Raw genomic sequence first — 56,348 nt, 5'->3', positions numbered from 1 at the left:
GAGCAGCAGGTCCACCAGGTGGTCGTGGAGCAGATTGACCTCGTCCACGTACAGCACGCCGCGGTGCGCGTCCGCGAGCAGACCCGGCTCGAACGCCTTCTTGCCCTCCGACAGCGCCCGCTCGATGTCCAGCGCTCCGACCAGCCGGTCCTCCGAGGCGCCGACCGGCAGTTCGACCGTCCGGGCGGCACGGGAGACTCCCGGGCCCGGCTCGTGCGGCCCGTCCGGGCACGCCGGGTCCGCGGTGGCCGGGTCGCAGGAGAAGCGGCAGCCCGGTACGACGTCCACGGAAGGCATCAGCGCCGCCAGCGCGCGGACCGCCGTCGACTTGGCCGTGCCCTTCTCTCCGCGCACCAGCACACCGCCGACGGCCGGGGAGACCGCGTTCAGCAGCAGTCCCAGCCGCAGGTCGTCCATGCCCACGATCGCGGTGAAGGGATAGCTCGGGACCGCGCTCGCCGGACGCCCCGGCCCCGTGGGACGCGCTGGATGCGCCGGATCTGTCGTGGTCGTCGTGGTCGTCATGCGTCGCCCTCCAGGTCGCCCTCGAGCTGCAGATAGGTCGCGCGGAGCTGCTCCAGGGTCGCGGGGTCCGGCTCGGCCCACAGGCCCCGGTCCGCGGCCTCCAGCAGCCGCTCGGCGATGCCGCGCAGCGCCCAGGGGTTGGACTTCTCCATGAACTGCCGGTTCTCCGGGTCGAAGACGTACTCCGCCGACAACTTCTCGTACATCCAGTCGTCGACCACACCCGCCGTCGCGTCATAGCCGAACAGATAGTCGACCGTTGCGGCCATCTCGAAGGCGCCCTTGTAGCCGTGCCGGCGCATTGCCGCCATCCACCGCGGGTTGACCACCCTGGCCCGGAAGACCCGGTGCGTCTCCTCGCCCAGCGTCCGGGTCTTCACCTGGTCGGGCACCGCGCTGTCGCCGACGTACGCCTCGGGGGAATCGCCGGTGAGGTGCCGGACCATGGCGACCATGCCGCCGTGGTACTGGAAGTAGTCGTCCGCGTCGACGAGATCGTGCTCGCGGGTGTCGATGTTCTTGGCGGCGATCTGGATACGGCGGAAGGCCGTCTCCATGTCCCCGCGCGCGGCCCGGCCGTCCAGCCCGCGCCCGTACGCGTAGCCGCCCCACACCGCGTACACCTCGGCCAGGTCGGCGTCCGAGCGCCAGTTGCGGGCGTCGATGAGCGGCAGCAGCCCGGCCCCGTACGCGCCCGGCTTGGAGCCGAAGATACGGGCCGTGGCCCGTCGCCGGTCGCCGTGCTCCGCGGTGTCCTCATCGGCGTGCGCCCGTACGTAGTTGGCGTCGGCCGGCTCGTCCAGCTCGGCCACCGCCCGGACGGCGTCGTCGATCAGCGCGACCACATGCGGGAAGGCGTCCCGGAAGAAGCCGGAGATGCGGACGGTCACATCGACCCGAGGCCGACCCAGTTCCTCCACGGACACGATCTCGAAACCGGTCACCCGGCGCGAGGCGTCGTCCCACACCGGACGGCAGCCCAGCAGCGCCAGGATCTCGGCGATGTCGTCGCCCTGGGTGCGCATCGCCGAGGTGCCCCAAACGGTCAGGCCCACGGACTTCGGGTAGTCGCCCGTGTCGGCCAGATAGCGCGCGATCAGCGAGTCGGCGAGCGACTGGCCCACCTCCCAGGACAGCCGGGACGGAATGGCCTTGGGGTCGACGGAGTAGAAGTTGCGGCCGGTCGGCAGCACATTGACCAGGCCGCGTGTCGGCGAGCCGGACGGCCCTGCCGGGATGTAGCCGCCGTTCAGCGCGTGCAGCACGTTGCCGATCTCGTCCGTCGTACGGCTCAGCCGCGGTACGACCTCCTGGCACGCGAACTCCAGTACGGCTGCAGCCTCCGGCAGTTCCTGCCCGCCCAGGACCTCGGACACCAGGCCGGGCACAGCCGCGGCGTCCCAGCCGAGCTCCTCCATGCCCTCCGCGAGCCGCCGGCACAGCTGCTCCAGCAGATCGATGGCGTCCGCGCCCGTACGGGAAGGACTGCCCGTACGCGACAGGCCCTCGCTGCCACCGCCACCGCCACCGCCACCGTCGCCGCCGCCGTCCCCGGAGCGGGCGAGGAGCGGGCGGTCCACCAATTCGGTCAGTTCCACCGGCACCTTCACCGCCGCACCCGGCTCCGCCAGCAGCTCCTTCTCCACCAGCCCGAACCGCTCGGCGAGAGCGGCCCGCAGACCCGGCAGCGCGTCCGCCTTGCCGCCCCACACCTGCGAGGCGCGCAGCACGGCGAGCACCAGGTTGACCCGGGCCTCGTCGACCGGTCCGCCACCCAGGATGTGCAGACCGTCGCGGATCTGCACATCCTTGATCTCGCACAGGTAGCCGTCGATGTGCATGACGAACTCGTCGAAGGCGTCGTCGTCCGGCTGCTCGTCCACATGCAGGTCGTGGTGGAGCTCTGCCGCCTTCACCAGTGTCCAGATCTGGGCTCTCACGACCGGGGCCTTGGTCGGGTCGAGATCGCTGACCAGCGCGTACTCGTCGAGCAGTTGCTCGAGCTTGGCCAGGTCCCCGTACGTGTCGGCGCGCGCCATCGGCGGCACCAGATGGTCGACCACGGTCGCGTGCCCCCGGCGCTTGGCCTGGGTGCCCTCGCCGGGGTCGTTGACGATGAACGGGTAGATCAGCGGCAGTTCGCCGAGAACGGCGTCCGGTCCGCAGGACGCCGACAGCCCCAGGCCCTTGCCCGGCAGCCACTCCATGGTGCCGTGCTTGCCCATATGGACCACGGCATCGGCCCCGTAGGTGTTCTCCAGCCAGCGGTAGGCGGCCAGATAATGGTGCGAGGGCGGCATGTCCGGGTCGTGGTAGATGGCGATCGGGTTCTCCCCGAAGCCGCGCGGCGGCTGGATCATCACCACGACATTGCCGAACCGGAGCGAGGCCAGCACGATCTCGTCACCGTCGACGTACAGCGAGCCCGGCGGTTCGCCCCAGTGCTCCAGCATCCCGTCACGGAGCTCGGGTTCGAGCCGGTCGAACCACTGCTGGTAATCGGCCAGCGGCACGCGCGCGGGTGCCGCCGCGAGCTGCTCCTCGGTCAGCCACTCGACGTCGTGACCGCCCGCGGCGATGAGCCGGTGGATCAACTCGTCGCCGTTGTCCGGGACGGTGACATCCGGTTCGCCGTCGCGCGGGCCCAGCTCGTACCCCGCCTCGCGGAGCGCGTCGAGCAGCCGCACCGCCGACGCGGGGGTGTCGAGACCGACCGCGTTGCCGACCCGGGCGTGCTTGGTCGGATACGCGGTGAAGACGATCCCGACCTTCTTCCCGGCGTTCGGGGTGTGCCGCAACTGCGCGTGACGTACGGCGATTCCGGCGACCCGCGCCGCCCGCTCGGGATCGGCGACATACACCGGTACGTCGTCCTCGCCCGGCTCCTTGAAGGAGAAGGGCACGGTGATCAGCCGGCCGTCGAACTCCGGAATCGCCACCTGCATGGCCGCGTCCATCGGCGACAGCGCCGCGTCCGACTTCTCCCACGCGGCCCGCGAGGAGGTCAGACAGAGCCCTTGGAGCACCGGCACATCGAGCTCCGCGAGAGCGCCCACGTCCCAGGCCTCGTCATCGCCACCGGCCGAGGCGTCGCTCGCGCGCGTGCCGCCCGCCGCCAGCACGGTGGCGACGATCGCGTCCGCCCGCCCCAGCAGCTCGAAGAGCTCCGGGTCGGCGTCGCGCAGCGAACCGCAGTACACCGGCAGCGCATTGGCGCCCCGCGCCTCGACGGCGTCGCACAGCACATCCACGAACGCGGTGTTCCCGGACAGCTGGTGCGCCCGGTAGAAGAGCACCCCGACCGTGGGGCGCGAGGGATCCTGCGCGCGCTCCCCGTGGACCCCGTACGCGGGCATCTCCCGCGGCGGTTCGAAGCCTTCGCCGCTCATCAGGACGGTGTCGGACAGGAACCGCGCCAGCTCCGCGAGGTTCGACGGGCCGCCCTCGACCAGATAGCGCAGCGCCTCGGCCACGACACCGGCCGGGACCGACGACTCGGCCATCAACTCCGCGTCCGGCACGGACTCGCCGCCCAGCAGCACGGTGGGAACGCCGGACGCGCGCAGCGCCGCCAGCCCGTCCTCCCAGGCGCGTTTGCCACCCAGCAGGCGCACGACGGCGAGGCTCGCGCCGTCGAGCAGTGCGGGCAGTTCCTCGGCGACGTCCACCCGCGTCGGGTTGCCGATCCGGTACGGGGCGCCGGAGGCACGCGCCGCCAGCAGGTCGGTATCGGCGGTGGAAAGCAGCAGGACAGTGCTCACGGTGCTCCCGGGGCAACGAAGGGGAGACCGGACGGTGGTCCGGCCTCGATCAAGCGCATCAGCGCGTCGGTATCCGCGTGTTCTTCGATCAGGTCGCCCAGCCGGTCCAGCTGCTCCTCGCGCAGCTCACCGAACGACGTGTCCGGCGCCGGTACGAAGCGGCGCCCAGCCGCTTCGGCCACCCGGCGCAGAAAGGCTCTCCTGAAGCCGTCGCACTCCAGCGAGCCGTGCCAGTGGGTGCCCCAGACCGCGCCCTTCCGGCAGCCGTCGAGGCCATTTCCCTGTCCGTCGGTAATGAACGGTTCGTCCGCCGCCCCCACCTCGGCCACACCGTGGTGGATCTCGTATCCCTGCACCGGTTCCCCGAGAGCCTCGCCCACCGGCCGCGCCAGGGTCTTCCCGGCCGCGAACCGGACGCGTACGGGCAGCAGTCCCAGCCCGTCCACGGTCCCCGCCCGTGACTCGACGTCGTCCTCGATGCGTTCGCCCAGTATCTGGAAGCCGCCGCAGATGCCCAGCACCGGTCGGCCCTCCGCGGCCCGCCGCGCGACCGCGTCCGCGATCCCGTTCCCGGTCAGCCACCGCAGCGCCCGCACCGTGCCGCGGGTCCCCGGAAGTACGACGAGATCCGCGTCGACCAGTTCCTCCGGCCGGTCCACGAACCGCACCACCACGCCCGGTTCGGCGGCCAGCGCGTCCACGTCCGTGAAGTTCGACATCAGGGGCACAGCGACGACGGCGATCCGCAGCACGTCCTCGCCGTGCGGCGGCGCGACGGCCGGGGCGCCGCCGGCTCCTGTTCCGAAGGACGACCGCAGCCCGTCCTCCTCGTCGATGCCGAGCCCGTGCGCGTACGGCAGTACGCCGAAGGTCCGCCGACCGGTGAGCCCGTGCAGCATCTCCAGCCCCGGCTCCAGCAGCGACACATCCCCCCGGAACTTGTTGACCAGATACCCGGCGACGAGCGACTGGTCCTCGCGGCTCAGCAGCGCCGTGGTACCGAAGAAGGAAGCGAAGACGCCCCCGCGGTCGATATCGCCCACCACGACCACCGGCAGCCGCGCAGCCCGCGCCAGGCCCATGTTCACGATGTCCGTCCGCCGCAGATTGATCTCCGCCGGGCTTCCGGCCCCCTCACAGATCACCGCGTCATACGTGCCCCGCAACTCCTCCAGGCACGCCACCACGGTCCCGAGCAGCTCCTCCTGGCGGCTCGCGTACGGCTCCGCCCGCCCGGCCGCCGCGGCCGACGGCGCCTTCCCCGGGGCCACGACTTCCCCGAAGTACCCGCGAGCGCTCATCTCACCGACCGGCTTGCCCAGCAGCACGACCTGACTGCTGCGGTCGCCGCCCGGCTTGAGCAGCACGGGATTCATCAGCGCCGTCGGCTCGATCCGCGCGGCCGCCGCCTGCATGGCCTGCGCCCGGCCGATCTCCGCGCCCTCGCGCGTCACAAACGAATTCAGCGACATGTTCTGGGCCTTGAACGGTGCGACGGAGATGCCCTTGCGGGCGAGCCACCGGCAGATGCCCGCAGTGACCACACTCTTCCCCGCGTCCGAGGTGGTGCCGGCGACCAACAGCCCGCCACCGGGGCGGCTTCCGCCTCTCGTGCCACTCATCGCTTCCCCTTCCCTGCGCCCGGAACGAGCCGGGCACCCGGGTCCCGTACGGCAGCGGCGCCGCCCCACGCCGTACGCCGCGCCCGCCGCGCGCTCAGTGCGCCGCACAGCAGGCGTCCGGCCAGGCAGACGCCCAGTGCGGCCGCGCCGACGCGCTGCGACAGCCGCACCGCACGGTCGATGTCCGCTGAGGCCACCGGCCGGTTCTCCGCGCCGAGTACGGGCCGGTGTTCGGTCCGGCCCGCGTACGCGAGGGTGCCGCCGAGCCGGACTCCGAGCGCGCCGGCGAATGCCGATTCGACCGGTCCGGCGTTCGGGCTGGGGTGCTTGCGCGCGTCGCGGCGCAGTACACGCCAGGAGCCGCGCGGATCCGGCCCGGCCAGCACCGTGAGGGCGGCGGTGAGCCGTGAGCCGGGGAAGCCCAGTACGTCGTCGAGCCGGGCCGCGGCCCAGCCGAAGCGCAGGTGGCGCGGCGACCGGTGACCGACCATCGCGTCGAGGGTGTTGACCGCGCGGAAGCCGACCAGGCCCGGCACGCCCGCGACGCCGCCCCAGACCAGCGCACCCACCACCGCGTCCGAGGTGTTCTCGGCGACGGACTCCACGACGGCGCGCGCGATCTGCTGCTCGTCCAGGGCGTACGGGTCCCGGCCGCACAGGTGCGGCAGCCGCTCCCGGGCCACCTCGACGTCCCCGGCGGACAGCGCACTTCCCACGGCGCGCGCCTCACGGCCCAGCGACGCGCCCCCCAGTACGGCCCACGTGGCGGCGGCGGTCAGCGATACGACGGCGGCGGGGGAGTGGCGTACGGCGCGGGTCAGTCCGGCCGCCACGGCCACCGCGCCGCCCACGCACAGCGCGGTGTGCAGCGCGCCGGATCCGCGGTGGTCGCGCCACAGCCGGCGCTCCACGGCCGCCGCGGCCCGTCCGAAGGCGGCCACGGGGTGCCCGCGCCGCGGATCGCCCGCGACGAGGTCGCCGGCGAAGCCGAGGGCGGCACCGCACGCGAAGGCGTGATCGGTACGCATCGGATCAGATCGCCGTCACGCCTCGGCGGGGTGGCACGGGTGCATGGTCCACCCTGCGCACCGTCCGCCCGGACCCGGGGGCAGCCCCATCACCCGTACGGATGGCGGAGGAGCATCGTGGGCCGGAGGGGGCTCCTGAAACATGCCCTGGGGACGGATGGGGTGTACGGCGGCGGCCGGGCATGGCGACATGTCCTCACTCAGGGTCCGCGCCCTGGTTCGACGTAGCCGGCGGTGAGAGTCTCCTGGCTCCCGGATCGGCGCATCCCCCGGCCTTCCAACCCGTCTGTACGGGCCGTGACTTCTCGGGTGGGGGAGCGCTCCCCGGTGACAGTGGCGGGACCGCGCCGGATTCGCACCGGCTTCCTCTCCTGCCGCCGTTTGGCTCCGGCAGTCCACCACGCCCCGGGGAGCCCGTCAACTTGCCTTTGACCTGCGACGGGAGAGTGTGCGAAGGCCCACACACGGGCCGGATCGCCGCGTCGAGTCGGCTCCGAGCCGGAAAGTGCTGATCGAAGAATCGAAAAGTCGGCTCGGTCAGTGACCGACGCCGGGCCGTCCGGGCGGCCGGTGGTCCAACAGCACCGCGGGGCCGGAGCGCCGTTCGGCACTCCGGCCCCGTGGTGCGGTGGGACGTCCCGCGGTCAGGCGACGATCAGATGGATCCCGTAGGCGACGGCGGCAACGCACAGCCCGAAGCAGGCGTACGCCCCGGTGCGCGCGAGCGATGTGGCGCCGGCGGTCGCGGCCACGGCCGCCGTGCCGTCCGGCTGCGGCAGGCCCTGCTGCTTGCGGGAGATGCCGACGATCCCAAGGGTGAACAGGCCCACGATCCCGACGGTCACCACGAGGCTGACGCCGAAGACCTGGCCGAGTGCTGCCCAGTCGATGTCCATGGCGGTTGCTTTCCTTATCCGGACTCAGGCCTGGGCTAGGCCGTGGCCTTGACGGTGGCGGGCTGGTGCGGGTCGGCCGTGTCGCCGGCGAGGGCAGCGGGCTCGGCCTCGGCGGTGGAAGCGGGCGCGGAGCCGGCGGAGTGCGCGGCGCCGCGGGACTGCGGCGGGGCGACGGTCCGAAGGCCGGCCGTGATGACGCCGACCGGCTCCGCGGTCCCGTCCTCATTGACGTTGGTGTGGTCCACCGCATTGCGGCGGGCGAACCACCAGATCGTGCCGCACGCGGCGAGCGCGAGGACCGCGACGGCGGCGACGCCCCAATTGCCCAGGCCCGCCAGCAGTGCGGCGGCCGCCGCGACAAGACCGGCGGCAGGCAAGGTGAGCCCCCACGCGGCGACCATGCGGCCGGCCGTGGACCAGCGGACCAACCCGCCCTTGCGGCCCAGGCCGGAGCCCATGACCGAGCCGGAGCAGACCTGGGTGGTGGAGAGCGCGAAGCCGAGGTGCGAGGAGGCGAGGATGACGGTCGCGGCGCCGGTCTGGGCGGCGAAGCCCTGCGGCGGCTGGATGTCGGTGAGGCCCCTGCCCATGGTGCGGATGATCCGCCAGCCGCCCAGGTACGTACCGAGCGCGATGGCCACGGCGGCCGAGACGATCACCCACGTCGGAGGGTCGGCCTGTGGGGCGACCACGCCGCCGGAGATGAGAGCCAGGGTGATCACACCCATGGTCTTCTGCGCGTCGTTGGTGCCGTGGGCCAGCGAGACCAGTGCAGCCGAGGCGATCTGCCCGGCGCGGTAGCCCTTGGCGGTGTCCTTCTCGTCCCGGTTCCGGGCGATCCGGTAGGTGAGCCGGGTCGCGGCCATGGCGGCGAGCCCGGCGACGAGAGGCGCGGCCACTGCCGGGATCAGGACCTTCATGACGACCGCGTCGGCGTTGACGGCGCCGATGCCGACAGACGCGACGGTCGCGCCGATGAGGCCGCCGAAGAGCGCGTGCGAGGAGCTGGAGGGGAGGCCCGCCAGCCAGGTCAGAAGGTTCCAGATGATTGCGCCGACAAGGCCCGCGAAGATCACTTCGGGCCGGATACCGGAACTCTCGTCGATGATGCCGCCGGAGATGGTCCTGGCCACCTCAATGGAGAGGAACGCGCCGATCAGGTTCAGGCCCGCCGACATCGCCACCGCGGTCTTGGGCCGGAGCGCCCCGGTGGAGATGGTGGTGGCCATGGCGTTGGCGGTGTCGTGGAAGCCGTTCGTAAAGTCGAACACCAAGGCCGTGATGATCACGATCCCGATGAGAAGCGTGATGTGTTCCATTCACCCAGGCAATCAGCTCGATGGTCAGTGCACGGCGAACGTAGGGATATTGAGTGAACGGAAGGTGAACTCAAGGGGGCTTTGCGGTGCCGCTGTTCGGCGGTGCTGAGCGGCGGCACCGCGGGGCTCGACCTCCGGGTGTCCCGCGGCCTGGATGCAGGCCGCGGGGATTCAGCCGCGGGCAAACCGTTTGAGCTGCTTCAACGACCCGTTCCAGGTGTCCTGGTCGCCCGGCAGTGAGCCCGAGTTGCTCCGCTGCCAGAAGGACCAGTACGACCAGCCCGCCGGCAGACTCCCCGGCGACGAGCCCCAGCGCGCCAGCCACAGCGCGTGATTGTGGCCGAAGGCCTTGCTCCGCCCGGTGCAGTCGTTCCACCAACGGGCTGTCGTGTAGATCACCGGCCGTCGGCCGGTCTTCCGCTTCACCTCGTTGCTGAACGACCTGATCCAGCTGACCATCCTCGTCCTGCTCAGGCCGTAGCACCTCGAGCCGTACGGATTGTTCTCCAGGTCCACCGCGGGCGGCAGCGTCCGGCCGTCCCGGCTCCAGTTGCCGCCGTGCTTCACGAAGTACCTGGCCTGGGTCTTGCCCGAGGACCTGTGCGGCAGGGCGAAGTGGTACGCCCCGTGCAGCAGCCCGGCCTTGAACGAACCGGTGTACTGCTGCGCGAAGTAGGGGTTGCGGTAGGTGGTGGACTCGGTGGCCTTCACGTAGACGAACTTCGCGCCTTTGCTCTTCGCCTTCGACCAGTCGACATTCCCCTGGTGGGAGGACACGTCGTGGCCGCGCGGCTTCGTGGCGGCGGAGGCCGGGATCTCGGCGAGGGCTGCCCCGCCGAGGGTGAGTGTGGCGACGGCGACTGCCAGCAGCCGCCGTCGGCGTCGTAGTCGTAGAGGTGTTCGGTCACGAGCCATGATGTCCCCCGGTGGCGACGGGCATGACAAATCGCCCTGAGACTACTCGAAGAACCATCAAAAACATGTGATATTCGGCAATAGCGATCAGCGTGTCACTAACCCGGGCATAAGGGTCAAATGGTGGATGCCTCCGCCCCGCGGTTCCCGTGGTGCGGAAGTTCGCCACCGGCACGCCAGGGCTGCCAGGATCGGTCCGGAGGTGAGGGCATGGAGGAGCGAGCCCCCGTGGAGCCCGTAGAGCCCGTGGAACCGTCGCAACCCTTGGCGCAGGCCTGGGCCGACCTCGTCGCCACCGCGCGGCGGACCGTCGCCGACGGCCTGGTCGTCGGCACCTCGGGCAATGTGTCCGTGCGCGTCGGAGAGACCGTGCTCGTCACCCCGACCGGAGTGCCGTACGACCGGCTCACCCCGCAGGACGCGGTCGGCGTCGGCCTCGACGGCCGGCAGATTCTCGGCGAGCTGAAGCCCACCAGCGAGCTGCCGATGCATCTGGCCGTCTACCGCAACACCCCGGCCGCGGCCGTTGTGCACACCCACGCCGTGCACGCCACGGCCGTCTCCGCACTCGTCCCCGAACTCCCGCTCATCCACTACATGGCGGCGGCGCTCGGCGGCCCCGTACGCGTCGCCCGCTACGCCCTCTACGGCAGCGAGGAGTTGGCGGAGAACATGCTGCAGGCGCTCCGCGACCGCAGCGGCTGCCTGCTCCAGAACCACGGCGCCGTGGCGTACGGCAGCACACTCGCGCAGGCGTACGACCGCACCGCACAGCTGGAGTGGATGTGCCAGGTCTGGCTTGCCGCCCGGGCCGTACCCGGACACGCCCCCAGCCTGCTGTCGCGCGGTCAACTCCGCGACGTCGAGGAGAAGCTCCGCGGCTACGGCCGACAGAACTGACGCCGCCGCTGCCGCCCCGCGGGCGGTCACCCGGCCGCTGCCGCCCGCTGGCCGCGGGGCCCCCGCACGCCCACACTGGAAAGGATGCGCCTGCGTACAGCGGCGGCCGCGGCCGCCACCACCGTGCTGGGTGCCGGCGTGGCCGCGGTGGCGGCCGGGCGGTACGTCAGCGACGCTGCCCTCAAGCCCTCGCGCATCCGCCCGCTGCCGAGCGACCCCAAGCTCACCGTCCACGCCACCGCGGCAGGCCAGGTCACTCTGACCCGCAGCCTCGCGTCGCTGCGCCCGGGAACGTACGGGCTGACAGGCGGGGACACCCACGCGATCGTCGGGCCCGTCATCGAGAACGCCCCGCACCCCGCGGACTCGGTCGTGCGCCGCCTCGAACTCGTCACGCACGGCACGCTCGAGCCGGGTGCCCGGCTGTGGCTCACCCCGCAGGTGTACATCGGCAACCCGCGCGACGCGCTCGGCCTGGACCACGCAGATGTGGACATCCCCGGCGAACTCGGCGCGCTGCCCGCCTGGTTCGTGCCCGGCGCCCGCGAGACCTGGGTGATCACCGTCCACGGGCTGGGCACCGGCCGCGAACATCCCATGGTCGTCATGCCCTTCCTCGCGGAGCAGCGGTTTCCGGTACTGGACCTCGCCTACCGGGGAGACCTGGGAGCCCCGCGCCTCCCGGACGGCATCGGGCACCTGGGCAATACCGAGTGGCACGACCTCGACGCGGCCATCCGCTACGCGGTGCGGTACGGCGCAGAGACCGTCGTGCTGTACGGCTGGTCGACGGGCGCCACCATGGCGCTGCACGCCGCCGAGCGGTCCGCGCTGCGACCGCGGATCAGCGGCATCGTGCTGGACTCGCCGGTCCTCGACTGGCGTGCGACCGTACGGGCCCTGGCCGTTGCCGACGGCACGCCCCGCGCGCTTCTGCCGCTGGCCGTACGTGCCGCGCAGGGCCGCACAGGACTGGACGCCGGAAACTTCGCCGAGGTGCCGGATCCCGACCGGCTGGCCGTACCCGCCCTCGTCCTGCACGGCCCGGACGACAGCATCGCCCCCTGGGCCGCCTCCCGCGCACTCGCGGACCGCCGCCCCGATCTGGTCACCCTGCACACGGTCGAGCGGGCACCGCACGCGGCGATGTGGAACGCGGACCCGGAGGGCTACGAGGAGGCGCTGCGCCGCTTCCTGACACCCTTGATGTAACCGGCCCACCCCCGCACCGGTACCGCACCGCCCGCACCTGCGCCGCACCGGCTTCGTACGTGTGCAGCAATGCTCGTGCCGCGGGGCCCGTGCGTGGCGCGCCGCGTCACGCCCGCACTGGCACTTGCGCCGCACCGGAGCCTCGCGCGTGACGCGGGCACTGTGCCCGGGTTACGTCCACACGCTGCCTGTGTCGTGGCCGCGCGCGTGTGTGCCGGGCCCCGTGCCGACCGAGTCTGTACGGGTCCGCTCCGCGCCTGCGCCGGGCCGCACCGTGCGTTCGCCGGCCCCGGCACCGTGCTTTGTGTGCCGGGCAAGCGCCGCATACCCCAGCCGACACGGTGCCCCGGGTCTACGCCGAGCCTGTTTTTCGCGTCCGCCCCCACGCGTGGTGCAGGTGCCCGAGCCAGTCGGTCCGTGCCGGGTTCGCAAAGGTCCGCGAGGGGGCGTGCGCGGGGGGATTCGTCCGCACCGCGTCGGTGCGAGAGGACACGTTCGCACCGTCCGTCCCGGGCGCGTGTGGCGTGCTCGCGCCGGCCGGTCCGTGCCGGGTCCGTACCGAGCCGGTCCCCGCCTCGGTGCGCTGGGACACGTCCGTTCCGGGCCCGCTCCTCGCCCGCGCCGCGCAGGTGCGCGGTGGTAACGCCGCTGGTCCGCCGCCCCTTCCGTCGGCCGCCGCACGCATCCGGCCTGTCCCCGGAGAGCTCGCGTCCTGAGACGGCAGCTGTCGGGGAACGCGTGCGCACGGATTCCGATTGGGCTTTCGGGCCGCCAGCGGGAAGACTGCTCCCGTGACGTCCCGTACTCCGCGCGACTCCCGGCTCCGCCTTGTTCCCCGACGACCGATCGCCGCCGCCGGCCGAGCCGTGACCAACCGGCGTGCCCGACCTGCGCCGCGCCCGCCCGCGGGCACGCCGCCCCGCGCGGAACTGGCGCGGCAGGCGCGAGAAGGCCTCGCCGACGCCGTACGGATTGCCCGCTGGGCCGATGCCGAACAGGGCCGCGGCGCCCGGCTGGGGCCCGGGTGCACCGGGGCCCTCTGCGACGAAGCGGCCGAAAGGGCCGCGGCCCGGCTGCGGCTGACCCCCCGCCAGGTGCGGGCCGACTGGGACCGCGCGCGGCTCGCCGGGCTCGTCGAGCTGCACGGCGACACGGCGCGCCCCGGCTGGCGTCTGCAGGCCTGGGACCGTGACGACAGCGCCGCCCTGCGCGGCTGGGTCGCGCTCTTCGACGCCTGGTCGCTCGCACGCCCGGCGCCCGCCGCGTTCGCCCCGGCCGCCGTCGGGGAGGTCGTCGAGGCCGTACCCCAACTCCTCTCGCTGCTACAGCTCTCGGCCGGGCCCGTCCTGGTGTCCGCGCTGATGGACATGCTCGAACAGCGAGTCGCCGAACTGCGCACCGAGCGCTGCGAGGTCCCGTACGGCCCGGACGACGCCCCGGGCCCGGAGCCGTCTGCCGCCGACGGGCCTCCCCCCGCCGCCCTGCTGGACTGGGTGCTCGACGCCCTCGCCTCCGTCGGGGCCCTGACCCTCGGCGAGGGCCAGGCCACACTCACTCCGCTCGGAAACTGGGCCGTTTGGGTCAAGCTCGAACAGATCTGCGTCGCCGCGCAGAGCCCCGCGGGTAACATCGAGCGATCCGCCGAGGACATGCTGCGCGGCTGTGCCCGCCTCACACCGGGCCCCGCCCGGGACGAGTACCGGGCGTGGCTGGCAGCGCGGCCGGTCGGCAGCGCTGTCCACGAACTCCTGGACACCGCACGCGGAGACGACGCGCTGCTGCGCGGTCTCGCCTTCGAGGCGCTGCGGGTGGTCGGCGCCCCCGCCGAACCGGCTGTACGGACCGTGGTCGAGGAGCCCGGCCTGCGGCCGTACGCCCTCCTGTGGCTGGCCGAGCAGGAAGGCGGGGACCCGGAGGACACGCTGGAGGTGCTCACCCGCCAGGAGGCCACCTGGCTGTGGATCGACACCGCGGCCGCCGTCGCCGACCACGGTGAGGGCCCGCTGCTGGTGCGCCACCTCGACTCCGCGGTGCAGGGCACCGTCCCGGCGCTGCTCGACGAGGTACGCGCCGTCGGCCATCCCCGCACCGTGCAGGTACTCGTCGCCCTGGCAGCCGCCCATCCCGACCCGGCACTCGCCAAGGCCGTGCGCCGGGCGGCCTTCCAGGTGCACACCGGAGGCGTCTGAAGGGCGTGACGCGGACGGGCACGGCTTCCGCAACTGCCGTGCCTGCCCTGGACATCCCGCCCTGAACAGCGTGCGGTAGCAGATGCTCGGGGAGCGCCGTGGTCCGAGCGCCGCGGCAGGGGCAGGACAGGTGCGACACGCCGGACGGGACGGGAGAACAGCCCCTACGCCCCGCCGCCCCCGGCAGGGGCGTATGTGCCGAAGCTCCACACATTGCCCTCGGCGTCCCGCGCCATGTAGTCCCGCGAGCCGTAGTCCTGATCGGTCGGCGGCATCAGGATCTCGACGCCGTGCGCCGCGGCCTTCCGGTGGTGCGCGTCGACGTCCTGGACGACCACATAGATGCCCGCGGGCCCGCCGTTCCCCAGAGTCTGCGCGAAGATGCCCTCCCTGCCCTTCGAGCCGAGCATCACCACGCCGTTGCCGTAGCTGAGCTCGGCGTGGGCGACGACATCGCCCTCACCCGTGTAGACGGCGTCCGCGGTGAAACCGAAGGCCTCGGTGAGCAGTTTGATGGCCGCCTGCGCGTCCGCGTACAGCAGCGTCGGGTAGATGGTCGGCCGGTCCGAGCCGGTGCCTGCCATGTCGTTCACTCCTCTTCTGAGGCGCTCTCGGCGGGAGGTTTCGCCCAGCGCGGTCCGTGCCGTCGTCGCCGGGAAGACGCTGGAAGGCCCTCCCGGAGTCACGCGGACGGGCGTCGCGTCCAGGGCCCGGCATGATGAGCACGCCCCGCATGAGCGCGGAGGACTCTGCCCGGGTGCCCGGTTCGGCAGCGCGCCGCCCCACCCCGAGTATGGGTGAAACGCATCACTTCGTCCTTCGGTGCTGCTCCGGCAGCGGTGCCTCCGGCCGCACCGGCGGCACCGTCCCGACCTGGACGGTGGAGCTGATCCGGCGACAGCCCGGCCGGATCCGCGCCGCATCACCGCGTAACGCGCACCGCCGGGCGGTGAGATCCCCGGCCTCCGCCGGAAATGGAGTTGCATACCACCGCTAGACTCCTTCCCATGGCAACTCTCCTTGTGCATTAGACGGCGTCGACCGACCTCCGCCCGTCGCCCGCCCCGCCCGTTTCAACGGTTCGCTTCGCGCGGCGCGCCACCTCTCGTCCCGACGCCCGAATCCTGCCCTGGAGTCCTTTCCGTGATCACTGCCACCGGCCTCGAGCTGCGCGCCGGCGCCCGTGTCCTCATCGAGTCCGCTTCCTTCCGTGTCGCCAAGGGCGACCGCATCGGCCTCGTCGGCCGCAACGGAGCGGGCAAGACGACTCTCACCACGGTCCTCGCAGGCGAGGGCGCTCCCGCGGCGGGCAGCGTCACCCGCTCCGGCGAGGTCGGCTACCTCCCGCAGGACCCCCGTACCGGAGACCTGGACGTCCTCGCCCGCGACCGCATTCTCTCGGCCCGCGGCCTCGACTCCGTGCTGCGCAAGATGCGGGAGAACGAGCAGCGGATGGCCACCGGCCAGGGCGCCACGCGTGAGCGCGCGATGAAGAAGTACGAGCGGCTGGAGACCGAGTTCCTCACCAAGGGCGGCTACGCCGCCGAGGCCGAGGCCGCGACCATCGCCGCCAGCCTCAACCTGCCCGACCGGGTTCTCGGCCAGCCGCTGCACACCCTCTCCGGCGGCCAGCGCCGCCGCGTCGAACTCGCCCGGATCCTCTTCTCGGACGCCGACACCCTGCTGCTAGACGAGCCGACGAACCACCTCGACGCCGACTCGATCGTCTGGCTGAGGGACTTCCTCAAGACCTACCGCGGCGGCTTCGTCGTGATCTCCCACGACATCCAGCTGGTCGAGACCGTCGTCAACAAGGTCTTCTACCTGGACGCCAACCGGTCGCGGATCGATGTGTACAACATGAGCTGGAAGCAGTACCTGACCCAGCGCGAGTCCGACGAGAAGCGCCGCAAGCGGGAGCGTGCCAACGCCGAGAAGAAGGCCGCCACCCTCAACTCCCAGGCCGACAAGATGCGGGCCAAGGCCACCAAGACCGTGGCCGCGCAGAACATGGCCCGGCGCGCGGAGAAGCTGCTCTCCGGCCTCGAGGAGGTGCGCCGGTCCGACAAGGTCGCCAAGCTGCGCTTCCCCGACCCCGCGCCCTGCGGCAAGACCCCGCTCACCGCCGAGGGCCTGTCGAAGTCCTACGGCTCCCTGGAGATCTTCACCGACGTCGACCTGGCCATCGACAAGGGCTCGCGGGTCGTCATCCTCGGCCTCAACGGCGCCGGCAAGACCACCCTGCTACGGCTGCTGGCCGGGGTCGAGACGCCCGACACCGGAGCCGTCACCCCCGGCCACGGGCTCAAGCTCGGCTACTACGCGCAGGAGCACGAGACCCTCGACCCGGACCGGACGGTCCTGGAGAACATGCGTTCGTCCGCCCCGGACCTCGACCTGGTCGAGATCCGTAAGACGCTGGGCTCCTTCCTGTTCTCCGGGGACGACGTCGACAAGCCGGCCAGAGTGCTCTCCGGCGGTGAGAAGACCCGCCTCGCGCTCGCGACCCTGGTGGTCTCGTCGGCGAACGTCCTTCTCCTCGACGAGCCGACCAACAACCTCGACCCCGCCAGCCGCGAGGAGATCCTCGGCGCGCTGCGCACCTACGCCGGTGCGGTCGTGCTGGTGTCGCACGATGAAGGCGCGGTGGACGCTCTCCAGCCGGAGCGCATCATTCTGCTGCCCGACGGTGTCGAGGATCTCTGGGGCCAGGACTACGCGGACCTCGTCGCGCTGGCATGATCCGCCCGGTTCTTCCGGCCTGATCCACTTTCTTCTGGATCATTCGGCCGATGCGTGATCCATCATCTGAGTGAGTCCGGGTCGTACTCCGGCGCGCCGTGACCGTGGGTTCGCAAATCCGTGGTGTATGCACCCTCTGACCCGCCCTGACGTACGGCTACGGCGCTGACCTGGACCTTCGCCGCCGACTGCACACAGTGACGAATTTCCGGCAGTGCGGAATAGGGGACTCCGGATGGGTGGCTCCGTACCGGGCTCGGAAAGGTTGTCGTATGGACCTTGCCGAATGGGTGGCCAGGAAGCCCCCGAGGGGTGATCATGAGAGTCCAGAGCGCACTTCCCATGAGGAGGCACGGGTGGCCGAGACTCTGAAGAAGGGCAGCCGGGTTACCGGCTCCGCGCGCGAAAAGCTCGCGGCTGACCTGAAGAAGAAGTACGACTCCGGTGCGAGCATCCGTGCCCTGGCCGAGGAAACAGGCCGGTCGTACGGGTTCGTCCACCGGATGCTCAGCGAGTCCGGCGTGACCCTGCGTGGTCGCGGCGGAGCCACGCGGGGTAAGAAGGCCGCCTCGGCCTGACGAGGTAACCCCAGCGGGAGCGGGCAGTGCCACCCGGTCGGTCGACCGGTCGTCCGGGTGGTTACTGTGCAGTCAACTTAGCTGGCTGACTGCGGCCCACGGAGGTACCTCATGACCCTGCTGGACAAGGACGGCGTAAGGCTCACCGTTGACGACTCGGCGACGGTGGCCACGGTGACCCTGGCCAACCCCGTCAAGCGCAACGCCCAGTCGCCCGCCCTGTGGCGGGCCTTGAGCGAAGCGGGGCGGCTGCTGCCCGGCAGTGTCCGGGTGGCGGTGCTGCGCGGAGAAGGCACGTCCTTCTCCGCCGGGCTCGACCGGCAGGCGTTCACCCCCGAGGGCTTCGACGGCGAGCCGTCGTTCATCGAGCTCGCGGGCGGCTCCGACGCCGTTCTCGACGCGACCATCGCCGAATACCAGGAGGCGTTCACCTGGTGGCGGCGGAACGACCTCATCACCGTCGCCGCCGTACAGGGGCATGCGATCGGCGCGGGCTTCCAGCTCGCCCTCGCCTGCGATCTGCGTGTCTGCGCCGACGACGTTCAGTTCTCCATGCGTGAGACCAGCCTCGGACTTGTCCCGGACCTCACGGGCACGCACCCCCTTGTCGGACTCATCGGCTACGCCCGCGCGCTCGAAATCTGTGTCACCGGGCGTTACGTGCAAGCCCCCGAGGCCGAGCGAACGGGCCTCGCCAACCTCGTCGTACCCGCATCCGAACTCGACGCCGCCGTGCAGGATCTGACGGCGGCGCTGCTGGCAGCTCCGCGCGATGCCGTGATCGAGACCAAGGCACTGCTGCGCGGCGCGACCGACCGTACGTACGAGGAGCAGCGCGTGGCGGAGCGTGCCGCGCAGGCACGGCGGCTCCGGGACCTGGCGGGCATCGCCGAGTAGCGGGTCCCGTCCGGCGGATCGGGGTCCGGCGGATCAGGCCGGACGGCGAACGTGCCGACGCGGCGGAGAGCCCCTTGAAGGGCGCGGATTCACCACTCGTCCAGGGCTCGCGCAGGCCGGGCGGCGCCGGCGTCCGCACTCGGCCGCGGCTCGACCGCCGTCACCAGGACGGCAACCGTGACCGGACCGGGGGCGTCGCCGGCAGCCGCAGCGGCCACCACTGCCCGGACATTGCGGGCGACGTCGAGTGCCCGTTGTCCGGCAGTGACCGCCAGCTGCACCTGGACGCGCCGCCGCGGCGGATCGTCGTCGTCCTTGATCTCGACCGGGTGTCCCTGCCCTGCCCTGATCCGGGACACGGCAAAGCCCAGGGTCGCGGCGAGGCGGGCCACACCGGGCACGGCCGCCGCCGCTTCACCCAGCTCCACGGTCGGTTCCCGCACCGGCACGGGCCCCGGTGCCAGCCGCGGGCCGGGGGCGGGCGCCTGATCGGAGGCCGGTGCGGGTTCCCCGGCCACGGCGCCGGAACCCCGGGACGTCGCCGCGCTCGGCTCCCGTCCGGGCTCCGGCTCGTCGATCAGGCCTGTCACACGCAGGTCGACCTCGGTTGTCACCAGGCCGAGGCGTGCCTCGGCCGCCTCGAACAGCACCCGGCGCAGCTGTTCCGCCGCCTCGGGCAGCGGTAGCAGGGCCGAGGCGGAGAACTCCGCCTCGATACGGAGCGGACCGGGCGGCAGGGCGCTCACCGGACCGACAACAGCCGGTTCCGGCGCCGAGTCCGGGTCGGCGAGGGAGACCCGGACCGCCTCCGGGCGGATACCGGGCCACTCGGAAGCCGCGTCCATCAGCACCTGGCTCGCCGCCTTCTCGGTGATCCAGGAGCCGTCGGCCGGTCCGCCGAGCGGGAGAATCCGGCCAAGACCGAGCTGCTGCCGTACCGCCCGGGCCCATCCGTCGGCCGCCACCGGCTCTCACCCCTGTTTCTCGCGTTTCCCTGCGCTTCGTTTACGTACAGCCTGCCGCAATCGGCTCCCTCGGTGCCGGTCCCACGCGTGCCGCATCCCTGAAGCGGTACGGGGCAATCACACTTAGTGTGGGCAATGGAGCGGAATGCCGCTTCTCTCCTTCGGAAGGGATGACCGGCCATGACCGATACCGCACAGCGGAACCGGCCCGAGACCCCCAACGTGGAGTCCCCGGGCGACAGGCAGCGGAAGGAACCGGGGGGCAGGAGCGGGGGCGGAGCGCCGGCTTCCCGAGGCCGTACCACCATTGCCGATGGAGTCGTGGAGAAGATCGCCGGGCTGGCCGCCCGCGAGGTCGTCGGTGTCCATGAGATGGGCAGCGGGCTGTCCCGCAGCCTGGGGGCCGTACGGGAACGCGTTCCCGGCACGAGTGGCAGGTCCCCCACCCGCGGGGTCAAGGCCGAGGTCGGTGAGGTGCAGACGGCCCTCGACCTGGAGATCGTCGTCGATTACGGCGTCTCGATCATGGAGGTCGCGGCCGCCGTTCGGGAGAACGTGGTTGCCGCGGTCGAGCGCATGACCAGCCTTGAAGTCGTCGAGATCAACATCGCCGTGAGCGATGTGAAGCTGCCGGAGGAGGAAGAGGAAGAAGAGCCCCGAATCCGGTAGGCGGTGGCCGCAGCGGAGTTTCACCGAGCAACCGGCGCAGGCGTACGCAGACGTAATCGAAGGAGCGCACGATGAGCATGGCCGGACTCGGCTTGATCGCCGGGATGGCACTGGGCTTCGCCGGATACTTCGGTGGTTTCGGGGCCTTCCTCCTGGTGGCGGCGCTGGGTGCCGTCGGATACGTGGCCGGGCGGTTCCTGGAGGGCGATCTGGAGCCCGGCGACTTCTTCCGTCCCCGGGAGCGCAGTGAGCGGCGGCGGTGAGCGGGTGACGCGCAGGGTCGCCGCCGCGGATCCGGTGCCCGCGGGCGAGAGGGGAGCGACACGTATCGCCGACCGGGTCGTCGCGAAGATCGCTTCGCAGGCGGCCCGGGAGGCGTTGCGCGGTGCTGCCGAGGCGCATCGTGTGCCACCGGGGCGCGGACCGCACGCGACGGTGTCGCTCCGGCGGGCGGCCGAAGCGGCCGAGAGGGGCGGTCCTGCGGGGGAGGCGCGGGTGCGGGTGGCCGTCGAGCTGGGATATCCGTGCGACATCGGCGCGCAGTGCCATGCGGTGCGTCGGGTGGTCACCGAGCGGGTACTTGCCTTGGCGGGCATGGACGTGCCCGAGGTCTCCGTCTTCGTCGAGCGGCTGCACTCGGTGCACTCGCAGGCGGGGGAGCAGGGAAGGGTGACATGAGCGGTCACGAGCCCGGGGCGAAGGGCGGCCTGCCGACCGCCGAAGCACCCGAAAAGGGCAGTCCGCAGCAGTCCGCGTCCGCCGCTGCGTACGAGGGCGGGGAGGAGCACGGTTCCGTACGGCGCTTCTGGTCGTCCCGCCGGGTGCCCGCCGGGATTGTCGCGGCGCTCGCTGTCGCCGGTACGGGTCTGCTCCTCTACGACGTCGCCGCCGTCCGGGCGGGCCGGTCCGCGATGGGGTGGCGGCGGAGCCTGGCCGAGGAACTGGCGGAACGGCCGCTGGACAGCGGCTGGATGATCGGCGGGGCGGCGGCCGCGATGGTGATCGGGCTGTGGCTGCTCGTGCTGGCGCTCACCCCCGGGCTGAGGCGGCTGCTGCCGATGCGGCGGCCGCCCGTGGGGAGGTCCGGCGGCGCGGCGGAGGATGCCGGCGGCGCGGAGGGCACCGGGGAGACCGGGAAGGTGGACACCCGGAAGGCCGGGGACGCCGGTGCGGCGGGCGCCGCCCACGACACCGGTGCGGAGGACGTACGGGCAGGACTCCACCGGTCCGCGGCGGCGCTCGTGCTGCGCGACCGTGCGATGGAGGTGCCCGGAGTGCAGTCGGTGCGGGTCGACGTCGGCCGGCGCGCGGTCCGGGCCCGGGCACAGGCGCACTTCCGCGATCTCGACGCCGTGCGCGCCGATCTGGACGCCGCCCTGGCGGCCGGCATGCGCGAGCTGGGCCTGGCCCGGCAGCCGAGCCTCTCCGTGCACGTACGACGTCCGGCGAAGAGGTGACGTGACGCATGGTCAGAACTGCCAACCGGGTACTGCTGGGCCTGGCCGGGCTCGGACTGTTCGCACTGGGTGGCGCGGTGCTGGTCGGAGCACTGGATCTGCCGCGGCACTGGGGCTTCGACCTGCCGGGCTGGTGGCCCTTCCGGGGGCCGGACGACGTGGTGCTGGGAGACGAGGGGCGGACCCGGTGGCGGGACGACGGCTGGTGGTGGCCCGTTGTCTTCGCGGTGCTCGCCGTTCTGCTGGCGCTGATGCTGTGGTGGCTGCTGGCTCAGCTGCGGCGGCACCGGCTGAGCGAGGTGCTCGTCGACAGCGGGGACGGAGCAGGGGCTCTGCTGCGAGGGCGCGCACTGGAAGGCGTACTGGCCGCTGAGGCGGAGGCGATGGACGGGGTCTCCCGGGCTGACGTCGTGCTGACCGGACGCCGCCGTACCGCGCCGGAGGTGCGGGTCGGAGTGGTGTTGGAGCCGTACGCGGGGCCGGCGGAGGTGCTGGGGCGCATGAACGACGAGGCGCTGCGGCATGCGCGGGACTCGGCGGGACTCGAGCGGCTTCCGGCGGAGGTCCGGGTGACGGCGGCACGGCACGGGGCCGAGCGGGCTGTCTGACAGCGGGCGGGCCTCGGGGCCGGATGCCCGATGGGCCCGAGGGCGCTGAAGTGACGGCCGGCGGCGGTCAGAAGCCGTGGCGGGAGCCGCCGTCCACGGGGAGCATGATGCCGGTGAGATAGGAGGCCGCGGGGGAGAGCAGGAAGGCCGCCGCCCGGCCGAACTCCTCGGGCCGCCCGTAGCGACGCAGGGGAATCGCCGCCGAATTACGGGCGCGAGCCGTGTCCGCGTCGCCGGAGAGCGCGTCGAGCTCGCGTACCCGGTCCGTGTCGATACGGGCCGGGAGGAGTCCGATCACACGGATACCGCGCGGGCCCAGTTCGACGGAGAGGGACTTGGCGAAGCCCGCGAGCCCCGGCCGCAGACTGTTGGAGATGGTCAGCCCGGGGATCGGCTCGTGGACGGAGCCGGAGAGGACGAAGCCGATCACGCCGCCCTCGGAGAGTTCGGCCGCGGCCGTCCGGGCGAGGCGGACCGCTCCGAGGAAAACGGACTCGAAGGCTGCCCGCCACTGCTCGTCGGTGTTGTCGGCGCCCAGCCCGGTCGGCGGCCCCCCGACGCTGATCAGGATGCCGTCGAAGCTGCCGAAGCGGGCGCGGGCCGTGGCGATGAGGCGGTCGGCGGTCCCCGGGTCGGAGTTGTCCGCGGCGAGGCCGACGGTCTTCGGTCCGAGCGCCGCGGCGGTGGCCGCGGCGGCCTCCTCGTCGCGGCCGCTGAGCACCACCTTGGCCCCGTCGGCGACCAGTTCGCGCGCGGCCGCGAGGCCGAGCCCGCGGGTGGCCCCGGTGACGACGTAGACCCGGTCCTTCAGTTCAAGATCCATGCCCTCATGGTCTCCCATCGGTCCCGGACAGCGCGAGAGCGGTGTTCACCAGGCCCACATGGCTGAACGCCTGCGGGAAGTTGCCCAGCTGGCGCCGGGTGACCGGGTCCCACTCCTCGGACAGCAGCCCGACGTCGTTGCGCAGTGCCAGCAACTCTTCGAAGAGGTCCGCGGCCTCCTTGGTACGCCCGGTAGCGCGCAGGGCGTCGGCCAGCCAGAAGGAGCAGGCGAGGAAGGCCCCTTCGCCGCCCGGCAGCCCGTCCACATGGTCGATGGTGTAGCGGCGGACGAAGCCGCCGTGGTCCAGCTCCCGGCGGACCGCGTCGACCGTGCCGATCACCCGTGGATCGGAGGCCGGGAGGAACCCGACCTGGGGAATGAGCAGGGTGGCGGCATCCAGTTCGGCGGAGCCGTAGTACTGCGTGAACGTGTTGCGGTCCGCGTCGTAGCCGTGCCGGCACACCTCCCGGTGCACGGTGTCGCGCATGGCCTGCCAGCGCTTGGTGTCTCCCGGGAGCCGGGGGAACTTCTCCAGGGTGCGTACGGCCCGGTCGGCGGCGACCCACGCCATGACCTTGGAGTGGACGAAGTGGCGGCGCGGGCCCCGTACTTCCCACAGGCCCTCGTCCGGCTCGCGCCACTGCGTCTCCAGGAACTCCATGAGAGCGACCTGGAGGCTCCAGGCGTTCTCCTCCTGGGGCAGTCCCTTCTCGCGGGAGGAGTAGAGGGAGTCGAGGACCTCGCCGTAGACGTCGAGCTGGAGCTGTTCGACGGCCGCGTTGCCGATCCGGACCGGGGACGATGCCTCGTAGCCCGGAAGCCAGGGGACGTTGAACTCGGTGAGCCGCCGCTCGCCCGCGAGGCCGTACATGATCTGCAGATCCGCCGGGTCGCCCGCGACCGCGCGCAGCAGCCAGTCACGCCAGGCCGCGGCCTCCTCCAGATAGCCGCTGGAGACGAGCGCGTTGAGCGTGAGTGTGGAGTCGCGCAGCCAGCAGAAGCGGTAGTCCCAGTTGCGCACACCGCCTATCTCCTCGGGGAGAGAGGTGCTCGCGGCGGCGACGATGCCGCCGCTCGGGGCGTAGGTGAGGGCCTTCAGGGTGATCAGCGAGCGCATGACGGCGTCCCGCCACGGCCCCTCGTAACTGCACCGGGCCGCCCACTTCTCCCAGCTCTCGACGCTGCTCGTCAGCGCCTCGTACGGGTCGATGCGGCGGGGCCGCTGCTCGTGGGAGGGGTGCCAGGTGATGACGCAGGCGACGCTTTCGCCCCGGGAGACGGTGAAGTCCGCGTAGGTGCAGAAGTCCTTGCCGTAGGTCGTGACCGGGGGCTCGCTGCGCAGCCACACCGAGTCGGGGCCCGCGATGGCGATCCGGTGGCCGTCGGTGCGGCGCATCCAGGGGACGATGCTCCCGTAGTCGAAGCGGAGCCGGATCTCGCTGCGCATGTCGACGGTGCCCGAGACGCCGCGCACGATCCGTACGACATCGGGTGCGCGGTCGCGCTGCGGCATGAAGTCGGTGACCTCGACGGTGCCGGTCGCGGTCTCCCAGACGGTGTCGAGGACCAGGGTCTCGCCGCGGTAGGAACGGTGGGTGCAGGTCGTGCCGGAGACGGGGGCGATGCGCCAGTGGCCGTTGTCCTCGTCGCCCAGGAGCGCGGCGAAGCAGGCCGCCGAGTCGAAGCGGGGCAGGCACAGCCAGTCGATGGAGCCGTCCCTGCCCACGAGCGCGGCGGTCTGGAGATCGCCGATGAGCGCATAGTCCTCGATCCGTCCAGCCACACTGCCGCCTTTCCCACGGTTCGGAGATTCCCCTGCCCGCAGTGGGCCCGGAGCATTCCCGGGCAGCGACCGGACGGGTCAGGCAGGGACGGGAACCGCCTCGTCGGGCGACTGCTGTGCGGTGAGCCGGTCCTTGCGCTCGCGGCGGACCAGGGCCGCCCAGCCGACCGGGACACCGGCGGCGAAAAGCCACCACTGGATCGCATAGGCCATGTGCGGGCCGATGCTGCTGTGGTCCGGGGCGGGGACGGCCTCCGGCTGCCCCTTGGCCTCCGGGGAGGTCTTGGTGAGTTCGATGTAGCCGCCGAGCACCGGCCGGGAGAGCTCTCCGGACTGCTGCTTGCTGTTGATCAGCATGACCTGGCGGGGCGGCAGGCCCGGTTTGTCCTTGATGCCGCTGGCCTCGGTGGTCTCATCGGGCATCAGACGACCGGTGACGGTGACGTCGCCGCTGGGGGAGGCCGGCACCTTCGGGAACCGGGTGAGGGGGCCGTCGGCCGGGATCCAGCCGCGGTTGACCAGGACGGCACGCCCGCTCTTCGTGATCAGCGGGGTGAGGACGTAGTAGCCGATGGTCTGCTCGTCGGCGGCCGTCCTGCGGCGCACCACGACCTCGTGCCGGGAGTCGTACGTCCCGGTGGCGGACACCGTGCGCCAGGTGTCGGCGCGGGGTACCTCGTGGCCGGGGGAGGTGAGCCGCTCCACCGGGGCCGCGCGGGACGCGAGGCTCTTGGCGATCAGCGCGTTCTGCGCCACCCGGTGCTCGTGGCGGTGCAGCTGCCAGAAGCCCAGCTCGATCATCGTGGGGATGAGGGTGAGCGCAACGAGGGTGAAAATCACCCACTGCCGGGACAACAGGAAGCGGTACACCCCACGACCGTACAACTCGGTCGTGGGGTGCCTGGCGGGCGGGTCCCCATGCCGGGGAGTCACACATGGTCCACGAGGCCCACCTTCCCTTCGGCGCGGGCGCAGTGCGCTCCGCAGTAGAAGTGACCGTCGGCCTCCACACCCTGGCCGATGATCTGGCATCGGCAGTGCTCGCAGATCGGGGCCATCCGGTGGATCGCGCAGGAGAAGCAGTCGAAGACATGCACTTCGCCCTGCGCGTGCACCTCGAACGTCATGCCGTAGTCGTTTCCGCAGACCTCACAACGTGCCATGCGCCACAGGGTGCGGTCGCGGGGCGCCGGAGGGGGAGTGTGCGCAGGGCGCGTCGTGGCTCCTTCACCCGGATGACGGTGCCGGTGCCACGTCCTGGAGCAATTGCATGAAGGCCGCCTCGTCGACCACCGGGGTGCCGAACGAGAGCGCCTTGACCGTCTTGGACGTCGCCGAATCCGGGTCGTTGGTGACCAGCAGACTGGTGAGCCGGGAGACGCTGCCCGCGATGTGGAGTCCGGCTTCGAAGGCGCGGTCCTCCAGCAGCTCGCGGTCGACGGAGGTGTCGCCGGAGAACGCCACCCGCATGCCCTGGACGAGCGGCTTGCCCGGCTCGTACCGCCCGGGGTTGGGGTACGGGCAGGCGGGGCGCTTGATGCTGGGGCGCCAGCTGCCCGGCCGGTACGAGGCCTGGCGGCCGATGGCGCGGGGGGTGTCCGACCACTCGGTGAGCGGCTGGCAGGCGAGCAGCGGCAGCCGCACCCCGGCGCCTGCCGCCAGGTGCAGGCTGGGCCGGAACGCCTCGGCCAGCACGCGGGCGTCGTCCAGCGCGTGGTGTGCGCGCTGCTGCACCACGCCGTAGTGCGCGGCGAGCGACTCCAGCTTGTGGTTCGGCAGCGGGAGTCCCAGCTCCTTGGAGAGGGCGATGGTGCAGAGCCGCTGGCGCACCGGCGCGGTCCGGCGCGCCCGCGCGTACTCGCGGGAGATCATCGACCAGTCGAAGACCGCGTTGTGCGCGACGAGCACGCGGCCGTCGAGCCGGTCGGCGAAGGCCTCGGCGATCTCCGGGAAGAGCGGGGCGTCGGCGAGCATCGCGCTCGTCAGTCCGTGGATCCAGACCGGACCGGGGTCGCGCTGCGGGTTGACCGGGCTGTACCAGTGGTCCTCGACATTGCCCTGTGCGTCGAGCCGGTAGACGGCTGCCGACACTATCCGGTCGTCGCGGGCGAGACCCGTGGTCTCGACGTCGACGACGGCGTACCCCTGCGGGTAGGCCGGGGGCCACGAGGGAGTCGTCGGCGCGGGCTGCTGCGCGATCGTGGGTGCGGCTGCCGCGGGGTCTTCGAGCATGGTCCATGAGGATACGGGCCGCCGCCGACAGCTCCGGGCCACCCCCGGTGCGAGAAGTCCGGTTCGTCCCGGGGTGGTTGACGTTGGGCAACCCGGACGGGTGTGTCGGGCGCCGCCCCGGCGCCGCGCCCCGGCGTGGTTGCGCCGCTGTCTCCTTCGGGCGGTGGTGACGGTGTGTCAGGTGCCGAGTGTGCCGTCGGTCGGGGCCGGCGAGGTCGAGATGCCCGGCGGCCCGCTCGGCGCTGCGGTGGGGGTGACGCGGGGGGCCTCCCGGGTGCGGCAGCCGGAAGCCCGGCAGCGGACCGCGGGTAACCCCGATTAATACTCGTTGGTAACTACCTCTAGCGGAGCCCCGGGAACCGCCTTTATCGTGCGGGCATGCCGCACCTGCCCGATGTCGTGTTGTGGTCCGTACCCGCCTTCGTCCTGCTCACCGTCCTGGAGATGGTGAGCTACCGGCTGCACCCGGACGAGGACGCCGCGGGTTACGAGACCAAGGACGCCGCGACCAGCATCACCATGGGACTCGGCAGCCTCGTCTTCGATCTGCTGTGGAAGATCCCCATCGTCGCGATCTACACGGCGATCTACGAGCTCACGCCGGTGCGCGCGCCGGTGCTGTGGTGGACGCTGCCGCTGATGCTGCTCGCCCAGGACTTCTTCTACTACTGGTCGCACCGCGGTCACCATGTGATCCGTATCCTCTGGGCGTGCCATGTGGTGCACCATTCCAGCCGGAAGTTCAATCTCAGCACCGCGCTGCGCCAGCCCTGGACGACGCTCACGGTCTGGCCGTTCTACGTACCGCTGATCGCGCTCGGTGTGCACCCCGCGGCGCTCGCCTTCTGCTCCTCCGCCAACCTCGTGTACCAGTTCTGGATCCACACCGAGCGGATCGACAAGCTGCCGCGGCCCGTCGAGTTCGTGTTCAACACGCCCTCGCACCACCGCGTCCACCACGCCTCCCAGGGCGGCTATCTGGACCGGAACTTCGGCGGCATCCTCATCGTCTGGGACCGGATGTTCGGCTCCTTCACGCCCGAGACGGAGCGGCCGATATTCGGCCTCACCAAGAACATCAGCACCCACAACCCGCTGCGTGTGGCCACCCACGAGTACGCCGCCATCGCCCGCGACCTGCGGGCGGCACAGAGCTGGCGCGAGCGGGTGGGGCGTGTCGTACGGGGCCCGGGCTGGCAGCCCGCGCCCGCTGCGCCCGCCGCTGCGCCCGCTCCTGTCGGTGAGACCGCCCCCGCCGCCAGGACCGCCCCGGCGCTCGGCGGGGCAGTCGAGTCGTAGCTTCGGCTTCCCGGGTGACGGCGCCGAGCCCCGGAGCCTCTCGGCCGCGCTTCAGCGCACACGGCACGTGCGCGGCGGCATGAGCCCGGTCACCGCGCGGAGGCCGGACATGAGCGGTGCGCGACCCGCTCCGGGATCGCGCACCGCCCGCGTGGTGCTCCGAGCTGTCCGTGAACTGCCCGTCAGTTCACTGCTCGGCTCATTTCTTCACGGCGTCCAGGGCGTCCGCGATTCCGGCACCGTAGAAGCTGTTGTTGCTCTTCCCGCCTTCGCACACCGCGTCGGCCGTGCCGTCCCCGTCGATGTCGTACGGCTCCGGGCACGCCGTGTCGTCGGCACCGCGCTTCAGGAGGCCCTTGACCGCGGCCGCACCGGCCCTCGGGTGGGTGCTCTTGATGAGTGCCGCGACGCCCGCCACATGCGGGGAGGCCATCGAGGTGCCGGCCATGTAGCCGTAGCCGCCGCCCGGCAGCGGGCCGAGGATCAGTCCGCTGACGGCCGGCGGGGCCGGGGGCTGGTAGACGGTGCTGTCGCCGCCGGGGGCCGCGATGTCGATGACCCCGAGGCCGTAGTTGGAGAACGAGGACTTCAGCGCCTTGGCGCCGGTGGCGGCGACGGTGACGACGCCCGGCAGCTGCGTGGGGACGTCCAGGCACTCGCTCGGGTCGATCTCGCGGTCGACGGGAGTGGAGTCATTGGGGCTGACAGGGTCGGTGATGGAGTCGGCGGCGAGGTCGTAGCTCTCGTTGCCCGCCGCGGCGACGTTCACCGCGCCGTTGCGCTCGGCGTAGCGCGTGGCCCGGCTGATGGCCTGCAACAGCGCCTTTTGATCCGGGTCGTCGGAGCAGTTGAAGTACCAAGGGTCGGTGTAATAGCTGTTGTTGGTCACATCCACGCCGTGCTCCGCGGCCCAGATGAAGCCGCAGACGACAGCTTCGGTGTAGAAGAAACCGGCCTCGGTGGACACCTTGATGCCGGAGACCTTGACGCCCGGTGCGACGCCGGTGACGCCGACGCCGTTCTTCGCGGCGGCTATCTCACCCGCGACATGGGTGCCGTGCGGGCTCTCCTGCGCGCTCGGACGCCAGGCGCCGTCGGCGGTGTTCGGCTTGCCGGTCACGCAGTTGACCGACGCCTTGCGGTCGAAGTTGGGCGCGAGGTCGGGGTGGGTGTCGTCCACGCCCGTGTCGATGACGCCGACGGTCACGCTTCTGCTGCCCAGCGTCTTCTCGTGCGCCTTGTCGGCCTTGATCGCCGGGAGGTCCCACTGGAGCGGCTGCAGCGGGTCCTCACTCGCGTCCGCCTGCTGCGCGGCCGCCTCGGCCTGTGCCTTGGACAGCTTCTTCGGGGTGCCGAGATCGGTGGTGGACTGCGCGGGCAGCGGGGCGGTCCTGGTGGCGCCGGCCGACTGCACGCCCTTGACCGCGCGGATGGTCCTGGCGAAGCCGGTGTTGGCCGAGTGGACGACGATGACCCCTATCTGGTCGTACGCCTGCACGATCTTGCCGCCGGCTCCGACGATCGCCTTCTTCACCGAAGAGGACGTGCCCTTGCCCGGACGGACGTTGACGACATAGCTCAGCGACTCACCGTCGGCCGTGGTGGCCGCCGGCGCGGCGGTGCCGTCCTCGTGCTGCGGTGCGGCGGTCGCTCCTGCGGGGAGGAAGGCGAGAGCGGTGGCCAGGGCCATGCAGGCGGGTATCGCGGCAGCACGGCGTGAGCGGGTGGCGGAGCGCGGCGTCATGGGATCTCCATTCCGTTCGGTTGACGGGGGAAAGCGCAGTACCGGCGGGGAGAGCAGAAGTGGTCCGGGCCATGGCGGTGTTGTGGTGCCATGGCCCGGACCGGTGGTGGACGCGATTCTCAGCGCGTCACTTCTTGACAGCGTCCAGGGCGTCGACGATGCCGAAGCCGTAGAAGCTGTTGATGTGCTTCGTGCCCGCACACTCGGCGTTGACCTTGCCGTCGCCGTCCGGGTCGTACGGCGCGGTCGGACAGCCCGGGTTGTCCGCCTGGGCCTTGAGCAGCCACTGGATCTCCTGCGGAGTGGCGTCCGCGCGCTTGCTCTTGAGCAGCGCCGCGACACCGGCGACATGCGGGCCGGCCATCGAGGTGCCCTGGAGGTAGGCGTAGTCCCCGTCGGGCATCGTGGAGAGGATCCGGCCGTCCTTGGCCGGGGCCTCCGGCACCTGGTACTTGTCGCCGCCCGGCCCCGCCACATCGATCTGGTTGAGGCCGTAGTTGGAGTAGTACGACTTCAGGTTCAGCGGACCGGTCGCGGAGACCGTCACCACGCCGGGCAGCTGGGTCGGCACGTCCAGGCAGGCCGCCGGGTCGACCTTCCGCTCGGCCGGCGTCGTGTCATTGGGGCTGGACGCGTCGGTCAGCTCCTTGGCCGCCAGGTCGAAGTTGGAATTTCCGGCCGAGGCGACGTTGATCGCGCCCTTCTTCTGCGCGTACTTCGCGGCACGGCCGACCGCGTCGAGGATGGCTGCCTGGTCGGGATCGTTTTTGCAGTTGAACATCCACGGGTCGACGAAATAGCTGTTGTTCGTGACCTCGACGCCGTGGTCGGCCGCGAAGACAAAGGCGCAGACGACGGACTCGGCGTAGAAGAGGCTGGTCTCCGGCTGGCTCACCTTGATGGCGGAGACCTTCACACCGGGCGCGACGCCCGCGACACCGACGTTGTTACGGGCGGCGGCGATCTCACCCGCCACATGCGTGCCGTGGTAGTCCTCGTCCGGGTTGTACGGCCGCCAGGCGCCCTTGGTGGTGTCCGGTACACCGCCGACGCAGTTGGCCGACTGCTTCGCGGAGAAGTTCGGGGCCAGGTCGGGGTGGGTGTCGTCGACGCCCGTGTCGATGACCGCGACGGTCACCTTCTTGCTTCCCGGGTTGACCTTCGCAGCCTGGTCCGCCTTGATGGCGGGGATGTCCCACTGCAGGGGCTCCAGGGGCTCCTTGCCAGTGGCCTTGGCCGCGCTCAGGGCGTTCTTGGAGCGCGGCTCGCTGACCTTCTCGGGCTTGCCGACGTCGGTCGTGGCGGCGGCCTCGAGCGGCGCGGTGCGGGTGGCGCCGGCCGACTGCACGCCCTTGACCGTGCGGATGGTCTTGGCGAAGTCCGGGTTGGCCGAGTGGACCACGATCACGCCGATCTTGGCGTGGGCGGTCACCACGGTGCCGCCCGCCTTGGCGATCGCCTTCTTCACCTGGCCGACCGTGCCGGGGTCGGTCGCGGTGTTCACCACGTAGGACAGCTTGGGACCGTCCTGTGCGGCGGCGGCCGACGCGGCTGCGACCTGCGGGGAGGCCGTGGCGGCACTCGGCAGTAAACCGAGGGAAGCGGTCAGCGCGAGCCCGACCGGCACCGCGAGCGCGCGCCTGCGTCTGGATCGGAGATGAGCCATGGGTTCTCCACATCATCTGTGAAACCCTCCGCGCGCGGTTTTGCGCATGGACGGGTACATGACGACGGAAGCTAGCGTCGATCCGGTGATCTGATCAATGGATTCCGGCAAAAAGCGCGGATTCCCCTTCGAGTTGGTCCGGATGGCTGAAAAACCCGGGACCGTGGTTTCGGACGATTCGAGGCTTGCGCGGTGACGCCGGGTCAGCAGTCCGGAGACTCCACACGCAGCGCCCTGATGCTCAGCGGGGGGAGCGGCACCCGCGGGCCGTACCACCGGCGGAATTCGAGGGAACCGAGGTGCGGTTCGGCCCGCATGGCCGTCAAGGGCCCGGGCAGGGGCACCATGCCGTACGGACGGCGGGAGGGCGCTGAAGGCGGGAGGTTCGACGCATCGCTCACACCGGGTCAACGAACCGGAGGGCAGCGGGTATCGGCCCGATCGACCGATCTTGCCGAGTTCAACGACCACCCCTGTTGTATCCCGCTGACCTGCCCTAACATGCCGAACCGGTAGCCGAGCGATTCGCTCACCGCAGCGCCTCCGCTCACCGCAGTCGCACCGACAGGAGACCCCGTGAACACCGCATCATCCCCACCCGAAGAGGGGACGCCAGGCGTCGCGTCGAACCTCGAGGTGCAGGCGAGTCCGGAGTTCTCCGAACTGCGCCGCACCTACCGCTCCTTCGCCTTCCCGCTCACCGTCGGCTTCATCATCTGGTACCTGCTGTACGTGATGCTGTCCATCTACGCGGGCGGCTTCATGGGCACCAAGGTCGTCGGCAACATCAACGTCGCCCTCGTCTTCGGCCTCGCCCAGTTCGCCACCACCTTCCTCATCGCCTGGTGGTACGCCCGGCACGCCGCCGCGAAGATCGACCCGAAGGCCGACGCCCTCAAGTCCCGTCTGGAGGGCGACGCATGAGCCCCACGATCCAGCTCGCCGCCGAGGGCGCCAGCGAGCACCGCACCCTGATCATCAGCCTGTTCTCGGTCTTCGTCGCGGTCACGCTCGCCATCACCATCTGGGCCGGCCGCCAGACCAAGGACGCCACCGACTACTACGCCGGCGGCCGTGGCTTCACCGGACTCCAGAACGGCCTTGCCATCTCCGGCGACTACATGTCCGCCGCCTCTTTCCTGGGCATCGCCGGCGCCATCGCGCTCGCCGGATACGACGGTTTCCTGTACTCCATCGGCTTTCTCGTCGCCTGGCTGGTCGCCCTGTTGCTGGTCGCCGAACCCCTCCGCAACTCGGGCCGTTACACGATGGGTGACGTGCTCGCGTACCGGATGCGGCAGCGCCCGGTACGGACCGCGGCCGGTGTCTCCACCATCGTGGTGTCCATCTTCTATCTGCTCGCCCAGATGGTCGGCGCCGGCGCACTCGTCGCGCTGCTGCTCGGCATCACCGGCGAGGCCGGGAAGAACCTCATCGTGGTGGTGGTCGGCATCATCATGATCCTTTACGTGACGATCGGCGGAATGAAGGGCACCACCTGGGTGCAGATCGTCAAGGCGGTCCTGCTGATCGTCGGAACGCTGCTGATCACCGTCCTGGTGCTGCACAAGTTCAACTGGAACATCTCCACGCTGCTCGGCGCCGCAGCGGAGAACAGCGGCAAGGGCGCGGCGTTCCTCGAACCCGGGCTGAAGTACGGCGTCTCGGCCACGTCGAAGATCGACTTCATCTCGCTGGGCCTCGCACTGGTCCTCGGCACCGCCGGACTCCCGCACATCCTGATCCGCTTCTACACCGTGCCCACGGCCAAGACCGCCCGTAAGTCGGTGATCTGGGCCATCGGCATCATCGGTGTCTTCTACCTGATGACCATCGCCCTCGGCTTCGGCGCCGCGGCGCTGATCAAGCAGGAGACGATCATCACGTCCAATCCGGCGGGCAACACCGCCGCCCCGCTGCTCGCCCAGGAGATCGGCGGCGGCGCGGATTCGGCCGGAGGCGCGATCCTGCTCGCAGTGATCTCGGCGGTGGCCTTCGCGACGATCCTCGCCGTCGTCGCGGGACTCACCCTCGCCTCCTCGTCCTCCTTCGCCCACGACCTGTACGCCAACGTCATTCGCAGGGGCCAGGCGACCGAGAAGGAGGAGGTCGGGGCCGCCCGGATCTCGGCGGTCGCGATCGGCAGCGTCGCCGTCGTGCTCGGCATCTTCGCGGGCAAGCTCAATGTGGCGGGCCTGGTCGCGCTCGCGTTCGCGGTCGCGGCCTCCGCCAACCTCCCGACGATCCTCTACAGCCTGTTCTGGAAGCGGTTCACCACCCAGGGCGCGCTGTGGTCCATCTACGGGGGTCTCACCTCGTCCGTGCTGCTGGTCCTCTTCTCCCCGGTCGTGTCGGGCAAGGAGACCTCGATGTTTCCGGGTGTCGACTTCCACTGGTTCCCGCTGGAGAACCCCGGCCTGATCTCGATCCCGCTGGGCTTCCTCCTCGGCTGGATCGGATCCATCGTGTCCGAGGAGCCGCCGAACCAGGAGAAGTACGCGGAGCTGGAGGTCCGCTCGCTCACCGGTTCAGGCGCCCACTGACGGTCCCCTGACGCAACCGGACCAGGCACGGCGCGGCCTCTGCCGCGTACAGCGACGACGGCTATGACCTTCAACGAACTGTTGAAGGTCATAGCCGTCGCGTACGCTGCGAGAGACATGCGAGAGACAACGGGCCTTTCGAGACAGGCTGGGCCACGGCAACCGTGGGAGGGGCCGCATCCATGCTCATCGACACTTACGGCCGTGTCGCCACCGACCTGCGGGTCTCGCTGACCGACCGCTGCAACCTCCGCTGTACGTACTGCATGCCGGAGGAGGGCCTGCAGTGGCTCGGCAAGCCCGATCTGCTCACCGATGACGAGATCGTCCGGCTGATCCGCATAGCCGTCACCGACCTCGGGATCACCGAAGTCCGCTTCACCGGCGGCGAGCCCCTGCTCCGTCCCGGCCTCGTCGGCATCGTCGAGCGGTGCGCCGCCCTCGAACCGCGCCCCAAGATGTCGCTGACCACCAATGGCATCGGGCTGGAGCGCACCGCCGAGGCCCTGAAGGCCGCCGGGCTCGACCGCGTCAATGTCTCGCTCGACACCCTTCGCCCGGATGTCTTCACGGCCATGACCCGCCGCAAGCGTCACCAGGACGTGCTCGGCGGCCTGGACGCGGCGCGCTCCGCGGGCCTCACGCCGGTCAAGGTCAACGCGGTCCTGATGCCGGGCCTCAACGACGACGAGGCGCCCGACCTGCTGGCCTGGGCCGTGGAGAACGACTACGAGCTGCGCTTCATCGAGCAGATGCCGCTCGACGCCCAGCACGGCTGGAAGCGCGACGGCATGGTCACCGCAGGGGACATCCTCACCAGTCTGAGCAGCCGCTTCGACCTCACGCCCGAGGGCGACGACGAGCGCGGCTCCGCCCCGGCCGAGCGCTGGCTGGTCGACGGCGGCCCCGCCCGGGTCGGCGTCATCGCCTCCGTCACCCGCCCCTTCTGCCGCGCCTGCGACCGCACCCGGCTCACCGCCGACGGCCAGGTCCGCACCTGCCTGTTCGCGCGCGAGGAGTCCGATCTCCGCGGGACGCTGCGCTCGGGAGCGCCGGACGAGGAGATCGCCAGGCTCTGGAAGCTGGCGATGTGGGGGAAGAAGGCCGGATCGGGTCTCGACGACCCGTCGTTCCTGCAGCCCGACCGCCCGATGTCGGCCATCGGCGGCTGAGACGGGGCCCCTGGAGCCACAGGGAAGGCATAGGCCGGACGTCACTCCGGCGAGGCATCAGGGGCCGGACGTCACTCCGGCGAGGAGCGCAGCTCCCACTCCTCCAGCGTCACGACGTCCTTGAGGAAGCCGCGCACGCCGAGGAACGACGAGAGATGCTCGCGGTGGTCGTCGCAGGCCAGCCAGGTCTTCCGGCGTTCCGGCGTATGGATCTTCGGGTTGTTCCAGGCCAGCACCCACACGGCGGCGGCACGGCAGCCCTTGGCGGAGCAGATCGGCGGCTCGTCGTTCACAGGCTCGTTGTTCACGGAACCCAGACTGCATCATCCCGGGCGGGCGGCCCCGCCTGCCCCCGGAAGGGACCGGAAGGCCCCGGAAAAGCCCTGGGAAGCTCGCGGAAAGCCTCCGGACAAAAGGCGACGCCGGGCAGCCACGGGGGGAGCCGCCCGGCGTCGGTCAGTCGCTCCGACGGGGGATGCGGAGCGCGTACGAAGTATGTCATGGGGGACCCTGGCCAGTGCACCGGATCTGCATGATTGATCTGAGCTTTTCTTGAGCTTTGCAGACTGCCGCACGTCAGGGACGGTCGTGCGGCGGTTCCTCCTGCTCGGCCTCGGCCCCTTCCGGCACGCGTTCCGCCGCGCCGTTCTCCGAGCCTTCGGGGAGCATCGGCCGGACCGGTGTCGGGATGTAGGTGGAGGGGAGTGAAGGGGCGTTCTCCCGGCCCGCGTTGGCGATCACCACGGCGATGTACGGCATCACCAGGCCGACCACCAGGGCAGCGATCGCCACATGCCGTTCGACGCTCCAGAGGACCACGGCGAGGATGAAGGACACGGTCCGCACGGACATCGAGATGACATACCGGCGCTGGCGCCCGCGGACATCCTCGTTCAGGCCTTGCCGGGCTCCGGTGATCCGGAAGACCTCGGCCCCACTGTGCTTCCGCATCACGTTCCACCACCTGACTTCCGCACCGAGCTCTCCCCCCGGCCCGGACCCTTCAACCGTACGCCGCGACTCCGTCGCATTCGAGACCGGGTCGAGCCGTACAGCGCCGTGTCTTCCGGGCCTCCCGGCGTACGGCGAGCTCCGGCGTACGCCGTACCGTCGCCGGGCGCGCGAGGAGCGCATCCGGCGGCAGCCGCGTACGCCCCCGCCTACAGCCCCCGGATCTCGGCGATCTTCCGGCCGGCCTTCAGGTAGACGCTGCCGGCGCCGAGACCGGCGTCCGCGAGGGACTGCGCCACGACCTCGCCCAACGGACGGATGGCCGCGGCCTCGTCCAGGACGATCGCCTGCTGGCCGCTCCCGTCCTCCACGATCAGCCGCAGCCCGTTCTGCTTGGCGATCCGGCGGGCGGCCGAGGCGCTCGGGGTGAACTCCAGCACTTTGGTGAGCACCGCCGCGACGCTCTCCGCGCCGTGCTGCGCCGCGTCGACGGACGGCAGCGACTCGACGTCGGCGAAGCTCTTCTTCGAGAACTGCGCGATGAAGCCCGCGCGGGCCGCCATGGCGGCGTCCACGCCGTACAGCGCCGCCACGACCTCGCCCGCCAGGACCTTCTTGAGGTCCATCGGGTGCAGCGACTTCTCCTCCACACGGGACAGGGCGAGCGAGATCTCCTCGTCCGTCCACTCGGTCCACGCCTTCAGGTACGGCTCCATCAGGCGGTCCGGCACCGACATGATCTTGCCGAAGACGTCGTCCGCGGACGACGTCAGGCCGACGTAGTTGCCCTTGGACTTGGACATCTTGGCGCCGGAGCCGTCCGTGCCCTCGATCAGCGGCATGGTGACGATCAGCTGCTGCTGCTGACCGCGCAGCTCCATCAGCTTGCGCCCCATCTGGAGATTCAGCAGCTGGTCCGAACCGCCCAGCTCGACATCGCTCTCCAGCGCCACCGAGTCCAGGCCCTGGGCGACCGGGTAGAGCAGCTCCGCCATCGTCAGGCCCGACCCCTCGGCCAGCCGGTTGCGGAAGTCCTCACGCTGCAGCAGCTGCGAGACCGGCACCTGCGAGAGCAGGCTCAGCAGCTCCGGGAAGGTGTACGGCGCCAGCCACTCGCTGTTCTGCCGGAAGCTGACCTTCTCGAAGTCGAAGAACGGCCGGACCTGCTCGCGGTACCCGGTGAGGTTCGCGGCGATGTCGTCATCGGTCAGCGGCGGGCGCTCGGCCGTACGGCCCGACGGGTCGCCGATCTTGGCCGTGAAATCACCGATGAGCAGCGTGACGTCGTGGCCCATGCGCTGGAAGCGGCTGAGGATGATGATGGGGACGGTGTGGCCGAGGTGCACATCGGCCGCGGTGGGGTCGATGCCGAGCTTGATGCCCAGGCCCCGCCCCTCCGCCCGGCGCTCGTCGATCCGCTCCGCCAGCTTGCTCACCGACGGCAGCACGTCCACGGTGCGCCTGGCGATCAGCTCCGCCTGCTCCTTCGCCGACAGGTCCGAGAGGTCGAGATAGCGCCTCGCCTTCGTCTCCGTGAGCAGCTGCTCCACGGTCTTGTCGGAGGAAAGGTCCTGCACCAGCAGTTCACTGGTGCGAGCGACGGAGTCGCCGAGGCGTGTCATGGCGTTCCTGTACGGGGTCGGGGGCGGACGGGTGGCCGGGGTGAATTCTATGTGGTCAGACGCCCTGGCTGACCGAGCTCATATGGAAGTCCGGGATACGCAGGGCGGGCATCGCGGCGCGGGTGAACCAGTCGCTCCACTCGCGTGGCAGAGTCCGCTCGGTGCGGCCGGCCTCGGTGGCGCGCGACAACAGGCTCACCGGGGACTCGTTGAACCGGAAGTTGTTCACCTCGCCGACGACCTCGCCGTCCTCCACCAGATAGACGCCGTCCCGGGTCAGGCCGGTGAGCAGCAGCGTCGCCGGATCGACCTCGCGGATGTACCAGAGGCAGGTCAGCAGCAGTCCGCGCCGGGTGCCCGCAGTCATCTCCTCCAGCGAGCGGGTGCCGTCCGCGTCGAGGATCAGATTGTCGATGCCGGGGGTCACCGGGAGTCCGGTGAGCTTCGCGGTGTGCCGGGTGGTGAGCAGATGCGTCAGCTCGCCGTTCCGCAGCCATGCGGTGGGCGCGAGCGGGAGCCCGTTGTCGAAGGCCGAGGCGTCGTCGCCCGAGGAGTGCGCCATGACGAAGGGCGCGGACTCCAGCCCCGGCTCGTGCGGGTCGCTGCGCAGGGTCAGCGGCAGCTCGGAGAGCTTCTCGCCGATCCGGGTGCCGCCGCCCGGCCTGCTGAAGACCGTACGGCCCTCGGCCGCGTCGCGGGCCGACGAGGACCACTGCTGGTAGATCAGCAGGTCCGCGACGGCAGTGGGTGGCAGCAGCGTCTCGTACCGGCCCGCCGGCAGCTCCACCCGCCGCTCCGCCCAGGCCAGCCGCCGCGCCAGCTCGGCGTCCACGGCCGCCGGGTCGACATCGCGGAAGTCGCGGGTGGACCGGCCCGCCCAGGCCGAGCGCGTACGGTCCGGGGACTTGGCGTTGAGCTCCAGCGTGCCGCTGGGCTGGTCGTGGCGCAGCCGCAGTCCGGTGGAGGTGCCGAGGTAGCTGGAGACGCACTCGTGGTTGGCGAACCCGTACAGCTCGCGCCCCCCGGCGCGGGCCCGGGCGAAGGACTCCCCGAGTGCCGGCGCGAAGGCCGAGAACACCTCGGAGGAGGTCTCGGCGGGTTCCTCGGTGAAGTCCGGGGAGACGGGCACGCCCTCGACCAGCGGCTGCGCGTCCTCGGCCGGGCCCGCGGCATGCGCGGCCGCCTCGGCGGCCCGTACCAGCGGCTCCAGCTCGTCGGCGGTGACGGCGGACCGCGAGACGACCCCGGAAGCCGTGCCCTGCCCGCCGTTCACGGTCGCGATGACGGTGAGGGTACGGCCGCGGGTGACGCCGTTCGTCGTCAGCGCGTTGCCCGCCCAGCGCAGATTGGCGCTGGACTCCTCGTCGGCGATCACCACACAGCCGTCGGCGCGGGAGAGTCCCAGGGCGCGCTCGACGATCTCGTGCGGTGCGGTCCTGCGGCTCATCGTCCGGCCTCCTGCGTGGTGTTGAGAATGTTGACGCCGCGGAACAGCGCGGACGGGCAGCCGTGCGAGACCGCTGCGACCTGGCCGGGCTGGGCCTTGCCGCAGTTGAACGCCCCGCCCAGGACATAGGTCTGCGGGCCGCCGACGGCCGCCATGGACCCCCAGAAGTCGGTGGTCGTCGCCTGGTACGCGACATCGCGCAGTTGCCCGGCGAGCCGCCCGTTCTCGATCCGGAAGAACCGCTGCCCGGTGAACTGGAAGTTGTAGCGCTGCATGTCGATGGACCAGGACCGGTCGCCGACGACATAGATCCCGCGCTCGACACCGCCGATCAGCTCCTCGGTGGAGGGCCCGGCGGGGGCGGGCCGCAGCGAGACGTTCGCCATCCGCTGCACGGGCACGTGGCTGGGGGAGTCGGCGTACGCGCAGCCGTTGGAACGCTCGAATCCGGTGAGCCGCGCGATCCGGCGGTCCAGCTGATAGCCGACGAGCGTGCCCTCCTTGACCAGGTCCCAGGACTGCCCGGCCACGCCCTCGTCGTCGTAGCCGACCGTCGCGAGCCCGTGCTCGGCGGTCCGGTCCCCGGTCACATTCATGATCTCGGAGCCGTACTTGAGCGTGCCGAGCTGGTCGAAGGTGGCGAACGAGGTGCCCGCGTAGGCGGCCTCGTAACCCAGCGCGCGGTCCAGCTCGGTGGCGTGGCCGATCGACTCATGGATGGTCAGCCACAGATTCGACGGGTCGACGACGAGATCGTACGAACCGGGGTCGACGCTCGGCGCCTGCATCTTCTCGGCGAGCAGGGAGGGCAGTTCGGCGAGCTCCGCGCCCCAGTCCCAGCCGTTGCCTGTCAGATACTCCCAACCGCGGCCGGCCGGCGGGGCGATCGTCCGCATCGAGTCGAACTCGCCGCTGACCGGATCCACGGCGACGGCGGTGAGCTGCGGGTGCAGCCGTACGCGCTGCTGGGTGGTCGAGGTGCCCGCCGTGTCCGCGTAGAACTTGTTCTCCTGCACGGTCAGCAGCGAGGCGTCCGCGTGCGCCACGCCGTCAGCGGCCAGCAGCTGCGCGCTCCACTCGGCCAGCAGCCCGCTCTTGTCCGAGTCGGGGACGTCGAACGGGTCGATCTCGTACGAGGAGACCCAGGTGCGGTCCGCGTGCACCGGCTCGTCCGCCAGCTCCACCCTCTCGTCCGACCCCGCGGCCGCGATCACCCGCGCGGACAGCTTCGCCATCTCCACCGCCTGCCCCGCGACCCGCGCCGCGGCGTCCTGGGTGAGATCCACGCCGGACGCGAAACCCCAGCTGCCCCCGTGCACCACCCGTACCGCGTACCCGAGGTCCGTGGTGTCGGACGACCCCGCGAGCTTGGCGTCGCGGAGCCGCCACGCCGCGCTGCGCACCCGCTCGAAGCGGAAGTCCGCGTGTTCGGCGCCCAGCGAACGGGCCCGGGCGAGCGCCGCGTCGGCGAGCGCCCGCAGCGGCAGCGCGAGGAATGACTGATCGACCTCGTGGGGCACGGGGGCCGTCCCTTCTCGTGACGTCTTCGCAGTGAATCATGGTGCTTCGGCGCCATGTCCGGCATGGATTTCCACGCCGGAAACCCGAAGAGGCCGCCCTGGGGTCCAGGACGGCCTGTTCGGTTACGCGGATTCCGGGGTGGTCGGGACGGTGTCCGGGGCGGGTCATCAGGCGGGTCGTCAGCCGCCGAACTCCCCGGTGCGGACGTCGCCGACGAACGCGGCCCACACCTCACCCGGGAAGGAGAGCTGCGGACCCTGCCGGTCCTTGGAGTCCCGTACGTGGACGGTGCCGGGGCAAGTGGCGACCTCGACGCACGCGCCGCCCTCGCTGCTGCTGTGGCTGCTCTTGCGCCAGGCGATGGCGACCTCTACGCAGTCCCCGCCCTCACCGCTGCTGTAGCTGCTCTTGAACCAGGACAGCGCGGATGCGGCGTTGCCGACTTGCTCGTTGCTCATGTGTCTCCCAGCAGCTTCTCGATCAACTCCAGGGACTCTCGTGGCCGGAGAGCCTGTGCCCGGATGATTCCATACCGCTGCTCGATCTGGCGGACGGCTTTTCGGTTCGTCAGCAGGGTCCCAACGTTCTGAACTTCCGCATAGGCCATCATCGGCCGTCCTTTGGGTTCCAGCAGGATCAACGGTCCGCCCGCGCCAGCGTGATCCTCAATGTCCGTCGGCATCACTTGGAACTCGACATTGCGCATCTCGCCGATGTGCAGAAGACGTTGCAACTGTCCCCGCAGCACCTCCTTGCCCCCGTAGGGCCTGCGGAGAACTACCTCTTCGGTCACGAAGCTCAGGATGGGGGCAGGCCATCGGGTGAGGAGTTCCTGCCGCGCCAGTCGAGCGGACACCCGCTGTTCGATGGTTTCCTCGTCCAAGAGCGGGCGCTGCATTTTGAAGATGGCGCGAGCGTAGTCCTCGGTCTGCAAGAGTCCGCTCACCACTTGGTTCTGGTACGAGTGGTACTCGACCGCGTGCGTTTCGAACTTCGCTACGTCCCGGAAGAACGCCGGAATCCCGGCCTTGCCGACCTCCTCCTTCGCCGCCGCCAGGACTCCGAAAGCCCCCAGCACCTCGTCCGCCCCGTCGAGGAATTCCGGCTGCGGCACCCGCCGTCCCTGTTCCACCGACGACACCTGGTCCTCGCCATATCCGATGCGGCGGCCCAACTCGGCCTGGGTGAGCTGCGCCCGCTCGCGGAACAGCTTCACCTGCTTCCCCAGGCATTTGAGGATGTCCGCCCCGGTCTCGTCCCTGCCCAACTGCTCCGCACCCGCCATGTCCCGTTTCCCTCCCGTACGCGCTGTGCCCGCCGCTCCATGGTCCCGGCCGACCGCCCGTACAGGCCACCTTCCGTGCCCGTACACGCACCCTCCGTACCCGTGGCATGCCTGGTCAGGGCCGGAACCGGCCCGCAACGATCTACGCCATGAACTCCGCAATTCCCCCGATCGAGGGGCCGGCTCAACTGCCCGCCCCTCCCGGGACGTTCGCCATGTCCTTCACGTCCTCCCGGCGCGGTGCCCGCCTCGCGCGCCGACTCGCCGTCCAGCGGCTGGACGACTGGGGCATCCCGTACGACAGCTCCGCCTCGCGGTCCGTCGCCCTGCTGGTCGGCGAGCTTGCCGCCAATGCCGTGCTCCACGGGCACCTACCGGGCCGGGATTTCCGTCTGCGTCTCACCGCGCACCCGGTGGGCGGTGGCCGGAGGCCGGATGTCGTCCGTGTCGAGGTCTCGGATGCGCGGGGCGAGCGGAGGCCCGCGTTGGGCGGCCTGGAGAGGGCGGGGGACGAGGAGTGCGGCCGGGGTCTGATCCTCGTGGACGCCCTCGCGTCGACGTGGGGCGTGACCGACCGGGAGATCGGCAAGACGATCTGGGCCGAGTACGTGCTGGATGCTCACCGTGGCGCTGGTCCGCCGGCGGTCAGGGTTCGTCCAGGGGCGGCACGATCCGCACGATGATGATCAGCCGGTGGCGGGGCGCGACGAGGAAGTGGAACCAGCCGCCTGCCGCCTCCATGCGGCGCAGTCCACCGTGGCGGGGGCCGTTGCCCAGATCGGTGATGTCCACACCACTGTCGGCCAGTTCGACGAGCTGGGCGACCAGTCGTTCGACCTCCGTGACGACGCCGGCCGGAAGTCTCCCCGTGACGTGCTGCTGCTCCGGGTCGTACCTCCACGTCCAGCCGTCGTTCAACGCCGGCCCTCGGTGAGGTCGGCCAGGGCTTCATCGAGAATGCGGCCGAGTTCCGCCGCGGCCCGGCGGGCCTGGGCCGCGCCGGTGGCGGCGAGGTCCTCCAGTTCGCGGAACCGTTCGGCGACCGCGGGGCGACGCTGGATCTCCACGTACACCGCCCACTGAGTGGTGAACCGCTGAAGCGGGGCCAGGTCGGAGCCCTGCCGGGCCTGGTCGGCCGCCTGGTCCAGCTCCCGGGTGAAGGCGGGCAGAGCGGCGGGGGCGATCTGCCCGACGGCCTGGCGCAGCGCGGTCACGGTCGTCGGAGGCTGGGGGATACGGGGCTGCTCCGGGACGGTGGCGGTCATGCTTTCTCCCATGGGAGGGATTCTCGGCCGTCCCGCCAGCCTACCCAGGGGGGAACAGGGGTGCGGCCAGTCATTCGAGTGGTGCGGTGGGCAAAGGTTGACGGACGCGTTCGCCTTCTCACCCCTCCGGTTCGTGCGCTTCGAAATCCGCTGTGTCCAGTTCGCAGTCGAACGGCGCGGGAACGTGCAGCTTCTCGCCGAACGGCACGGTGAGCCGGGAACCGTAGCCCTGGGCGGAAGGGTTCCAGAACAGAGTCGCGGCGCTCTCCTGCATGTCGAGCAGCAGATAGACCGGCACTCCGCTCTTGCCGTATACGGGGGTCTTGTCGTCCCAGTCGCTGTCCCGCGTCGAGGCAGAGGTGAGCTCGGCCACGAAGGACAGTGCTTCCCCGTCGATGTGCCGCTTCCGCGTCCGGAAGGCAGATCCTTCGGCGGCGAAGACGTCCGGCCCGTAGGCCCGCTCGGCGGTAGGGAAGGTGAAGAGGTAGGGCGCGTAGTCGACGGTGTGTCCCTGCGGGGCGTACGGCTCCAGCTGGGTGCGGATCGACCGCATGATGGGCAGGTAGTAGCCCTGCGACCACGGCGACATGACGATGTTCCCCCCGATGATCTCCGCCCGGTAACCGTCGGGCACGTCCATCCGCATCAGCGTCCGGCACAGTTCCTGGAACCGTGGCGAGCCGGGGACGTCTATCGTCATCGGGTGCTCGAGCATCACCGCCATGATGCGCCTCCTCTTGCGGGTGTACCAGTCGCCACTCAGAGTAGCCGCGGCCACTGACAGGGCGGGCCGGATTCCGGCATCTCCCGGGCAGGTGCCGCCGGAGGGTGTCACCCGGACTTCTGTAGGGATCCAACAGAGCGGACCGGGTGCCCCTGTGGGAGGTCGATTCTCCGTAGCGCCTCTCAGACCGATAGTTTTTGGGGTACCTGACCACTATCGAAAGGGTGATCCGTTGAGCCGCTCGGTTCTCGTCACCGGAGGAAACCGGGGCATCGGCCTCGCCATCGCCCGCGCCTTCGCCGACGCCGGCGACAAGGTCGCCATCACCTACCGGTCCGGGGAGCCCCCGGCCGGCTTCCTGGCGGTCAAGTGCGACATCACCGAATCCGAGCAGGTCGAGCAGGCCTACAAGGAGATCGAGGAGAGGCACGGCCCGGTTGAGGTGCTGGTCGCCAACGCCGGCGTCACCCGCGATCAGCTGCTGATGCGGATGTCCGAGGACGACTTCAGCGCCGTTCTGGACACCAACCTCACCGGTACGTTCCGGGTGGTGAAGCGGGCCAACCGGGCCATGCTGCGCGCCAAGAAGGGCCGCGTCGTCCTGATTTCCTCGGTCGTCGGCCTCCTCGGCTCCGCGGGCCAGGCGAACTACGCCGCCTCCAAGGCCGGCCTGGTCGGCTTCGCCCGTTCGCTCGCCCGCGAGCTCGGCTCCCGCAACATCACTTTCAACGTCGTCGCCCCCGGCTTCGTCGACACCGATATGACGAAGGCGCTCACCGACGAGCAGCGTCAGGCCATCGTCGGCCAGGTGCCGCTCGGCCGGTACGCGCAGCCCGAGGAGATCGCCGCCACCGTGCGCTTCCTCGCCTCGGACGACGCCTCGTACATCACTGGAGCCGTCATTCCCGTTGACGGCGGATTGGGCATGGGTCACTGATCACATGAGCGGAATCCTCGCCGGCAAGCGGATCCTCGTCACCGGAGTCCTCACCGACTCCTCGATCGCCTTCCACGTCGCGAAGCTCGCCCAGGAGGAGGGCGCCGAGGTGGTGCTCACCGGCTTCGGGCGCCTCAGCCTCGTCGAGCGGATCGCCAAGCGGCTGCCCAAGCCCGTACCGGTCATCGAGCTCGACGTGCAGAACAAGGAGCACCTCGCGGGCCTGTCCGACAAGGTCGCCGAGCACCTGGGCGAGGGAATCGGTCTCGACGGTGTCGTGCACTCCATCGGCTTCGCGCCGCAGGACGCCCTCGGCGGCAACTTCCTCAACACCGAGTGGGAGTCGGTCGCGACCGCGGTCGAGGTCTCCGCGTACTCGCTGAAGTCGCTGACCATGGCGCTGCTGCCGCTGCTGGAGCAGCGCGGCGGCTCCGTCGTCGGCATGGACTTCGACGCGACGGTCGCCTGGCCGAAGTACGACTGGATGGGCGTGGCCAAAGCCGCGCTGGAGTCCACCTCCCGCTACCTCGCCCGTGACCTGGGCGGGAAAAACATCCGCTGCAACCTGATCTCCGCCGGTCCGATCAAGTCCATGGCAGCCCGGTCCATCCCGGGCTTCGAGGAGCTGGCGACGGTCTGGGACGACCGTGCCCCGCTCACCTGGGACCTGACCGACCCGGAGCCGGCCGCCCGCGGTGTCGTCGCCCTGCTCTCCGACTGGTTCCCCAAGACCACCGGCGAGATCGTGCACGTCGACGCCGGGCTGCACGCGATCGGCGCCTGACCGCACCGCTCGGCACCTCCACGGTTCACCGACGCCCCTGCCCCCGGCATGTCCGGGGGCAGGGGCGTCGCCCGTTCGGCCCACCAGGGCGGGCGCCGGGGCACGGGTCCATGCACCCTGAATGCAAGTACGACCCCTTGTGGTGCAGCAGTGGCCTCACACGGCCGCCGTACGGCCGAGGAGGTCCGCCTTGCTCCCACCCCGCCGTCTCGCGGCAGCGACGCTGGCCGTCGTCGCCGGACTGGTCTCCCCCGCCTCTGCCGTCACCGCCACCGTCGCCGCGGGGGAAACCGCACCGGCCCGCACCACCCCGCAGGCGCGCACGGACCGTGAGCGGCCGGTCTACCGGGCCGAGTGCCGTACGAGGGTCGAGGGCTCCAGCGTCACCGCCAGCTGTCACAACCCGTTCCCGGACAGCGACATGGTCCAGCTGCACATCGAGTGCAACCGCTGGTGGGACCCGGACGTGGACACCGCCCCGGTCGAGGCGGGGCCCGCGAGGACCGTCGAGCTGACCGGGCGCTGCTGGATGGGGGTAGGGAAGACCTGGGTCACCCACAGCCGCTGAGGCTGGGCCGCGGGCTGCAGGGGTGGGCAAGTACGGGGCGGTGGCGGTGGTCAGCCGTACGGGGTGGTCGCGGCCGCCGCCCGACCGTTACGACGCGGTCGCGGTCGCCGGGCCGTACGACGCGGTCGCCGGGTCCCGGGCCCACGGCGCGGTCAGTGCCGGACGGGGGGCCCGGGGGCCGGTACCGCCACCGCTGCCGGTCAGTGCTCGGGCAGGCACATCAAGGCGTACGAGGCGGCCTCGGCGCCCGCCGTCTCCGCGTCCCTGGCGCGGATCGCCTCCACCAGCCGCGAGTGGTCCATATGGCGTTCCGGGCGCAGCTCCTGCCCCACATCGACGCGCAGCCAGTCGCGCAGGACATCGCCCAGGTCCGCATAGACCGCGGTCATCACATCGTTGTGCGAAGCGGCCACCACGGCCAGGTGCAGGGTCGCGTCGGCCGTCACGAAGGCCTCCGCGTCGCCCGACTCCCAGGCCTCCTCGCGGCGGCCCAGCAGGACATCGAGCTGCCTGAGGTCCCGTTCGGTGCGCCGCTCCGCAGCCAGCCGGGCGGCGGAGGACTCCAGCGTGCTGCGCAGTTCCGCGATGTGCCGCGGGTCGGCCGCGGCGAAGCGCCGCTGCATCACCCCGGCCAGCTCGCTGGTCGCGGCCACGTACGTGCCCGAGCCCTGCCGGATGTCCAGGAGGCCGTTGTGGGCCAGCGCGCGGACGGCCTCGCGCACCGTGTTCCTGGCCACCCCCAGCTGCTCCATCAGCTCGGTCTCGGTCGGGATGCGGGAGCCCACCGGCCACTCGCCGGAGGCGATCTGGTTCCGCAGCGCGCTGATCACCTGATCGGAGAGCACGGAGCGGCGGGGAGAGGTCAGAGGCATGGTGCTCCAGGTCGGACCGAAAGGATTGGACAGGCAATCATCCCATGATTCTATGATGGGGCGCATGTCCGACGACCAGATCCAGACCCTGACCCCGGCACGGGCCCGCACCCGCACGCCTGCCCCTGGCGCGGAGGCGGCCGCCGCAAGGGAGGGCGTGCCGGTGTGGATCACCAGGCTGGTCATCGTCGGAATCGTGCTGGCCGCGCTCAATCTGCGCCCCGCAGTCACCAGCCTCGGCGCGCTCTTCGAAGAGGTCCGCACCGGCCTCGGGATGAGCGGGAGCGTCGCCGGCCTGCTGACCGCCGTGCCGCCGCTCTGCTTCGCCCTGTTCGGTGTCGCGGCGCCCCGGCTCGCGCGCCGCTGGGGCCCCGGTGCCGTCGTCTGCGCGGGCATGGCCGCCATCGCGGCCGGGCTGCTGATACGGCCCTTCGCCGGCAGTACGGCGGGCTTCCTCGCCGCCAGCGCCCTCGCACTCGCGGGCATAGCCCTGAGCAACGTCCTCATGCCAGTGATCATCAAGCGCTGGTTCCCCGACCGGGTCGGCTCGATGACCGGTCTCTACTCGATGGCCCTCGCGCTCGGAACGGCGCTCGCCGCGGCCGCGACCGTACCCATGACCCAGGCGCTGGACGGCAGTTGGCGCACCGGGCTCGCGGTATGGGCGCTGCTCGCCGCCCTCGCCGTACTGCCGTGGCTGCCGCTGGCCCGCGACCGGCGCGGCGCCGGCGAGAAGGCCGCCGCCGTCCGGCAGGACGCCCCCGCCGGGGCCGCCTCACGTGCCGAAGGCCGGGGGAGGATCACCGGCAGCCCCACCGCCTGGGCACTCGCCTGCTTCTTCGGGCTCCAGGCCACCGCCGCGTACATCACCATGGGCTGGATGCCGCAGATCTTCCGCGACGCGGGGGTCCCGGCCTCCACGGCGGGCGTGCTGCTCGCCGTCACCATGGGGCTCGGCGTGCCGCTCTCCTTCGTTCTGCCGCGGGTCGCCGCCCGGATGCGGCACCAGGGCCTGCTGGCCGTCGTCCTCGGCGCCTGCGGCCTGTCCGGCTACGCCGGTCTCTACTTCGCCCCGGCCACCGGCGCCTGGGTATGGGCGCTCCTCCTGGGAGTCTCCAACTGTGCCTTCCCGCTGGTCCTCACGCTGATCGGGATGCGTTCGCGCAGTGGCGCGGGCGTGGTGCGGCTGTCCGCCTTCGTACAGAGCACCGGCTATCTCATCTCCATACCCGGCCCGCTGCTGATCGGCGTGCTCTACCAGCACAGCGGAGGCTGGGGGCTGCCGCTCGCGCTGATGGCGGGGATCATGGTGCCGCAGATCGTGCTGGGCGTGCTCGCCGGGCGGAACAGGGTCGTCGAGGACGAGTGCTGAAGCCCGGCCCCCGGGGAACCGGACCCGCCAACCGGGGGCGCCGTGGCGGGGTGCGAGACTGGTCCCATGCCAGTGCTCGAGCCGAATCCTCCGAACGGCCAGCGGAAGCTGCTCACCATTCTCGGCGTGATGCTCGCCATCACCGTTGTCGTCGGCGTGATCGCGAGTATCGCCTCGCCCTGAGCGGCCGCTGCCCTCAGCCGCCGCCCCGCGGCGTGCCCGGACAGGGCCCGGGGCGGGGCCGGCACCACCGCCCCCTAGGGGGCCAGGCTCAGGGTCGAGTGGGTGGATCACCGGATGGGCCCGCGCCCCCGTCTTCCGTAGGTTCGACGTACACCGCGACGCAGCGGTGGACGCGGCCGTGGCAGGCGGCCGCGTCGCCCCAACCGATCCCACGGAGGCGGTCCCCATGTCGGCCCGGACGCACAGCTGGACCGCCCCTCCGGCGCGGAACTCCTACGAGGTCCGCCTGCCGTGGTGGGCCATCGCCCTTCCCTCGATCGCCTTTGCCGCGCTGCTGCTGCTCCTGGTCGGCCCGTCCGACGCACACGCCGTGACCGGCTCGGAGCCGGGGGTGTTCAGGGTCCTGGAGCAGATCCAGACGGTCCTGCTGCACAGCGGCCGGTGACACCGCGGCGCGAGATCACGGGCGCCGGGCGGGGAGCGACGCCGCAGGGCGCCGCGCCGCACGGCGCAGGCGTCACCCGTCCCGGGCGAGCGTCCCAACACCCCGCGCCGCGCCACAGGTTTCATGCGAAGCTGGGACGCATGAGCGTCGCTGCATCTTCACCGGAAATTACCCCCGGACCCTCGGAGACCCGCAGGATCGTCCTTCTCCGCCACGCAAAGGCCGACTGGCCCGATGTGTCCGACCACGATCGTCCGCTCGCCGAGCGCGGCCGCAAGGACGCGCCGGTGGCCGGACGCTGGCTGGCGAACACCGGCATCGACCCCGGCCTGACGCTGTGCTCGACCGCGGCCCGTACCCGGGAGACCTGGAAGCTCGTGGTGCACGAGCTTCCGCAGCGGCCCAAGACCGTATACGAGGAGAGGCTGTACGAGGCCACGCTCGGCGACCTCCTCGCGCTGCTCAACGAGACGTCCGACGATGTGCAGGACCTGCTGCTCGTCGGGCACAACCCGGGCATGCACGCGCTGGCCGACGCCCTCTCGGGCGATGCCGAGGGCGACGCTCTGGAGCGGATGAGCCGGCGTGGCTTCCCGACAGCGGCGATAGCCGTGGTCGGCTTCAACGGCTCGTGGAAGTCCGTGGAGCACGGTGTGGGCAAGCTGCTGGACTACTGGGCGCCGCACGAGTAGGCCGTCCCGGCGAGGAGCAGGCCCGTAGGCCATGGGTCTGCACGCCATAGGCCCGCGGCACTGATGACACGGCACGGTTGGACACGGCAGGGCCCCGGCGCGCGATGCGTGCCGGGGCCCTGCTGGTGCCTGCGCGACCTACGGGGTGCGACCTGCCGCCGGTGAGCGCTCCCGAAGCCGTCAGTCGGTGTGGGTCTCGGCCGCCTCGACCTCTTCGCGCGTGATGCCCAGGAGGTAGAGCACGGTGTCGAGGAACGGGACGTTCACGGCGGTGTGGGCGGCCTGGCGGACGACCGGTTTGGCATTGAACGCCACACCGAGCCCCGCCGCGTTGAGCATGTCCAGATCGTTGGCGCCGTCGCCGATGGCCACGGTCTGCTCGACCGGTACGCCCGCCTCGGCCGCGAACCGGCGCAGCAGCCGCGCTTTGCCCGCCCGGTCCACGACCTCGCCGATCACCCGGCCGGTCAGCTTCCCGTCCACCACCTCAAGGGTGTTGGCGGAGGCGAAGTCCAGGCCCAGCCTGTCCTTGAGGTCGTCGGTGACCTGGGTGAAACCGCCCGAGACGACACCGACTTGGTAGCCCATCCGCTTCAGGGTGCGGATCAGCGTACGGGCGCCGGGGGTGAGCCGGACCTCGGCACGCACCTTGTCCACCACGGACGCGTCGAGCCCCTCGAGCAGCGCCACGCGCGCGTGCAGCGACTGCTCGAAGTCCAGTTCCCCGCGCATGGCGGCCGCCGTCACCTCGGCGACCTTGTCCTCGCAGCCGGCGTGCGCGGCGAAGAGCTCGATCACCTCGTCCTGGATCAGCGTCGAGTCGACATCCATCACGATCAGGCGCCGGGCGCGGCGGTGCAGGCCCGCGGAGACCACCGCGACATCGACGCCGAGCGCCGCGGCCTCGGTCGCGAGCGCGGTGCGCAGCGGCTCGGTCTCGGCGCCGGACACCGCGAACTCGACCGCGGTCACCGGGTACTTCGCGAGCCGGAAGATACGGTCGATGTTGCCGCCGGTGGCGGTGATGCTGGCGGCGATGGCGGCCGTCGACTCGGCGGTCAGCGGGTGGCCGAGCACCGTGACGTGGGAACGGCCGGTGCCGCGGGGGCGGTTGTCGCCCCGGCCGGAGATGATCTCGGCCTGCAGCTTCAACGACTCGGCCCAGCCGTGCACGGTCGCGCGCAGCTCGCCCTCGGTAGCACCGTTGCCGAAGGGGGGTGCGGTCACCAGAGCGCACAGCACGATCCGGCCCCGGGTCACCACCTGCTCGATGTCGACGACGTCGACGGAGTAGGCCGCGAGGGTGTCGAAGAGCCCCGCGGTGATGCCGGGGCGGTCCTTACCGAAGATCTTGACGAGGAGGGTGGGGACGTCGTCGCCCGACTTGTCGCCGCCCGGGACGGCCGTGGCAGGTGGGTTCTGCGATGCGCTCATGGTGTTCCCACCGTATCTGTGTGCGGGTCGGGGCCGCGCCCCCGTCCCGCATCACGGGACACCGGGTGCTGCGGGCGCATCCTTCCGGCCACGGGATTTCCGCCGCGGGGGAGGGGCCACCGGGCCTCGGCCGTTGGGTGGCGGAGCCCCGCACAGGTCAGGAGCCCGCGCTCCGGCCCGGCGGGCGGGCGGCCCCTGCAGGCGGCTAGCCCCGGCGGGGGGTGCCTGGATGCGGAGGGCCCGCTTCCGGAGGACCCGCTTGTGGAGGGGCCTCCGGCGGCCAGGTCCTGCCGGGCCGTGCCGGGGGCGGGACCCAGTCGGCCGTCGCGTCGCCGGGAGCCGGGCGCAGATACGGGTTCGTCTCGTCGTGCGACGGCCGGTACACCGGGCTCGGGTTGTACGGGCCGGGGCCGTACGCGTGGTCCGGGTACGTACGGCCGCTGTCGTACCCCTCGCTCCGCGCCGAGCGACCCGCCGCGCAGGCGGCCAGCGCGCCGAGCACCCCCGCCCCCGCTCCCCACAGCGCCCCCAGCAGCACCGCCCCCGGCACGCTGCCGCGCAGGTCGACCCGTGCGCCGAAGGCGTCGAAGCCGAGGACGGACAGGTTCGCGTCCGCTGAGACCTCGGTCAGCCGCACCAGCAGCGCCAGGGCCAGCGCGGTGGCAGCGCCGAGACGGAGCCCGCAGCGCCCGGCGAAGGCCGCCGCCCCCGAGCGTCCCCGGGGCGTGCGTACCGCTGTCAGAACCCCCGGCGGACAGCATCAGCAGCGCGGCCGCCACCGCCAGCAGCCACACCCGCCTGTCCAGCTCGGCGAGGCTGCCCACGGTGAAGGGCTCGTCCGAGGCTGTGAGCAGCCGGTTCATGGGGTCGGGGAGCAGATGTGCCAGTGCCCCCGTCGCCCGGCCGTGCCAGGGCACGAACAGCCCCAGGGGCACCCCGAGCCACGCCCCGTTCGGAGTCCCGAGCAGAGCCGCCCCGATGACGCGGCGCGGGTTGTCGTCGGTGGCGGCCGCGTACCCGGTGGCAGCCAGCCCCGCGGCGACCGCGGCCAGCAGCACCGTGCCCAGGGCCGAGACCGCGGGCCGTACCGCCCGGTGCACCGCGTCCCAGCCCTCCGGCAGCGGTGTACGGCGCGAGGCGAGCAGCGCGATGAGCAGTACGCCGAGGACCCAGAGCGCGCCGCCGAGCAGCGAGGCCGGGGCGTCCACCCGGAAGCCGACCGAGGCCTTGGCACGGGCGAGGTCGCCGAGCCGTTCCGGCAGCAGGCCCCCGACGTCGCCCAGACCGTACGGCAGCCTGTCGGCGATCCCGTCCGGCAGCCCGCCGCCCGGAGTGCCGCCGAGGCCGAGTGAGCGGCCGTCGATCGTGATGGTGTCGCTGCCCGCCCACGCGAGCCCGCCGAGCGTCGCGAGGAAGAGCGCCGCCACCGTGCCCGTACGGGCCGCGAGTTCGGCGCCGCCGACCGGCGGACCGCGCAGCGCCCGCAGGAAGATCCACGCCAGCAGCACCGCGCCGACCAGCCCGACCCCGAGTGGCGCGATATCGACGGCGGCCTCGGCCTGCGCGCCCTCCAGTCCGAACACCCCTACGTCTCCCGAGGGGATGACCCGGCCGTTCACGGCCAGCACCGTCGCGGCGGCGGCCATCGGGCCCAACGAGCCCGCCGCATCTGCCCCGAGGAGGTGCAGCCCGAGTGCGGCCGTCCCGGCCATCGCGAGGAAGGACCAGCTCACGGCGGCGATCGAGGCGAGCAGCACATCGCCCCAGGGAATGCCCCCGCCCTTGCTCGCACGCATCACAGACCCCCCGATCAGTGTGCCGGGTTGCCCTGTTAACTCATGATCCATGGGCATCCGTGGGCAGTTACCACTCTCCGGGCGGCTTTCGCTCCAGTCAACGCCGCGCGGCCTGCGGCCTTGTCATGGCCCGGCTTTCAGTCCGGCGACCGAGCCTGAAATAGTTCCTCACGATGTTCACCATCCCTAGACTCCCTGTGCAGGGAGAGTCGCTCGGGGGACAACTAGTGGGGCATGGAGTGCCGGAACTCGTACTGGAATTGAACGGAAGGACCTGGACTCTCGATCCCTCCAGGTCCTACACCCTCGGACGCGATCCGCAGGGCGACATGGTGATCGAGGACGCCAGGGTGTCCTGGCGGCATGCCAGCGTCCGCTGGGGCGGCCACAGTTGGCTCATCGAGGACCAGGGGAGCACCAACGGCACATATGTGCAGGGTCAGCGGATCCACCAGATGGAGATCGGCCCCGGCTCGACCGTGCACCTCGGCAACGCGACCGACGGCCCGCGGCTGAGCCTCTCCGGTTCCGCCGCCGGGTCCCACAGCGCACAGACCGCGATGGCCGCGCCACAGCAGGCTCAGGCCCAACAGCCCGACCGGGCCCAGCAGCAGGCCGCCGCCGGCTGGGCCGCGCAGGTCCCGCACCAAGCGGGCGGGCAGCAGCCGCAGCAGTTCCCCGGCGGTCAGGTCCCGGCCGGTCGGATTCCGCAGCAGGGCGGTCACGGGCAACCGCCGGCGGGCGGCGGCGCGGGGGCTCCGCCGGCCTACGGCGACCGCAGCCCCACGACCTTCCATCAGATCGCCGTCGGCCATGTCATGCGGATCGGCCGTGCGCTGGAGAACGAGCTGGTCGTCTCGGACCTCCAGGTCTCGCGTCACCACGCGGAGTTCCGGGCGACGCCGGACGGCCGGTTCGAGATCGTCGATCTCGGCAGCCACAACGGCACGTATGTCAACGGCCAGCCCGTCCAGAGCCAACTCATCGGCCCGGGCGACATCGTGGGCGTCGGACACTCCACCTTCCGGCTCGTCGGTGACCGGCTCGAGGAGTTCGTCGACACCGGTGACATCTCCTTCTCCGCCCGGCACCTCACGGTGACGGTCGACGGGGGCAAGCAGATCCTCAAGGATGTGTCGTTCGGCGTCCCGGAGAAGTCGCTCATCGCGGTCATCGGACCCTCCGGATCCGGCAAGTCCACGCTGCTGCGGGCGCTCACCGGCTACCGTCCGGCCGACCAGGGCGATGTTCTCTACGACAACCGGAACCTGTACAAGCAGTTCGCCGAGTTGCGGCAGCGCATCGGTCTGGTCCCGCAGGACGACATCCTGCACAAGGACCTCACCGTCAGGACCGCCCTCAAGTACGCCGCCAAGCTCCGCTTCCCCGGTGACACCGCGCCGGCCGAGCGCAAGGCCCGTATCGACGAGGTGCTGGGCGAGCTCAAGCTCGACATCCACAAGGAGAAGAAGGTCTCTTCTCTCTCCGGGGGCCAGCGCAAGCGGGTGTCCGTGGCGCTGGAACTGCTGACCAAGCCGTCACTGATCTTCCTGGACGAGCCGACCTCCGGCCTCGACCCGGGTATGGACCGCGACGTCATGCAGCTGCTGCGCGGCCTCGCGGACGACGGCCGTACGGTCCTGGTCGTCACCCACTCCGTCGCCGAGCTCGCGCTCTGCGACAAGCTGCTGGTCATGGCGCCCGGCGGCGCGGTGGCGTACTTCGGCCCGCCGGAGGAGGCGCTCAACTTCTTCGGCTACTCGAGCTGGGCCGATGTCTTCTCCGCGTTCGAGAACTACCGCGACTACGACTGGGCGGGCCGCTGGCGCGGCTCGCAGCACTACCAGATGTACGCCGCGGACATCGACGCCGTCGCCCCGCAGTCGGTGCACGTCCAGCCGCAGCAGACCCGGCCGCCCAAGCCGCAGAGCTGGGGCTCCCAGCTGTGGACCCTGGTCCGGCGCTATGTGTCGGTGATCATCTCGGACAAGGGCTTCCTGGGCCTGATGCTGATCCTGCCCGCCGTGCTGGGGGTGGTCAGCGTCCTGATCCCGGCTGATCACGGCCTGGCGCTCGGGCCCCCGACGGGCAAGCCGCCGTTCTCCAACCGGGACGGCAGCACCATTCTGCTGATCCTGGCCGTCGGCGCCTGTTTCTCCGGAGCGGCCAACTCCGTACGTGAGTTGATCAAGGAACGGGTGATCTACGAACGGGAACGGGCGACCGGTCTGTCCCGGTCGGCGTATCTGATGTCCAAGGTGATCGTGCTCGGCGTGATCACCGCGATCCAGGGCGCCATCATGGGCGCCATCGGATTCATCCCCCGGAAGCTTCCGGACGAGGGCCTGATCCTCACGGACTCGCCCGGCATCGAGCTGACACTGCCCGTCATCGCGCTGGGATTCACCGCGATGATGTTCGGCCTGATCATTTCCTCGCTGGTGAAGACGGCGGAGAAGACCATGCCGCTGCTGGTGATGTTCGCCATCGTCCAGGTCGTCTTCACCGGCTGCCTCTTCCAGCTCCACGACAAGGTGGGCGTCGAGCAGCTGGCCTGGCTCATGCCGTCCCGCTGGGCAGTCTCGGCCGCGGGCTCCACGTCCCAGCTGAACAAGCTGCTGCCCTGGGACCCGGCGAACCCCGACCCGCTGTGGGACCACGAGCTGAGCACCTGGATGCTCGACATGGGCGTGCTGCTCGCTCTCGGCGCGGTCTGCGGCGTCATCGTCGCCCGGCTGCTGCGGCGGCACGAGCCGGAGGTCATGCGCAAGTAGCGGTGATGAACGCCGAAGGGCGGGGGGGCGCGCCCGGCCGCCCCCCCCCCCGGCGCGTGGGGGAGAGGGTCCGGGTGGTCTCGAAGGAGACAGATAGGATAAAAAAAAATCTGGAGACCAAACACGCAGAA

The 56,348-nt window shown here is 71.2% G+C and carries 52 protein-coding genes, 1 pseudogene and 1 riboswitch (1 of these 54 running past the window's edge); of the genes and pseudogenes, 24 read left to right on the top strand and 29 right to left on the bottom strand.

Annotated elements, in window-relative coordinates; translation table 11 throughout:
* The 7 genes from ABZW18_RS01115 to ABZW18_RS01085 all read right to left on the bottom strand — a co-directional run.
* Positions 1–417, bottom strand: partial view of a magnesium chelatase subunit D family protein gene (locus ABZW18_RS01115; RefSeq protein WP_356180597.1) — the 5' portion only. 1,842 nt of this gene lie to the left of the window's left edge; 417 of the gene's 2,259 nt are visible here — the first part of the coding sequence; its start codon is at positions 415–417; the stop codon falls past the left edge of the window.
* A gap of 104 nt (positions 418–521) precedes the next feature.
* On the bottom strand, positions 522–4,286 hold the full coding sequence (cobN, locus tag ABZW18_RS01110; protein ID WP_356180260.1) for a cobaltochelatase subunit CobN: 3,765 nt from the start codon (positions 4,284–4,286) through the stop codon (positions 522–524).
* Positions 4,283–5,908: a cobyric acid synthase gene (locus tag ABZW18_RS01105; RefSeq protein WP_356180257.1), complete on the bottom strand. Its 1,626-nt coding sequence runs from the start codon at positions 5,906–5,908 to the stop codon at positions 4,283–4,285. The genes cobN and ABZW18_RS01105 overlap by 4 nt, the downstream gene beginning before the upstream one ends.
* Complete coding sequence (locus ABZW18_RS01100) at positions 5,905–6,936, bottom strand: cobalamin biosynthesis protein (RefSeq protein WP_356180254.1); 1,032 nt, start codon at positions 6,934–6,936, stop codon at positions 5,905–5,907. Before ABZW18_RS01100 ends, ABZW18_RS01105 begins: the two co-directional genes overlap by 4 nt.
* Positions 6,937–7,174: 238 nt before the next feature.
* Positions 7,175–7,306: riboswitch (cobalamin riboswitch) on the bottom strand.
* Positions 7,307–7,580: 274 nt separating this feature from the next.
* A complete protein-coding gene (locus ABZW18_RS01095) occupies positions 7,581–7,832 on the bottom strand; it encodes a hypothetical protein (protein WP_356180251.1) in 252 nt (83 codons plus the stop codon).
* Positions 7,833–7,867: 35 nt separating this feature from the next.
* Entirely contained in the window at positions 7,868–9,151 is a 1,284-nt protein-coding gene (locus tag ABZW18_RS01090) for an inorganic phosphate transporter (protein ID WP_356180249.1), read from the bottom strand.
* Positions 9,152–9,322: 171 nt separating this feature from the next.
* Positions 9,323–10,066 carry a lysozyme gene (locus ABZW18_RS01085; protein WP_356180246.1) on the bottom strand — a complete coding sequence of 248 codons (744 nt, stop codon included), beginning with the start codon at positions 10,064–10,066 and terminating at the stop codon, positions 9,323–9,325.
* A 228-nt stretch (positions 10,067–10,294) separates the two neighbouring features.
* Here ABZW18_RS01085 and ABZW18_RS01080 point away from each other — a divergent pair, with 228 nt between their 5' ends.
* The 3 genes from ABZW18_RS01080 (at position 10,295) to ABZW18_RS01070 (ending at position 14,367) form a co-directional block, all read left to right on the top strand.
* A complete protein-coding gene (locus ABZW18_RS01080) occupies positions 10,295–10,966 on the top strand; it encodes a class II aldolase/adducin family protein (RefSeq protein ID WP_356180243.1) in 672 nt (223 codons plus the stop codon).
* A gap of 84 nt (positions 10,967–11,050) precedes the next feature.
* A complete protein-coding gene (locus tag ABZW18_RS01075) occupies positions 11,051–12,178 on the top strand; it encodes an alpha/beta fold hydrolase (RefSeq protein ID WP_356180241.1) in 1,128 nt (375 codons plus the stop codon).
* 791 nt (positions 12,179–12,969) lie between these two features.
* Entirely contained in the window at positions 12,970–14,367 is a 1,398-nt protein-coding gene (locus ABZW18_RS01070) for a hypothetical protein (protein ID WP_356180238.1), read from the top strand.
* Positions 14,368–14,531: 164 nt separating this feature from the next.
* Here ABZW18_RS01070 and ABZW18_RS01065 read toward each other — a convergent pair whose 3' ends face one another.
* Positions 14,532–14,951, bottom strand: coding sequence for a VOC family protein (locus tag ABZW18_RS01065; protein WP_356180236.1), 420 nt, complete (start codon positions 14,949–14,951; stop codon positions 14,532–14,534).
* A 559-nt stretch (positions 14,952–15,510) separates the two neighbouring features.
* Here ABZW18_RS01065 and abc-f point away from each other — a divergent pair.
* The 3 genes from abc-f to ABZW18_RS01050 all read left to right on the top strand — a co-directional run bounded on the left by abc-f (position 15,511) and on the right by ABZW18_RS01050 (position 18,584).
* On the top strand, positions 15,511–17,109 hold the full coding sequence (gene abc-f / locus ABZW18_RS01060) for a ribosomal protection-like ABC-F family protein (RefSeq protein ID WP_356180233.1): 1,599 nt from the start codon (positions 15,511–15,513) through the stop codon (positions 17,107–17,109).
* Between the two features lie 356 nt (positions 17,110–17,465).
* A complete protein-coding gene (locus ABZW18_RS01055) occupies positions 17,466–17,687 on the top strand; it encodes a helix-turn-helix domain-containing protein (RefSeq protein WP_030544574.1) in 222 nt (73 codons plus the stop codon).
* A 111-nt stretch (positions 17,688–17,798) separates the two neighbouring features.
* Positions 17,799–18,584 carry an enoyl-CoA hydratase/isomerase family protein gene (locus ABZW18_RS01050; RefSeq protein WP_356180230.1) on the top strand — a complete coding sequence of 262 codons (786 nt, stop codon included), beginning with the start codon at positions 17,799–17,801 and terminating at the stop codon, positions 18,582–18,584.
* Between the two features lie 89 nt (positions 18,585–18,673).
* Here ABZW18_RS01050 and ABZW18_RS01045 read toward each other — a convergent pair whose 3' ends face one another.
* Positions 18,674–19,549 (bottom strand): hypothetical protein, encoded by an 876-nt coding sequence (locus ABZW18_RS01045; protein WP_356180227.1) that lies wholly within the window; start codon positions 19,547–19,549, stop codon positions 18,674–18,676.
* Between the two features lie 180 nt (positions 19,550–19,729).
* Here ABZW18_RS01045 and ABZW18_RS01040 point away from each other — a divergent pair, with 180 nt between their 5' ends.
* From ABZW18_RS01040 to amaP, 5 genes are all read left to right on the top strand, one after another.
* Positions 19,730–20,218 carry an Asp23/Gls24 family envelope stress response protein gene (locus ABZW18_RS01040; RefSeq protein WP_356180224.1) on the top strand — a complete coding sequence of 163 codons (489 nt, stop codon included), beginning with the start codon at positions 19,730–19,732 and terminating at the stop codon, positions 20,216–20,218.
* 71 nt (positions 20,219–20,289) lie between these two features.
* The gene (locus ABZW18_RS01035; RefSeq protein WP_356180222.1) at positions 20,290–20,481 is read left to right on the top strand and encodes a hypothetical protein; all 192 of its coding nucleotides are present in this window, start codon (positions 20,290–20,292) and stop codon (positions 20,479–20,481) included.
* Positions 20,482–20,485: 4 nt separating this feature from the next.
* Entirely contained in the window at positions 20,486–20,896 is a 411-nt protein-coding gene (locus ABZW18_RS01030) for a hypothetical protein (protein ID WP_356180219.1), read from the top strand.
* Positions 20,893–21,675 carry a DUF6286 domain-containing protein gene (locus ABZW18_RS01025; RefSeq protein WP_356180217.1) on the top strand — a complete coding sequence of 261 codons (783 nt, stop codon included), beginning with the start codon at positions 20,893–20,895 and terminating at the stop codon, positions 21,673–21,675. Before ABZW18_RS01030 ends, ABZW18_RS01025 begins: the two co-directional genes overlap by 4 nt.
* Before the next feature lie 8 nt (positions 21,676–21,683).
* On the top strand, positions 21,684–22,283 hold the full coding sequence (amaP, locus tag ABZW18_RS01020; protein ID WP_356180214.1) for an alkaline shock response membrane anchor protein AmaP: 600 nt from the start codon (positions 21,684–21,686) through the stop codon (positions 22,281–22,283).
* Between the two features lie 67 nt (positions 22,284–22,350).
* On the opposite strand, the gene ABZW18_RS01015 is transcribed toward amaP, so the two are convergent.
* From ABZW18_RS01015 to ABZW18_RS00995, 5 genes are all read right to left on the bottom strand, one after another.
* On the bottom strand, positions 22,351–23,106 hold the full coding sequence (locus ABZW18_RS01015; RefSeq protein ID WP_356180211.1) for an SDR family oxidoreductase: 756 nt from the start codon (positions 23,104–23,106) through the stop codon (positions 22,351–22,353).
* A 4-nt stretch (positions 23,107–23,110) separates the two neighbouring features.
* The gene (locus ABZW18_RS01010) at positions 23,111–24,889 is read right to left on the bottom strand and encodes a glycoside hydrolase family 15 protein (protein WP_356180209.1); all 1,779 of its coding nucleotides are present in this window, start codon (positions 24,887–24,889) and stop codon (positions 23,111–23,113) included.
* A gap of 78 nt (positions 24,890–24,967) precedes the next feature.
* A complete protein-coding gene (locus tag ABZW18_RS01005) occupies positions 24,968–25,759 on the bottom strand; it encodes an SURF1 family protein (RefSeq protein ID WP_356180207.1) in 792 nt (263 codons plus the stop codon).
* Between the two features lie 59 nt (positions 25,760–25,818).
* A complete protein-coding gene (locus ABZW18_RS01000; protein WP_356180204.1) occupies positions 25,819–26,052 on the bottom strand; it encodes a hypothetical protein in 234 nt (77 codons plus the stop codon).
* Between the two features lie 64 nt (positions 26,053–26,116).
* Positions 26,117–27,121 carry a DEDDh family exonuclease gene (locus ABZW18_RS00995; RefSeq protein ID WP_356180201.1) on the bottom strand — a complete coding sequence of 335 codons (1,005 nt, stop codon included), beginning with the start codon at positions 27,119–27,121 and terminating at the stop codon, positions 26,117–26,119.
* Between the two features lie 378 nt (positions 27,122–27,499).
* Here ABZW18_RS00995 and ABZW18_RS00990 point away from each other — a divergent pair, with 378 nt between their 5' ends.
* A complete protein-coding gene (locus ABZW18_RS00990; protein WP_356180198.1) occupies positions 27,500–28,420 on the top strand; it encodes a sterol desaturase family protein in 921 nt (306 codons plus the stop codon).
* A 199-nt stretch (positions 28,421–28,619) separates the two neighbouring features.
* Here the strand turns inward: ABZW18_RS00990 and ABZW18_RS00985 are convergent, their stop codons facing one another.
* Together ABZW18_RS00985 and ABZW18_RS00980 are read right to left on the bottom strand one after the other, a co-directional pair.
* Positions 28,620–30,164 carry a S8 family serine peptidase gene (locus ABZW18_RS00985; protein ID WP_356180196.1) on the bottom strand — a complete coding sequence of 515 codons (1,545 nt, stop codon included), beginning with the start codon at positions 30,162–30,164 and terminating at the stop codon, positions 28,620–28,622.
* Between the two features lie 127 nt (positions 30,165–30,291).
* The gene (locus ABZW18_RS00980; RefSeq protein ID WP_356180193.1) at positions 30,292–31,830 is read right to left on the bottom strand and encodes a S8 family serine peptidase; all 1,539 of its coding nucleotides are present in this window, start codon (positions 31,828–31,830) and stop codon (positions 30,292–30,294) included.
* A 576-nt stretch (positions 31,831–32,406) separates the two neighbouring features.
* On the opposite strand from ABZW18_RS00980, the gene ABZW18_RS00975 reads away from it, so the two are divergent.
* From ABZW18_RS00975 to moaA, 3 genes are all read left to right on the top strand, one after another.
* Complete coding sequence (locus ABZW18_RS00975) at positions 32,407–32,754, top strand: DUF485 domain-containing protein (RefSeq protein WP_356180191.1); 348 nt, start codon at positions 32,407–32,409, stop codon at positions 32,752–32,754.
* The gene (locus tag ABZW18_RS00970; RefSeq protein ID WP_356180188.1) at positions 32,751–34,373 is read left to right on the top strand and encodes a cation acetate symporter; all 1,623 of its coding nucleotides are present in this window, start codon (positions 32,751–32,753) and stop codon (positions 34,371–34,373) included. The genes ABZW18_RS00975 and ABZW18_RS00970 overlap by 4 nt, the downstream gene beginning before the upstream one ends.
* A gap of 182 nt (positions 34,374–34,555) precedes the next feature.
* Positions 34,556–35,545, top strand: a complete 990-nt coding sequence (moaA, locus tag ABZW18_RS00965; protein ID WP_356180185.1) for a GTP 3',8-cyclase MoaA — start codon at positions 34,556–34,558, stop codon at positions 35,543–35,545.
* A 71-nt stretch (positions 35,546–35,616) separates the two neighbouring features.
* Here the strand turns inward: moaA and ABZW18_RS00960 are convergent, their stop codons facing one another.
* The 7 genes from ABZW18_RS00960 to ABZW18_RS00930 form a co-directional block, all read right to left on the bottom strand.
* Entirely contained in the window at positions 35,617–35,853 is a 237-nt protein-coding gene (locus ABZW18_RS00960; protein ID WP_356180182.1) for a hypothetical protein, read from the bottom strand.
* 268 nt (positions 35,854–36,121) lie between these two features.
* Positions 36,122–36,496 (bottom strand): DUF3099 domain-containing protein, encoded by a 375-nt coding sequence (locus tag ABZW18_RS00955; RefSeq protein WP_356180179.1) that lies wholly within the window; start codon positions 36,494–36,496, stop codon positions 36,122–36,124.
* Positions 36,497–36,705: 209 nt separating this feature from the next.
* On the bottom strand, positions 36,706–38,118 hold the full coding sequence (gene tyrS / locus ABZW18_RS00950) for a tyrosine--tRNA ligase (protein ID WP_356180176.1): 1,413 nt from the start codon (positions 38,116–38,118) through the stop codon (positions 36,706–36,708).
* A gap of 55 nt (positions 38,119–38,173) precedes the next feature.
* Positions 38,174–39,565 (bottom strand): TldD/PmbA family protein, encoded by a 1,392-nt coding sequence (locus tag ABZW18_RS00945; protein ID WP_356180173.1) that lies wholly within the window; start codon positions 39,563–39,565, stop codon positions 38,174–38,176.
* Positions 39,562–41,085: a TldD/PmbA family protein gene (locus tag ABZW18_RS00940; protein WP_356180170.1), complete on the bottom strand. Its 1,524-nt coding sequence runs from the start codon at positions 41,083–41,085 to the stop codon at positions 39,562–39,564. Before ABZW18_RS00940 ends, ABZW18_RS00945 begins: the two co-directional genes overlap by 4 nt.
* Positions 41,086–41,265: 180 nt before the next feature.
* Positions 41,266–41,544, bottom strand: coding sequence for a DUF397 domain-containing protein (locus ABZW18_RS00935; protein ID WP_356180168.1), 279 nt, complete (start codon positions 41,542–41,544; stop codon positions 41,266–41,268).
* A complete protein-coding gene (locus tag ABZW18_RS00930; protein WP_356180165.1) occupies positions 41,541–42,302 on the bottom strand; it encodes a helix-turn-helix transcriptional regulator in 762 nt (253 codons plus the stop codon). Before ABZW18_RS00930 ends, ABZW18_RS00935 begins: the two co-directional genes overlap by 4 nt.
* A gap of 218 nt (positions 42,303–42,520) precedes the next feature.
* Between ABZW18_RS00930 and ABZW18_RS00925 the strand changes: the two genes are divergently transcribed.
* On the top strand, positions 42,521–43,054 hold the full coding sequence (locus ABZW18_RS00925) for an ATP-binding protein (RefSeq protein ID WP_356180163.1): 534 nt from the start codon (positions 42,521–42,523) through the stop codon (positions 43,052–43,054).
* On the opposite strand, the gene ABZW18_RS00920 is transcribed toward ABZW18_RS00925, so the two are convergent.
* From ABZW18_RS00920 to ABZW18_RS00910, 3 genes are all read right to left on the bottom strand, one after another.
* Entirely contained in the window at positions 43,017–43,289 is a 273-nt protein-coding gene (locus ABZW18_RS00920) for a hypothetical protein (RefSeq protein ID WP_356180161.1), read from the bottom strand. The two genes, ABZW18_RS00925 and ABZW18_RS00920, sit on opposite strands and share 38 nt — an antisense overlap.
* Complete coding sequence (locus tag ABZW18_RS00915; protein ID WP_356180594.1) at positions 43,286–43,636, bottom strand: DUF6247 family protein; 351 nt, start codon at positions 43,634–43,636, stop codon at positions 43,286–43,288. The genes ABZW18_RS00920 and ABZW18_RS00915 overlap by 4 nt, the downstream gene beginning before the upstream one ends.
* Positions 43,637–43,754: 118 nt before the next feature.
* A complete protein-coding gene (locus ABZW18_RS00910; protein WP_356180158.1) occupies positions 43,755–44,360 on the bottom strand; it encodes a Uma2 family endonuclease in 606 nt (201 codons plus the stop codon).
* Between the two features lie 232 nt (positions 44,361–44,592).
* Here ABZW18_RS00910 and fabG point away from each other — a divergent pair, with 232 nt between their 5' ends.
* From fabG to ABZW18_RS00895, 3 genes are all read left to right on the top strand, one after another.
* Positions 44,593–45,297: a 3-oxoacyl-[acyl-carrier-protein] reductase gene (gene fabG / locus ABZW18_RS00905; protein WP_356180155.1), complete on the top strand. Its 705-nt coding sequence runs from the start codon at positions 44,593–44,595 to the stop codon at positions 45,295–45,297.
* A 4-nt stretch (positions 45,298–45,301) separates the two neighbouring features.
* Entirely contained in the window at positions 45,302–46,081 is a 780-nt protein-coding gene (gene fabI / locus ABZW18_RS00900; RefSeq protein ID WP_356180153.1) for an enoyl-ACP reductase FabI, read from the top strand.
* A 190-nt stretch (positions 46,082–46,271) separates the two neighbouring features.
* Entirely contained in the window at positions 46,272–46,649 is a 378-nt protein-coding gene (locus tag ABZW18_RS00895) for a hypothetical protein (RefSeq protein WP_356180151.1), read from the top strand.
* Between the two features lie 200 nt (positions 46,650–46,849).
* On the opposite strand, the gene ABZW18_RS00890 is transcribed toward ABZW18_RS00895, so the two are convergent.
* A complete protein-coding gene (locus ABZW18_RS00890) occupies positions 46,850–47,521 on the bottom strand; it encodes a FadR/GntR family transcriptional regulator (RefSeq protein ID WP_356180148.1) in 672 nt (223 codons plus the stop codon).
* A gap of 64 nt (positions 47,522–47,585) precedes the next feature.
* Here ABZW18_RS00890 and ABZW18_RS00885 point away from each other — a divergent pair, with 64 nt between their 5' ends.
* The 4 genes from ABZW18_RS00885 (at position 47,586) to ABZW18_RS00870 (ending at position 50,213) form a co-directional block, all read left to right on the top strand.
* The gene (locus ABZW18_RS00885) at positions 47,586–48,893 is read left to right on the top strand and encodes an MFS transporter (protein WP_356180145.1); all 1,308 of its coding nucleotides are present in this window, start codon (positions 47,586–47,588) and stop codon (positions 48,891–48,893) included.
* A 66-nt stretch (positions 48,894–48,959) separates the two neighbouring features.
* Positions 48,960–49,076 (top strand): SGM_5486 family transporter-associated protein, encoded by a 117-nt coding sequence (locus ABZW18_RS00880; protein WP_356180142.1) that lies wholly within the window; start codon positions 48,960–48,962, stop codon positions 49,074–49,076.
* Positions 49,077–49,302: 226 nt separating this feature from the next.
* A complete protein-coding gene (locus ABZW18_RS00875) occupies positions 49,303–49,521 on the top strand; it encodes a hypothetical protein (RefSeq protein ID WP_356180140.1) in 219 nt (72 codons plus the stop codon).
* A gap of 140 nt (positions 49,522–49,661) precedes the next feature.
* Entirely contained in the window at positions 49,662–50,213 is a 552-nt protein-coding gene (locus ABZW18_RS00870) for a histidine phosphatase family protein (RefSeq protein WP_356180137.1), read from the top strand.
* Positions 50,214–50,393: 180 nt separating this feature from the next.
* Here the strand turns inward: ABZW18_RS00870 and serB are convergent, their stop codons facing one another.
* Together serB and ABZW18_RS00860 are read right to left on the bottom strand one after the other, a co-directional pair.
* Positions 50,394–51,647 carry a phosphoserine phosphatase SerB gene (serB, locus tag ABZW18_RS00865; RefSeq protein ID WP_356180135.1) on the bottom strand — a complete coding sequence of 418 codons (1,254 nt, stop codon included), beginning with the start codon at positions 51,645–51,647 and terminating at the stop codon, positions 50,394–50,396.
* 205 nt (positions 51,648–51,852) lie between these two features.
* Positions 51,853–53,443 (bottom strand): annotated as a pseudogene (locus ABZW18_RS00860) (streptophobe family protein).
* Positions 53,444–53,682: 239 nt separating this feature from the next.
* On the opposite strand from ABZW18_RS00860, the gene ABZW18_RS00855 reads away from it, so the two are divergent.
* On the top strand, positions 53,683–56,217 hold the full coding sequence (locus ABZW18_RS00855; protein ID WP_356180132.1) for an FHA domain-containing protein: 2,535 nt from the start codon (positions 53,683–53,685) through the stop codon (positions 56,215–56,217).
* Positions 56,218–56,348 lie beyond the last annotated feature (131 nt).

Source organism: Streptomyces sp. NPDC004647, assembly GCF_040609575.1.
Taxonomy (GTDB): domain Bacteria; phylum Actinomycetota; class Actinomycetes; order Streptomycetales; family Streptomycetaceae; genus Streptomyces.
Note: the sequence above shows the minus strand (reverse complement) of the source record. Positions and strands in the feature narration are given on the sequence as shown.

What these genes read in the sequence shown, in the direction of transcription:
- ABZW18_RS01105 (WP_356180257.1), bottom strand. Translation starts at nt 5,908, where the DNA reads ATGAGTGGCACGAGAGGCGGAAGCCGCCCCGGTGGCGGGCTGTTGGTC.
- ABZW18_RS01100 (WP_356180254.1), bottom strand. Translation starts at nt 6,936, where the DNA reads ATGCGTACCGATCACGCCTTCGCGTGCGGTGCCGCCCTCGGCTTCGCC.
- ABZW18_RS01095 (WP_356180251.1), bottom strand. Translation starts at nt 7,832, where the DNA reads ATGGACATCGACTGGGCAGCACTCGGCCAGGTCTTCGGCGTCAGCCTC.
- ABZW18_RS01090 (WP_356180249.1), bottom strand. Translation starts at nt 9,151, where the DNA reads ATGGAACACATCACGCTTCTCATCGGGATCGTGATCATCACGGCCTTG.
- ABZW18_RS01085 (WP_356180246.1), bottom strand. Translation starts at nt 10,066, where the DNA reads ATGGCTCGTGACCGAACACCTCTACGACTACGACGCCGACGGCGGCTG.
- ABZW18_RS01075 (WP_356180241.1), top strand. Translation starts at nt 11,051, where the DNA reads ATGCGCCTGCGTACAGCGGCGGCCGCGGCCGCCACCACCGTGCTGGGT.
- ABZW18_RS01065 (WP_356180236.1), bottom strand. Translation starts at nt 14,951, where the DNA reads ATGGCAGGCACCGGCTCGGACCGGCCGACCATCTACCCGACGCTGCTG.
- ABZW18_RS01050 (WP_356180230.1), top strand. Translation starts at nt 17,799, where the DNA reads ATGACCCTGCTGGACAAGGACGGCGTAAGGCTCACCGTTGACGACTCG.
- ABZW18_RS01040 (WP_356180224.1), top strand. Translation starts at nt 19,730, where the DNA reads ATGACCGATACCGCACAGCGGAACCGGCCCGAGACCCCCAACGTGGAG.
- ABZW18_RS01035 (WP_356180222.1), top strand. Translation starts at nt 20,290, where the DNA reads ATGAGCATGGCCGGACTCGGCTTGATCGCCGGGATGGCACTGGGCTTC.
- ABZW18_RS01025 (WP_356180217.1), top strand. Translation starts at nt 20,893, where the DNA reads ATGAGCGGTCACGAGCCCGGGGCGAAGGGCGGCCTGCCGACCGCCGAA.
- amaP (WP_356180214.1), top strand. Translation starts at nt 21,684, where the DNA reads ATGGTCAGAACTGCCAACCGGGTACTGCTGGGCCTGGCCGGGCTCGGA.
- ABZW18_RS01015 (WP_356180211.1), bottom strand. Translation starts at nt 23,106, where the DNA reads ATGGATCTTGAACTGAAGGACCGGGTCTACGTCGTCACCGGGGCCACC.
- ABZW18_RS01000 (WP_356180204.1), bottom strand. Translation starts at nt 26,052, where the DNA reads ATGGCACGTTGTGAGGTCTGCGGAAACGACTACGGCATGACGTTCGAG.
- ABZW18_RS00995 (WP_356180201.1), bottom strand. Translation starts at nt 27,121, where the DNA reads ATGCTCGAAGACCCCGCGGCAGCCGCACCCACGATCGCGCAGCAGCCC.
- ABZW18_RS00990 (WP_356180198.1), top strand. Translation starts at nt 27,500, where the DNA reads ATGCCGCACCTGCCCGATGTCGTGTTGTGGTCCGTACCCGCCTTCGTC.
- ABZW18_RS00985 (WP_356180196.1), bottom strand. Translation starts at nt 30,164, where the DNA reads ATGACGCCGCGCTCCGCCACCCGCTCACGCCGTGCTGCCGCGATACCC.
- ABZW18_RS00980 (WP_356180193.1), bottom strand. Translation starts at nt 31,830, where the DNA reads ATGGCTCATCTCCGATCCAGACGCAGGCGCGCGCTCGCGGTGCCGGTC.
- ABZW18_RS00970 (WP_356180188.1), top strand. Translation starts at nt 32,751, where the DNA reads ATGAGCCCCACGATCCAGCTCGCCGCCGAGGGCGCCAGCGAGCACCGC.
- moaA (WP_356180185.1), top strand. Translation starts at nt 34,556, where the DNA reads ATGCTCATCGACACTTACGGCCGTGTCGCCACCGACCTGCGGGTCTCG.
- ABZW18_RS00955 (WP_356180179.1), bottom strand. Translation starts at nt 36,496, where the DNA reads ATGCGGAAGCACAGTGGGGCCGAGGTCTTCCGGATCACCGGAGCCCGG.
- tyrS (WP_356180176.1), bottom strand. Translation starts at nt 38,118, where the DNA reads ATGACACGCCTCGGCGACTCCGTCGCTCGCACCAGTGAACTGCTGGTG.
- ABZW18_RS00945 (WP_356180173.1), bottom strand. Translation starts at nt 39,565, where the DNA reads ATGAGCCGCAGGACCGCACCGCACGAGATCGTCGAGCGCGCCCTGGGA.
- ABZW18_RS00935 (WP_356180168.1), bottom strand. Translation starts at nt 41,544, where the DNA reads ATGAGCAACGAGCAAGTCGGCAACGCCGCATCCGCGCTGTCCTGGTTC.
- ABZW18_RS00925 (WP_356180163.1), top strand. Translation starts at nt 42,521, where the DNA reads ATGAACTCCGCAATTCCCCCGATCGAGGGGCCGGCTCAACTGCCCGCC.
- ABZW18_RS00915 (WP_356180594.1), bottom strand. Translation starts at nt 43,636, where the DNA reads ATGACCGCCACCGTCCCGGAGCAGCCCCGTATCCCCCAGCCTCCGACG.
- ABZW18_RS00910 (WP_356180158.1), bottom strand. Translation starts at nt 44,360, where the DNA reads ATGGCGGTGATGCTCGAGCACCCGATGACGATAGACGTCCCCGGCTCG.
- fabI (WP_356180153.1), top strand. Translation starts at nt 45,302, where the DNA reads ATGAGCGGAATCCTCGCCGGCAAGCGGATCCTCGTCACCGGAGTCCTC.
- ABZW18_RS00890 (WP_356180148.1), bottom strand. Translation starts at nt 47,521, where the DNA reads ATGCCTCTGACCTCTCCCCGCCGCTCCGTGCTCTCCGATCAGGTGATC.
- ABZW18_RS00885 (WP_356180145.1), top strand. Translation starts at nt 47,586, where the DNA reads ATGTCCGACGACCAGATCCAGACCCTGACCCCGGCACGGGCCCGCACC.
- ABZW18_RS00880 (WP_356180142.1), top strand. Translation starts at nt 48,960, where the DNA reads ATGCCAGTGCTCGAGCCGAATCCTCCGAACGGCCAGCGGAAGCTGCTC.
- ABZW18_RS00875 (WP_356180140.1), top strand. Translation starts at nt 49,303, where the DNA reads ATGTCGGCCCGGACGCACAGCTGGACCGCCCCTCCGGCGCGGAACTCC.
- ABZW18_RS00870 (WP_356180137.1), top strand. Translation starts at nt 49,662, where the DNA reads ATGAGCGTCGCTGCATCTTCACCGGAAATTACCCCCGGACCCTCGGAG.
- serB (WP_356180135.1), bottom strand. Translation starts at nt 51,647, where the DNA reads ATGAGCGCATCGCAGAACCCACCTGCCACGGCCGTCCCGGGCGGCGAC.